The sequence below is a fragment of the Vibrio sp. SCSIO 43133 genome (assembly GCF_023716845.1).
Lineage (GTDB): Bacteria > Pseudomonadota > Gammaproteobacteria > Enterobacterales > Vibrionaceae > Vibrio > Vibrio mediterranei.
The window spans coordinates 575,159-632,829 of sequence record NZ_CP068025.1 but is presented as its reverse complement, the minus strand read 5'-3'; the positions used below and the strand labels follow the sequence as shown (position 1 = coordinate 632,829).

Genomic DNA, 57,671 nt, shown 5'->3' with positions numbered 1-57,671 from the left:
ATATGGAAGGTGTGTCTATCACGCTATTAAAAGCAGACACAGAGATGCTAGAGCTATTTGATGCTCCAGTAGATACAGCAGCGATGAAGTGGTAAGCCGAGGAATAACATATGCAAATTGAAAAACAACACATCATTAATTGGCTTGAGCTTTGCGCAGTATCGTACGAAGAAAACCAAGACTTTCTAACAGATCTTGACCGTGACATCGGTGATGCAGACCATGGTCTAAACATGAATCGTGGTTTCAAGAAAGTAAAAGAAACCTTGCCAAAAGTTGAGAAACAAAATATCTCAACCATTTTGAAAAATACCGGTATGACATTGCTGTCTAGCGTTGGCGGGGCGAGTGGTCCATTGTACGGCACGTTATTTATTCGTACAGCTGCGTCCGTAGGAAGCCGTGAATCTTTGACTTTCCAAGAGTTAATTGACGATCTTAAGAGTGGTGTTGATGGCGTCATCTCTCGCGGTAAAGCAGAGCAGGGCGACAAGACCATGTGTGATGTTTGGTTACCTGTACTAAACGAGATGAAAACGTCTCTAGAAGGCGGTACTAGCCCAGATCATTTACTTGATGAAATGGTGGAAGTTGCAGAGAAAAGTGCAACGTCAACGATTGAAATGCAAGCGAAGAAAGGCCGTGCAAGCTATTTAGGTGAGCGCAGTATCGGTCACCAAGATCCTGGTGCGACGTCATCACTTCTAATGATCAAAGCACTAAGACAGGCGATAGCAGGAAAGTAAGCATGGTAGGCATTGTAGTAGTATCGCATAGCCGCCTATTAGCAGAAGGAGTGGCCGAACTGGCCACTCAAATGACGCAAGGCAAAGCTAATATTGCGATCGCAGCGGGAGTTGATGATCCTGAGAACCCAATCGGCACAGATGCAATTGCCGTTATGGGGGCGATTGAAGAAGTATGTGACCAAGATGGTGCTGTAGTTTTAATGGACTTAGGTAGTGCGCTACTTAGTACTGAAATGGCATTAGAACTGTTAGATGATGAGACCCGTGACAAAGTCGCGCTGGTGTCTGCGCCAATAGTAGAAGGCACAATGGCAGCGTCCGTAGCGGCGGCGGCTGGCTTATCTATTGAGGCGGTAATCGCTGAAGCCTCCAGTGCTTTAGATGTGAAAAAAGAACATCTAGGTGAGGAGCTTACTGTGCAGACTCCTGACGTTGTGGGCGAGTCTGCCGACGATGCGAATGCGTTAAGCTTTCAATGGATGGTTAAAAACCCCCATGGTATTCACGCACGACCAGCTGCGGCGATCGTAGGTTGTCTAGCGCCGTTTTCTAGCGATGTGTATCTAGAAAAAGCAGGACAAAAAGTCAGTGCGAAGAGTCTAAATAGCATTGCTAAATTAGGGGTTCGTTGTGATGAACAGATTACGTTCTATGTCAGTGGTGATGATGCCCAAAACGCATTAGATGCTTTTGTTAGCCTTGCCAATGAGCACTTTGGTGAAGCGGAACAAGTCGCTAAAGGTGAAGTAGTAGAAGAGGTATTGGAGCAAGCTCCCGAGCTTACTAACGATATTGAAGGCGCCTTGGCCGGTATTAGTGTCAATGGCGGTATTGTGACGGCTCCAGCAGTCATCTTTACCCAAGAAATGCCCAATGTTCCGATACGCACATTTACCAATGCAGAGCAAGAATTTGCGAAGCTTAAACACGCTATCGCAGAGGTTAAGCAACATTTAGAAGCTCAAGCAAAATTGCCTCATGGTGAAATCTTTGCTGCGCATGCGATGATGTTGGCTGACCCTGAAATTGCGACTCAAGCAGAAGCAAAAGTTGCAGCGGAGTTAATCGCTGAGCAAGCGTGGATGGACGTGATGATGGCGCTAGCGGCACAATATCAAGCTGCGGAAAGCCAATACATGCGTGAGCGTGAAGCAGACGTTTATGATATTTGTCGTCAAGTGATGCTGTCATTGACGGGTGAGAAACCGAAGGCGATAACCATCGAGCAGCCAAGCGTTTTACTCGCTCGTGACTTAATGCCTTCGGATGTGGCGGGTCTTGATAAATCAAAAGTGGTAGCTATTTGTCTAAGTGAAGGCGGTAAAACCTCTCACAGTGCTATCTTGGCAAGAGCTATGGGAATTCCTGCAATAGTAAAAGTTCAAGGTTGCCTTGAACAGGTTAAAGCAGGTGATAACATCACAGTAGATGGCTTCAGTGGATTATTGTGGTTTGCCCCAACTCAAGCGGTACAGGAAGAGCTAAATAGCAAGCGTCATGAATGGCTTGCGGCTCAAGAGGTCGCGTTACAAAACGCTCAATCACAAGCAGTAACCCAAGATGGTACCTCGATTCACGCTTTGGCTAACATCGGTGGTCCTGAAGATATAGAAGCGGCGTTAGCCAATGGCGCTGAAGGGGTTGGCCTGTTCCGTACCGAATTTTTGTTCCAAGAAAGCGCAGAACTACCAACAGAAGATGAACAATATACGGTCTACAAAGAGATTGCAGCTGCGTTTGGCGACAAGCCAATCACGATCCGCAGTCTTGATGTTGGTGGTGACAAGCCGCTTGCCGCATATCCGATGCCAGAAGAGGAAAACCCTTTCTTGGGTCAACGTGGCGTGCGTCTGTGCTTGAAGCATGAAGCACTTTTTGAAACGCAGTTACGTGCAGTTTTAAGAGCTTACGCAGAACAACCTAACATTCAATTGATGATTCCAATGATTGCAACGGTTGCTGAAGTGAAAGCAGTGAAAGCATTGATCGCTAAACAGTGTGATAAGTTGGGGTTGCCTGAATCCACTCTGCCTGTTGGCATAATGATTGAAGTACCAGCTGCGGTATTCAACGCGGATGCCTTAGCGGCAGAGGTCGACTTCTTCTCGATTGGCACCAATGACCTAACACAATATGTTATGGCGGCTGATCGAGGAAACACTGAAGTTGCTGAGCTAGTAAATTACTTCGAACCAGCGGTTATTAAAGCTATCGAACTGACCATTCAATCTGCAAATAAAGCCGGTATTTCGGTTAGTATGTGTGGTGAAATGGCAGGGGATGTTAAAGCGACAGAGCTATTGATGAATCTAGGGCTGAGAAAATTCAGCGCGAGTTCTACACTGATTCCAGAACTTAAACAAAAAGTACGTTCCCTAGATTTTGCAAACGCATAATCATCTTTAAGATAGCTAAACATGGCCAGTAGTTAACACTACTGGCTTTTTTGTTGTTTGGATCTACACATTCATCGATTGTTTTGCCAGTGTTTTAACCCTTCGAGTACACCAAGCGCATGGGTATTTTTCGCCGTATAGACATGAGATAAAGAAGAAAGGTGCGCGACCTCTTGATAGTGATTCGCCACCAATATTGCGTTAATCCCTGCTATGGTCAGCATAGCGGTATCGTTGCCGGAGTCGCCTGCAACGACAACTTCTGAAGGACAGAGCTTATGCTTATTCATTAAGTGGTGGATGGCTGTTGCTTTATTTATACCTTTTGGTGTGATGTCTAAAAACCAATCGTGCGAGTAGGTGAGGTCGACATACAGCTCATTTTCTTGAAACAGAGCTTGTAGGTACTGTAATTGCTTACCGTCTAATCTCCCTTCATAAGTCAGCTTATAGCTGCCCTGATGTTCAGGTGTCTGTTTCCCCAAAAAGCCACAATCATGTAACGCGGCAGAAACTCGTCCTTCATCCCATAGACAATCCATTTTTGTGTGCCAGTCATAGTCAGGGGTTAGCGTACGTTTATGATGAATCTGAGTGCCGACGTCACTGACAATAGTGTTAGGTCTAGGTAACGTATGCTGAGCTAATCCATCGTTAATTGAATGAAAGGTTCTCCCTGTAGCGACTACGAACTGCATACCTGTTTGAGCTTCAACGTAGGAAGTAAACTCTGTTAACTCATCGGTAGGCCCACCACTGATTGTTCCATCAAAATCGCATACCAACATCTTTATCATTGAATAAACTCCTTTTTTCTTGATTTAAGTGTATATCAACTGTTTTCTGATGACTGTTATTTCGACAACATTTGCAAAATGTGTGAGGACAATAAATGCAATTGATCAAAAACTGGCAATCCGAACCATCTGAGCCACAATTGTTTTTAAGAAGCGTGGAGGACTGTACGATGCAAAGGAGAGATTTTCTGACCATATGCTCGGTGTGGTTTGCGTGGCCTGTATTGGCTAACACAAGCCTGCCAATTACGCCAACGCAGGCAGAAGGCCCGTTTTATCCGCTTAACACTATTCCAACTCGCTCAAATCTCGTTCTCAACCAATCATCGCTCATTGGTAAAACTCTCGAACTAAGTGGTCATGTGAAAACACCAGAGGGCAAACCTATGAAGCAAGTTCGTGTGGAAATTTGGCAATGCGATGGTGCTGGTGTTTATGATCATCCTAGACAGCCTGGCGTTGAACAATTCGATCGAAACTTTGCTGGTTCTGGGGCAACTGAGTCCAACGAAGAAGGTAGGTTTAATTTCACTACTCTCTACCCAGTACCTTATACAGGAAGGCCGCCTCATATTCATGTCAAGCTATGGCTTGGAAATAGAGAACTGTTAACCACACAATTATATTTGCAAGGGCAAACAGGTAATGAGTGGTGGGGTGGTAATGAGCGTGAGTTGCTTCAATTAGACATCAAAGATGATAAAGGAAGTTCACACGCTCATTTCGATTTTATCGTGGCTTCACTTAGTTAAGCTACGTTGGGGATCGGAATTTTATGACTGGCTCGGTAAGGGCTGATAACGTCCTGGCTTGTGATTCATTGCTAAAATTAGGTTAGTTGCAATGGCTCCGACAACGGATAGAGCGATGAGGTAGAAATCGACGACAAACAGTGACAGAACCACAATAGTGCAGTCTAGTGCCATTTGAACTTTGCCTGCTCGTATGCCGAAGCGCTCTTGCAAGAACAGAGCGAGAATATTAAACCCACCTAAACTCATTTTATGACGGAAAATGACCAACATGCCCATTCCAATTAGTCCGCCACCAATCAACGCAGCATAGATTGGTTCAATGTGTGCGATCTGAATGACGTGGTGAAGATGGTCTACCGCGAATGAAACGATACTCACGGCAATAAAGGTATTGATGGTGAACTGCCATCCCATTCGGGTTACCGAAAGAATGTAGAACGGTAGGTTAAGCATAAAGAACACTTGACCAAAACTGAGGGCTGTCACTTTAGTGATAAACAGCGCAAGTCCCGCAGTGCCACCGGTCAGTAGCCCCACTTGGTTGAAAAAAATAACGCCAAGTGATACCAGTGCGCTGCCAAGAGTGAGAGCGAGTAGGTTCTCTCTAAGGCTATGATCTTTGTCCATAAAGACACTTCCTTTGAAAATAAAAATGATATCTACAGTGCAAACGATCCTTCGTGGAACTTCACAAATGTAAGAGGCGCGAGTTTAATGGTGACGGCAGGGTGGTGTCGAGTTGATGGCTGATATCAGATTTTTATTGAGTGTTTCGTCAGATTTACACTTGGCGCATACGATGCTATGAGTGAGTGTGGGATTTGACCGTTTGGATAACAGTCACCACAATGTAGCAAACGACTAGTAATGGAGAGTTATGAATTTCTTAGCACACCTGCACATTGCGGATCACTGTCAGAGCAGTCTACTAGGCAACTTACTTGGAGACTTTGTTAAGGGGGACCCCTCAAAGCTCTATAATTCTGATGTTAGCCAAGGGATCAGGCTGCACCGTTTTGTCGACTCTTATACCGACAACCATGCCATCATCAAACTGTGTAAACAGCGTTTCGATCCAGACCTAAAACGATTTGCGCCTATCGCCATGGATATGTTTTGGGACCATTGTCTAGCTAAGCGATGGCATGATTACCACCATCAAACCCTGCAAGAATTTGTTGATAGTGCAGAAGCAAAGATTACGTCTACTGAAGAAGTATTACCAGAGCGTTTTATCAATATGACTTCTCATATGTGGCAAGGACGTTGGTTAGAGTCATACAGTGAACTAGAAAACATACAGTACGCCTTAGAGCGAATGTCACTTAGAAGTATGCGCATGACACCTCTTGCTGATTGTGGAGTGCAACTAGAACAGAATTATCAAGAGTTTTCAGACTTTTTCGCTGAACTCTATCCCGAGGTTCTTGAGCAAGCGATTAAGATCGGGAAGATTTTCTGACGATTTGGCGAACTATGTTTGTCTTGTTTGAACTTAATCTATATCTGACGCGTAGAAGAAATTCTAATGATAAACAGATGGTTATGGGTTTGAAATGAATCGTATTAATCCAGCGAAATTACGAAACAGCAAATGGACGGCGATTAAACCGCTTAATAGAGAAAAGCACTTTCTGGTGTCAGAAGTCGAGTTTGAAGAGGATGGGACAGTCATGTCGTGCAAGCTTGAAGCCGTGCTGTCTCGTAACGAATATCCGATTGATTGGACTGAGTTAAAAGACAGCGAAAAGTGGCTTCAAGGATGGAAATAGCGGAGGGGTTGAATGCGTGAGCTTACGCCGCAAATTTGCTTTGCACACCGAAGCTTTTCTTTAATTCAGCTAAAAACTCTTCATCTTCGCACATAGCTTTTTCAGGCTCGTCACTGATTTTAGCAACAGGACGACCATTGCATTCAGCCATTTTGATGACAATAGATAGTGGTTGATATTGCACAGAGTCTTGTTGCCATTTGCCCATGTCATTGGCTAGAAATGTACCTATGCCAAAGCTGATATTTGCACGGCCAGCGAAGTACTCACATATGTCGAGTGCATCCGAAAAGTTTAGTCCATCGGTGAAGATTAGGATTTTTGACATTGGATCGATATCAAGGGACTGGTAATGCGCGATCATCTTGTCTCCCCATTCAAAAGGATTGCCTGAATCATGACGTACGCCAGCGTAGTCATTGGCTCGCTCTACATTGAAGTCCTTTAGAAAGGCATCAATACCAATCGTATCAGTAAGCGCAATACCAAGTTTTCCATTAAACGTAGACTGCCAAAGGTCTAGAGCAACTTGTTGCGACTTCTCTGGTTCCACTAGTGCTTGATGCGCCATAAACCATTCATGTGCCACGGTACCAATTGGCGTAAGGTCTAGCTCTTTTGCTAATTGATAGTTGCTTGTGCCACTCATTAGTGCAGGAGCATGTTGCTTGAAGTAGCTCACCACCTCGCGTTGAACCGGCGCGCTAAATCGACGACGGCTACCCATTTCAGAAAACTGGAAATTTTCAATGGAACGTTTCTTCAGTTCGGATTTTATTGCATCGACTTTTTGTTCAAGCGTAGTCGTGAACTGAGAGTAAGGTATTGCGTTCCAACGTTGGCGACTGCGCAGCTCTGAGATAATGCTCATTACCAAGGTTTCGTAAAGAATGGTTTCGTGCCAAATGCCGGTAATGGAAACACTAAGCTGATCATCAGTCTTAGATACCTTCACTTGGTGCTTAGGAGCAAATGCGAAGTCAGACAGATAAGTGAGGAAGTTGTCATTGAGATAAGGGGCTTGGGTTGTTAAATAAGCAATATCTTCGGTCGTAAATCGACAGTCTGAAAGAGCGTTTATCTCTTTTTCAATAAGGGGTTGGAGGTCTGATAAATCTTCATTCGATCGAACAATAAGTTCGTAACGCACGCGAGTCTGCGGATAATGCGTGAACGCTGCAAACATCATATTGATTTTGTATACGTCTAGGTCGAGTGCGCTTTGAATAATACGATCGTTGAAAAGTGAGCCTGACATCCGGCATTCCTACTGTGTTACTAGGATTGATAAAGAAGTGGCACTCTAGATAAGGCTGAGAAAATTGTCAAATACCCTGTTGGATGAAGACGCTATTCGTAAAGGACGTGTGTTATCTATTTACTTAAGTATGATAGAGAGTATTACCGATTAAACCCTAGACGAATCGTGAAGGAAGTCACCATGTCTTTGACCACTATACAACTCTTTAAATCCCAAACTGCGTCCATTGATGTGGACCCTCAAAAAGGATTTAGCGAGCTGTGTCCTGATGAATTGCCAGTGCAAGGCGCGTTAGAGATTGTTGCAGAGTTGGTAAACAATCATAGTAAAGCTGCGTTAAAACTGGTTTCTCGAGATATGCACCCTCCTGGTGCCGCTTGGGAGGCGGAAACGCCGGAGCGTATGCTGGAACCAGTTGGATTGCCTGAGGTCGACATCAAATGGAATCCTCACTGTGTGGTGGGAACGGAAGGCGTGGAGTTGCTGCCTGGACTGCCAGCGATTCGTGACTATGATTTTCAAATCAATAAAGGCATCGACCCAGATGCTCATCCTTATGGTGCATTTTATCACGACCAAGCTGATACATTATCAACGGGAGGGATTGAGTTTTTACAATCTAAACAGGTTAAGAATGTGATTGTTGGTGGCTTGGCTCTAGACTTCTGTGTGAAAAAGTCTGTTGAACAGCTCGTCGATGCAGGCTTTGACGTTATTCTGAATTTGGCTTCGACGCGTGCCGTATTTCCTGACAATGTGCAGGAAGTCATTGAGCATCTTGTTAGTCAAGGTGTGACAGTTGTGGAAAACGCTGCCTCCATCCAGTTATTGGATACTTTACATGCCTGAACTAAAAACAATGGGGCTGTTCTTCGTCACTGCAGTGGCGGAGATATTAGGTTGCTATCTGCCTTACTTGTGGTTAAAAGAAGGGAAGTCAATTTGGTTGCTTGTCCCTGCTGCGATTTGCCTTGGTTTGTTCGCCTGGCTTCTTTCCTTGCACCCTACAGCGGCTGGCAGGGTGTACGCCGCGTACGGTGGCGTTTATATTTTCGTTGCAATCTTGTGGCTTTGGCTTGTAGACGGCATTCGTCCAAATATGTGGGATATTGTCGGCGTATCAGTCGCATTACTTGGTATGGCAATTATCATGTTTGCCCCAAGAAACATTTAGTCTAAGTAGTAAGTTGAAAGTAAAGCATTGGTATATCTGCTCGGTAGTAGCAGTTGTACACCGTTCAAGTAATGATTGATGAACTAAGTTAATAATGGCGTTAACCAATGTCGTGTTATCTGATACACTCGCGACCCCTAAATAATACCTGTTGGCGAATTTATGACAGACAAGACTTTACTTGATGCTTCCGAAGGCGTGATTTCGTTTGATTCTTTTGCTTTTAGTAGCACAATTCATCAAAACCTAGCTGCGTTGAACTATGAGTCGCCAACACCTATTCAAGCACGTGCTATTCCACATGTTCTTGATGGCAAAGATATCTTAGCCGGAGCACAAACAGGCACGGGAAAAACTGCGGCGTTTGGGCTTCCTTTGATTCACAAAATTGCTCAAGAACCTAAGGTTCGAGAGTCTAACTCAAAAGTTATTCGCTCTTTAGTACTCACACCAACAAGAGAACTTGCACAACAGGTGTTTGATAGCTTAGTACCGTTAGCAAAAGACACTGGACTTAAAGTAGTTGTTGCTTACGGTGGCACAAGTATGGGCGTACAAACTAAAAACCTAGTTGGTGGTGCTGATATCTTGGTAGCAACACCAGGACGCCTTTTGGATCACCAACATAACCGCAATATCACTTTATCTGAATGCGAATATCTAATCTTGGACGAAGCTGACCGTATGTTAGATATGGGATTCATGCCAGACTTGAATCGTATTCTCAAGCGCTTACCAAAAGAGCGCCAAAATATGATGTTCTCAGCAACATTTGAACAGCGTATCAAAACGCTAGCGCATCGTATTATGAATGAGCCCATCGAAGTTCAAGTCACCCCAGCGAACTCGACGGCAGATACCGTGAAACAGATGGTTTATCCCGTCGACAAAAAACGTAAACACGAACTGCTGGCGTACTTAATTGGTTCTCGCAATTGGCAACAGGTATTGGTGTTTACCAAAACAAAACAGGGTAGTGATGCACTCGCAAAAGAGCTTAAGCTCGATGGCATTAATGCGGTTTCGATCAATGGTGATAAGAGCCAAGGAGCGCGTCAAAAAGCGTTGGATGATTTTAAATCCGGAAAAGTACGAGCATTAATTGCAACGGATGTTGCGGCTCGTGGACTAGATATTCAGCAGCTGGAGCAAGTTGTGAACTTTGAGCTGCCGTATAAAGCGGAAGACTATATCCATCGTATTGGACGAACAGGTCGAGCGGGGCATGCAGGTTTTGCAGTATCGTTAATGAGTCACGATGAGCAGTATCTTCTAGAAGCAATAGAGCGTTTGCTAGATACGCGATTACCACAAGAGTGGTTGGCAGGCTTTGAACCAAGTCCGGCCTCTGAAGTCGAACCTGATCGTGCACCTCGCCGTAAAGGTCGAGGGGCGGATAAACGTAAGATGAAAGCCAAGCTTAAGATTCATGCCAATCGTGGTAAAAAGCGCTAATTTACTTCAAGGAAAATAAGGGTAAGAATTTAACTTCTTCCCTTATTTTTCAGATAGATATCAGTTACAATCCCGCCACTATTTCCTCACGCAATTTTATCGCAAAGTAACCCCATGACATCACCTCAAAAACCCCAAAACCTTCACGATAAATACCATGCACACGTCTACTTTGATCAATCCTCTTTAGAAATGGCTACCGTCTTAAGTGAAACCATTACAGAAAAATTTGGTCTGCATGTCGGAAGAGTACATCAAAAGCCTGTTGGGCCTCATACGAAATGGAGCTTCCAGATTTTGTTCTTTCGTGAAGACTTTGATGCACTTATCCCTTGGCTTGATAGTGTTAGAGGCGAACTCAGTGTTTTAGTACACGCCGACACTGGCGATGACCTTATTGATCACACCACTTATGCATATTGGCTAGGTAAAGAAGTGCCTCTTAATCTTGATGGATTCTAATTTGCGCATTTCAGGCTGGCGTTTTTGGTTCCAACCGTACAATGGATGCCTCGGCGATTAAAGTAGTCGGCAATTTGATTTACCCTTAGTTGAAAGCTGTCACGGTCAAAGACTAGGTCGGCCATCTTGTATGGCAACCCTAATGAGCGGTATTTCTCTTCCCCTAAGCGCATAAAGCTAAGTAACTGCAGCGTTTGTACGCGTCCGTTGAGCTCATTAATAATGAAATCGGCGGTCGCGGCAATATTCTCATCGTCATCGTTGATGGACGGGATAACTGGGATTCTCAATATGATGGGCTTTTCAGTTTTACTCAATGCTCTAAGATTATTGAGGATTTTGCGATTATCAACTCCGGTGTGCGCTTTGTGGCGCTGGCTATCTAGTAGCTTAATATCGGAGATAAATAGATCGGTATAGGAAAGGAGCTTTTCTATTCGGTTCCAGTTAGCAAAGAAACTCGATTCTAAACAAGTGTGGATGTTTTCTTGTTTGCATAACTTAAACAACTCCAATACAAAGTTGCTCTGTAAAAGGGGCTCTCCGCCAGACACAGTTACACCTCCACCTGAACGTTGATAGAAGCCTTTGTCTTTGCGGATAGCCGCCATGCACTCATCCAAAGTCATGAAACTGCCCCATTGTTTGATTGCTTCTGCAGGGCAGTCGTCAGAGCAAGCCATACAGGAAGAGCAAAAATCACGTTTGACTTCAAATAGACAATCATCGGAAAACGTCAACATATCGGGCGATGGACAAACATCTAAACACGTTCCGCAGTGCTCATTTGAGATGCACTGGTTATGGTAGACCCCGACTTCTATTCTGCGATTAAAACTCTCCGGGTTTCCACACCAATCACATCGTAGAGGACATCCTTTAAGGAAGAATTCAGTTCGGATCCCTGGACCGTCGTGGAGTGTGAAACGCTGTACATTCAATACGGTGGCTTGGTTTGACACAAATAACCTCAATTAAGTTAGAAGCTGGGCGTTGAATGCCCAGCTTGACAGTAGTTGTATTAGGTTATTTGTTAGAACCTAAGCTCGGTGCGTTGAATTAAGTCGTCTTGCAAAGGTTTCCCAAGTTCCACGAAATACGCACTGTATCCTGCTACTCGCACTAACATGTCTCTGTATAGCTCAGGATTTTTCTGAGCGGCGCGCATTTTGTCCGAACTCATAATATTAAACTGCACGTGCATGCCTTGTTTGGAGATGTATTCGTCGATAAAACTGACAAGAATATCTCTTCCTTCAATACCTGAAACGGCGTCTTCTGGAAAACGTAAATTGAGTAGAGTGCCATTGGTTGCCAAGCTGTGGTCTACCTTAGTGACGGAGTTGACGATAGCGGTCGGGCCTTGCGTATCGTGAGAACCTCCTGCGGTATGGACAGGTCCCATGTTATCAGAGATAGGTTCTTCATTTTTGCGACCATCTAACGACGCATTGGTGTATAAGCCCATACCAACATTCGCATTGACGGTGTATACGCCTGGACTAAACTTTCCGCCTCTAGGGTTGATGCGTCCTTTGATATGACGGCAATAGCATTCAAACATAAAGGTGAATAGCTCATCGGCTTCATCGTTGTCGTTGCCATAATGGGGGATCTTGGAGCTATTGACGAGTGCGTACAGCTTTTCATAACCAACCCAATTATTCTTCACAGCATCAAGCAGTTGTTTACCCGTGTACTTCTTGTCATCAAATACTAACTTCTTAATGGTAGAGAGAGAATCGGCGCAAGTGGCTACTCCAGCAGCCTGCGGAGCAGTACCATTATATTTCACACCACCAAATGTCATATCTCGTCCGGTTTCGATACAACCTTCAAAAAACGCTGAGATATAGGGAGTGGGTTTGACCATACGATGAATTTTGTCGGTGACATTTAAGCAGCTACATAATTGATCGCACCAGTACGCAAACTGCTTATCGACACTTTCGAGAACTTGTTCAAATGTTGTGTAAGTTTCTAAACTGCCAGTATCTGGCCCCAATTGCTGGCCGGCATTTGGTCCTGAAAGAATTCGTCCACCATTGATGACCATTTCCATCATTTTTGCGGTATTCACGTAGCCGGCGTCCAACCAACCATGCTCTTTGCCGGGGATTGTAGGTTCAACGCAGCCAACTACAGCGTAATTTCTCGCCTCAGCTAAAGACACCCCTTTACCTAACATGGCTTTTATCGCTGGGGTATCATTGAACAATTTAGGGTGACCGTAACCGGCTCTAATGCATTCTATCGTCTTAATCTTGAGTTCGTACGGTGTTTTCTCGTGCATTCGAACGCAGACCCAAGGGTTCATCATTCGAGTATGGGCTGATGCTTCCAACATTAACATTGTTAGGTCGTTGGTGGCGTCTTCACCTTCTGAGTCTACTCCTCCTAGAGTTAAGCTTTCTCCACCAAAACCTCGACCATTGCGAACTTTTACTGTGCCTTTATCTTTGAGCTTAGTTGGGTTGTTCATTTTGACGTAAAGCACTTCAATGAGCTCTAGGATAAACGACTTTGATACGGCACGTTCATTGACATCTTTTTGGTAGAACGGAAGTAACCATTGGTCCATACGACCATAAGAGATAGAGTGACCATTTCCCTCAATTTGGGTCAAAGTAACGGCAAAATTGAATAACTGAATAGCTTGCCAGAAAGACTTTGGAGCACCACCTGCGATTTGCTGACAGTTGAGGGACATGGTGTACAGTTCTTGTTTGCGTTTAGCGTCAGTTTCATGTTCCGCCATTTCAGACGTTAACTGCGCGTACCTCGTAATATAGTGCTTAGCCGCTTCTAAACACACAATGGTCGCTTTGTAATAATCTCGTTTATCGCTATAGTCGGGGTCTTGTTTCGACAAGTCCTTTAATGCGGAATTGGCCTGCAAGATAACCCCGTCATAACCAAGCGTCATGAGCTTAGTGAAGTCCATGGCAAAATGTCCGATGCCTGCAAAATGGTAATTATTGGTCTGAAAGACTTTTTCACCCATATGTGAGCCTTTCTTTTGGTCATCATCAAGGTGGGCCGTAATGATCTCATTGGCCGTTTTGCCTTTCCAGTATGCGCATAACTCCAAAATTTCGTTTTTATCCTGCTCATTGCGTATATAAAATTGGTCGTTACTTCGTTCTTCAAAAGGAGAGTGAAGGATTTCGTCAATGATCCAGTCAACGGAGAATTCAGGATAAATAGGTGAGGCTTTTGCTGGAGCAGCAATCTCTCCTAGGATTAGTTCGTCATCATAAACGTGCAGTGTGCAGTTATGGAGTATGTTCTGGAAAGCGAAAGCAGTCTGCAGGATACGTGGTAAGGTTTCATTCTCTCGATATGATTCGGTTACAAGACGAAGACGTTCAACGTCGATGTCATACGACCTATCTAGGAAGGTTTGTCTTAATTGATTAACTCGCGGGAAAGGGGACCAATCGGCATGATCCACTTGGTATCCTAACCCATAAACCTTATCAAACTCTTCGATTCCCCTTGCTGACGTGTGCTGATGAGCCTGCGTTTCAAATAACTGCTCCGACTCTAACTGGAAGTGATCCATTGTTTACCTCATAAATTTAAATACGATGAATTCGTTAACAGTTTCAAATCGATACTTCTTTGAAGGAGTCCCTGTTGAAGGTCGATGATTGCTCGTGTTTATCCGCTACCACGGTTTATCTACAAGGATCTGAAGGGAAGGCTGATTCGGATGAGAGCCTCTTAAAAACACCTTCAGTCTTATAGACGCTTTTGAGTGAGCATTTTGTTCAAAACTGTATGGATATGGTCATTATAAGGAGATGGATGTCTTGTTCTGAGAAAATAGTCACACTAACGAATCTAAATGTACATAAAACAACAAAATGTGACACGAGTAATGGTTATTAAATTTCATGAGTCTATAGTGTGAAGAACTTTTAACGGCTGAATAACAGGACATATGGACACCACTTTAATACTCGTTTCGTTGATCATTGCATTAGCGGGTTTCACACAGGGGCTAACGGGATTCGGCTCAGCGTTAGTGTCGGTTCCGTTGCTTTCATTCATTGTTGGAGCTCAAACAGCAGTTCCAATTGCTGGTATTTTTGGCTGGTTAGTTACCTTGCCAATCGTTTGGAAAATGCGCCATTCAATACAACGCCAAACAGGATTGATTCTATTTGCCGGTTCGGTACCTGCGTCTTTTGTTGGTGCTAAGTTACTGGCAACGATGCCTTCCCAGTACATTCTTTTGACTATGGGAATTGTGTTAGTTGCTTCAAGTTTACATTCTCTACGCTCAACTAAGCCTTTGTTTAAAAAGACTTCTGTTCCGGTAACAGTAGGGGCAGGTTTCACTTCAGGTGTTTTAGGTGCTAGCGTAGGTGAATCGGGTCCTCCTGTGATTGCGTATACATCGATGCAGCCTTGGACGGCCGATCAAACCAAATCGACATTGGCTTTCTTCTTTATGTTGCAGATGATTGGTGCCAACGTGAGTTTTTGGAATGAAGGTTTGATAACTGAAGAAGTGTTGTCTTTGGTGATGTCGGCAATGCCAGCGTTTGTCATTGGTTTAACTGGCGGGATGATCGGCTATCATCTTTTACACAAATACAAAATTGACTATCACCGAATTGTACATATCTTTTTATTAGTGATTGGGTGTATGTTAGTGGCGAAAAATGTCCATTTTTGATTATCTAAGTCAATTTAATACTAAGCCCCGTGTATAACGGGGCGTACTAATAAATGACTAAAGCAGGATAGTCTACCTCTCACCAAGCACTTCAAACTCATCATAAGTTAACCGAGATGCACCATCGGTTTGAATTTCCCATAGTTCTTTATGAACAACTCCGAAGGCGTTATTCATTGTCCAGTCTGAGGTCAAAATGTATGACGTTTCTCCAGCCTTTTCCCATTTAGTATTGGTGTAATCAACGTCTTTAAATCCTTGATCTATAATGTTTTGCCAGAATGCCTGTATTGCCTCTCGACCTTCAAATGTACCAAAAGGTTTCGCTACCATTACAGCGTCTTCGGCGTATTGTGCTGCGCAGCCAGCGGCATCCTGATTGTTAAATGCAACTTGCCATGCGGAAATTCCAGTTTTTGAGCGTTCTAAAGCTGATTGAGTCATCGTCATACCTTTTAATTTGGGTTGTGTTTGAGTTAATCATAGAGATAGTATTGATTATGAAAAACAAACTAATTGGAAAGGTATGTTCTGTTAAAGAGAACAATTAAGAGAGCTTATTGTGAATAAACTACGTTTAATGTCTATCTATGTACAAATCATTGAAAGTGGGTCAATAACCAAAGCGGCTGATAAACTCGGTGTGTCTAAATCTGTAGTTAGTTCAGCGCTAAAACAGTTAGAAAATGAGTTGAATACGAGCTTACTAAAACGCACGACGCGCAAGCAGATGCTGACTTCTACCGGAGAGCGTTTTTATCATCAATGCGCTCTCATGCAAGAGCATGCAGAATCTGCGTGGATTGAGGCATCAGAGTCGATGAACACGCCATCAGGAAGACTATCGGTGACAGCGCCACACGCGTTGATGCAGAGTATTGTCATACCTGCGCTCGCTGATACTTTTAATGATTTTTCTGATGTGACGCTGAACTTAGTAAGTGACGATGACCACGTGGACATAATTCAGCAGGATATTGATCTAGCGATTCGTGTAGGCGCATCTGGAGATTCCAATCTAAAACAAAGGAAACTTGGTCAGTTTTCTGACGTCCTATGCCAATCGAAAAAAAATGAAGTAGATATAACATCGTGCCAATATGTCGCTCAACATTGGCAACCAGCGCAAATACACCATCGAGAATTAAATACGGAACAAGAGTTAACGTTTGTTCCAGCACACCGTGTCAACACGGTCTACGATGCTATTCGCCTAATCGAGAGAGGGTTTGGTATAGGCTTGGTTCCTGAATTTCTACTTGGTGAAAGCATGGCACTAAAACCAGTTGCTGAAATAGAGAAGACGAAACCTAATCCTATTTTCTCCTTACACCCTTATCAAGCACATGTGCCTCTTACCGTGTCTATGGCTATAAGTGCGATTGAACAGAGGATAAATACTCTGCTAATCGATAGTTGAATAGAACGCAGCAATATCTTTCAAGTCTTCTTCCGTTAAGTTTTGAAGCTGAGCCTTCATAAGTTCTGCCATCGCGCCTTGGCGCTCGTCATTTTGATACGCTTTCATAGCATTAAACAGATAAAGCGAGTTTTGCCCATTGAGGTTTGGGTAGTTAGCTTGAGAGGGAGCTCCATTAGGGTTATGACAGAATACACAGCTTGGCGCTTTCATTTCACCTAGTTCTGGATTTCCGAATTCGTTAGCATCAGCAACCGATGAAATAGCCATCAAAGCTATCACGGTAAATATATTGTTTTTCATAAGAATGTACTCTAGCTCCGTTTAGCAAAATCGTAATGCTTCACCTTAGGTTAACCTCAAGAAATTATTACTTCCCAAGCTGAATTTGTGACACAAAAAAAGGAGAACCTGACGTTCTCCTAATTAATGTTGGATGGGTCGAAACAATTATCCAACTAACTCTCTGACTTTCTGAAGCAATGTGTCAATGTCATCACTCGAAATATCCTTGTGAGTTACGAATCGAATCGGATTACCTGGGGTAATTGTAATGCCGTCTTTAGCTAACGATTCTGCAATAGCATCAATCTTTACCGATTCATCGAGCTTAGCAAAAACAATGTTCGTTTGGACAAAATCGGCGTTTACACTAAATCCAGAAATGTCATTTAGACCAAGTGCGAGTTTTTTGGCATTAGCGTGATCAAGTTTCAACTGATCGACTTGTTCTGTTAACGCAAGTTTTCCTGCCGCGGCTAAAATACCAGCTTGGCGCATACCACCGCCAACCATTTTACGCAGTCGTCTTGCACGTTCGATAAACGCTTTAGAACCAAGAAGTAAGGAACCAATAGGAGCCGCTAAGCCTTTTGAAAGACAGATTGTCATAGAATCAAAATGCTGAGCAATTTCTTTTACGTCCACATCTAATGCCACGGCCGCGTTGTATACTCGAGCGCCATCTAGGTGTAGGTTCAGACCATTTTCATCAACAAACTTCCTTGCTTCTGCCAAATATGACAATGGTAGAACTTTACCGTTGATAGTGTTTTCAAGGCTTAACAATTTGGTGCGCGCGAAGTGGCTATCGTCCGGTTTTATCGCGGATTTCAACTTAGAAAAATCAAGTGTACCGTCTGGGTTATTCTCAATAGGCTGAGGCTGAATTGAGCCGAGTACTGCTGCACCGCCAGCCTCATATTTATAGTTGTGAGCCTGCTGGCCACACAGGTATTCATCGCCGCGTTGGCAATGTGCCATTAAACCAAGCAGGTTTGCCTGAGTACCAGATGTTGTGAACAGCGCCGCTTCGAAACCATGTCGCTCTGCTGCCCATTGTTCTAATTCGTTGACCGTTGGGTCATCCCCGTAAACATCGTCACCGACAGGTGCATTGGCCATAGCTTCACGCATAGCTGGGGTAGGTTGGGTCACTGTGTCTGAGCGAAAATCCATTGATACTCTCCTAAATGTATCCACATAGCGTGGCTTTGCTTAAGCACGCTATTGTTTTGGCATCCGTGATGCCACCATCGATTATTTTTTGTTGTAATTCCGTTAGTGACATTGTCACCAATTCAATAACTTCATCATCATCGCATTCTAAGCTGCGATTCGGTTTGAGTGATTTTGCAATATACAGATGCTGTATCTCGTCGCAAAAGCCAGCGAGTGGTGTCACCTGTCCTAGAGAAATCATACTACCAGCTTCGAAGCCCGTTTCTTCAATCAGTTCTCTGTGTGCGCATTTTTCAGCATTTTCACCCAGTTCCATCGTCCCTGCAGGAAGCTCTAAAAGCCACTTCTTAAGTGAGGGCCGATATTGATTTAATAGCAGGATATCGCCGGACTCGGTAACTGGAAGGATGACCGCAGCTCCTGGGTGCTTAATTGTCGTGTGCGTAATGTTTTTCTGATTTGGTAATTCAATGTCTTCTTCTACGAGGGCAATGGATTTCCACTGATGAATTGTTCTTTGGGCCATAAAATCATCCGTTGATGGCTAGATATAAAGTACGTAGAAGGTTTACGTAATCAGGGGTCAATATGACCATAACGTGACATAAAAGTCGATGGATAATAAGGGGAACGTTTTATTAAATGGCGATCGAAAATGAAAACTAGGGTTTCTTACCTGTAATGCAATGAAAAATTTAGGTATATCAAGAGGTCTACACGGTTGTGAAGTTTATTTATAGGTAACGAAATGCTTGGTGCGGACAGTCTAAATTTGGCGATGATGGTAGCTGAGTCAGGAATTATTGATTCTGCGGTTAGAGACATCATGCAGCAAACAGACCTGTTGGCGATGGGAAGCGATGAAGGACTTAAGCAAAGCTTAACAGCATCAATGGCCAAATGGTCCAAATCTGTTAAACGCAGGCTCGTAAAAGGTCAAGAGACTGAGTCTCTGCAATCTGAACTCGAGCTTTATCAACGTGCAGTCTATCTAACGGAGCAAGAGTTTGATGAACAATTAAATCAATTGATTGAGCAGATCCCTGAAGATTCGCATTTCCTTCCTAAAGCTCGTCAGTTAGCGAGCGATATCGATGCTTATCCACGATCACTGTTTGCCCGTCAGTTTTGTAAGCAGTGGTATGAAAGCTTAAAACAGGCCGTTGAATCGAAACAACAACAAACGGTTGACCAGCAGAAGTCTAAATTCTTAAAACAGATGTATCAGAAAATCGATACGTTAAAAGATATGGAGAACCTGCAAAAAGGTGGCGAACAGGGCAAACTGGGAAGGCTTTGGGATTTGGCAGGTGCAGAACTAACAAAGCAGGATTGGCGACACATAGAACATACGGCAGAGTACCTTGAGAATAATCAAGAGCTGAAACATATTGCCGACAAACTCGGACGTATGGCAGAAGAAGTGGATGCACCAGAGCTAAATAAAGCATTGAGCCACGATGAAGTGGTCGTTGAAGAGAAAACGGACTTTGCGACAGATGATATTGTGGGTATCCACGAAAGTAACGACATCAACAATCTTCTTCCTAATGAGACCATGTATTTGGCCTACCCAGAATTGGAAACCATTTTCTATCAACACTTGGTGGAAAAACGACTGCTAACCTACAAATCAGAAGGTAAACAACGTACGGTTCGTCAATTACATTCACCTAAAACAGCGACGGGTGAAGCAGACAAGGAGACAGGCCCTATGCTTATCGCGATAGACGTCTCAGGTTCAATGCAGGGTGCTCCGGAAAAATCAGCGAAAGCTATCGCGTATTCACTAATGAAAATGGCCGCACAACAACAACGCGAGTGCCACGTCATATTGTTTTCCTCCACGTTCATTAGTTATGACTTAACAGGGACGACTGGACTGAAAGAAGCGAGTGACTTTTTGTCTTATACCTTTAAAGGCGGAACCGATCTTGGAAAGGTCTTGAATCACGCTGTGGAACTGATGCAAGGTGAGCAATACAAAAATGCCGATTTGCTGGTGATCTCCGATTTCATCGCACCTAAGCAGGAACAGGAGATTGTCGAAAGAGTAGAGTCATTACGTGGCCGCTACAATCGGTTCCACTCTTTATGTCTCTCAAAATATGGTAACCCAGAAGTTTTAGGGCTATTCGATACACAATGGCGTTATCACCCCAGTCTCGTCGGACAGTTCATTAAAAAACCTACGTTCCAGTTTAATAGAGCAAAACAGGCGCTTTCTCATACTTTCGGCTAATGAGTTCTGGTGTTTGAAGCGACTCTTAGTGACAAAACTCTATAAAAATCAGCTTGATAATTTTAGGTTTGCGGTCATGCTTTAAATAAAGCATGAATGAAAAATCTTGTAACATAATAATAACAAATGTATAAAATCATTTATGCATTCCTGTTTTGTGCACAGAGGTATTGGCATGATAAAGCCCACAGTTGTTTCCCACGCTGATAAAGCGTTGCTATCTGAACGAATTAATAAACTCGCCTCAGCACTTTCCGATGGCGTTTACGAACGAGAAGAGACCATAAAGCTTTGCTTATTAGCCGCCCTTGCAGGAGAAAGTGTCTTTTTGCTTGGCCCACCTGGAATAGCTAAGAGCCTAATTGCGAAGCGATTGATACAAGCATTTGATAACAGTAGTTATTTTGAATACTTGATGACACGTTTTTCTACCCCTGAAGAGGTGTTTGGCCCTCTTAGTATTCAAGAGCTCAAAGACAACGGACGTTATTTACGATTAACCGAAGGTTACTTACCTACCGCTCAAGTGGTTTTCTTAGATGAAATCTGGAAAGCAGGTCCTGCGATCTTAAACACATTACTAACCGTCGTGAATGAGAAAACATTTAAGAACGGTAGTGATATTGAAAGAGTGCCTATGCGCTTGCTGGTTTCCGCCTCAAATGAACTGCCCGATGAAGACAGCGGTTTGGAAGCTCTCTATGACCGTATGTTGGTACGCATATTTGTAAATCGTATTCAGAATAAACAGAACTTCAAATCAATGTTAACGGTTGGCACGAGTGAAGAAGCGAAGATCCCCGAAGGTTTGGCGATTACCGATCAGGAATATCATCAATGGCAACGTGAACTTGATAACGTCAAGTTGACTGATTCCGTCTTTGAAAAACTCTATCAACTTAAAACCTTGCTAGAGTCCGCAGCAGAAGAAAACCAAGGCAGACTCTCTGAGTCAGACCTGTATGTTTCCGACCGTCGTTGGAAGAAAGCGGTAAAACTCCTCAAGGCGAGTGCGTTCTTTAATGGTCGCGATAGTGTCAACCCGCTCGACTTACTACTACTACAAGACTGTTTGTGGAACAGTCCAGAATCACTAGAAATTGTTCGCGATGTTGTTCGTGACTTTGCGTTGAACTACGCCTTTGATCAACAGGAAGTATTCCAACAGATCGAAGAAGGTAAGGAGCAATTGGCTGATATTCAAGATGAAATCGAAGCTGAGTTTGCGATGCCTCTTTCTATGGAATCCACGACGGGGCTGCTTCGAAAAGATGTATACCAATACGATATTAGCAACGCCAAATCATACAAAGTTGGTCCGGCTACGGACCTAGTCAAATTGGTCTTGCTGCAAAGCAACATGTCAGTATCTGAGAGTGAAAAAGGCGATAGCCGCTGGGTCTATGTAGCAAAAGATGAGCTTAGCCGAGCCATCAAAGAAGGTGGCAGTGAGGTGTATGGTTATGTAAACCAAAATACGCATTTGTGCCGCTTGAAGCTTGATATTGACGCTGCCAATAACCTCGTTATTAAGGATATCGCTAATCGCTCTGTTCTAACTACGCTTGTGACCACTTCTGGTATTGACTCCAATTTACTACAAGAGTGGACGACAAGAGCTGATCAGGTATTAACGCAGCTTACTCATGCAGAATATCACCTTAGACAAGTACGCTCTAACTTCCATGGAGCTCTACCACACGGCTTTATTCAGCAAGAGATACCAACAGAGATGGAAGTGAGCTTACAAACAGTCACGCAAACACTTGAAACGACTAATGCCGAAGCTGAGAAAGCAGTCGCCAGAATCAAAGGATTAAATGACTTTTTTGCCTAGAAAGCTCGCTTAGGAACTTTGCTTAACTAGGAGCTTTGCTTAATTTGATGGCTAGCCAAATTGGTTGAGTGACATCGTAAGATAAAACACCGGAGGCATGGATGCTCGGAGCAGACGGATTAAACTTGGCGCTAATGATTGCTGATTCAGGTCTAATTGATTCGGCAGTTAATGATTTGATGGCTCGCTCTCAAGTTGTTGCGCTCACAGAAAAGCGCGGCGTTCGTTCTGCAGTCAAAGGCCATTTGTTGAAGTGGCGTGGCTCGGTAAAAAAACGTATGACTCGTGTTTGTGAGACTGAACGTTTCCAAAAGGAACTTGCACTCTATCAAGAGGTCATCCACTGGGATGAAGCGACATTTTTTGAACGCATTAATGATGTCGTCAAGCAACTTGAGTGGCATTCTGCGTTCTACATGCAGGCGAGGCGTCTGCTAGAAAAAAACAAGTCAGTCAATAATCCCATGTTTCCCCGTTTCTTTTGCGATCTTTGGTACAAGAGCCTAGCGGATGCGATTAAACAAGCCGAGGTCTCTGAGTTAGAAGCAAGTAAAGAGAAGTTTCTCGCCGATTTGTATCAACGAATGGAAACCATGCAAAACATGGATACCGTGACGGAGCAGGGTGATGAAGCTGCTATGGGCCGTTTGTGGGATATGGCCTCAGCGAAACTCACCAAGACTGATCTAAAAGTGATGCACAACCATGCCGAGTTTCTCAAGAAGAATAAGGGACTACAAGAGATAGCAGAACAGCTTGGACGAATGGCAAATGATCAGGATGATCCCGAACTTAACAAAGCACAAGCTGATGATGTTGAGATGGTTGAAGAGCAAAGTGATGAGGCGACGGATGATATAGTAGGCATTCACGAGTCCGACGATCTGAATAAACTGCTTCCTAATGAAACCATGTTTCTCGCTTATCCCGAATTGGAAGTGGTGTTTTACAAACATCTCGCTGATAAACGCTTAATGAACTACAAAACTCAAGGAAAATCACGCACGCTCAAAAAAGTACGAACTAGTAAACCCGATAACAGTAAGGTGGAAATAGAGAAGGGCCCATTTATTGTTTGTATCGATGCATCCGGTTCGATGAGTGGATTTCCTGAGCAGTGTGCCAAAGCAATGGCTTACGCACTGATGCAAATTGCTTTGGCTGAAGATCGCGAATGCTATGTGATTCTGTTTTCTACTACACATATTACGTATGAACTGACTAAGCAAGATGGTTTGCGAGAAGCTGCTGATTTTCTTAGCTATTCATTTCATGGTGGAACTGACTTAGAGCCAGTATTAGTTCAGTCTATCGATTTGATGGGTACTGATACTTATAAAAACGCAGACATGGTTGTGATTTCCGACTTTATCGCGCCGGAACAATCCGAAGAGATGATACAAAAAGTCGACCAACTAAAAGAGCGTAAAAACCGCTTTCACGCCATCAACCTTTCTAAGTATGGCAACCCCGCACTGATGAGTATGTTTGATCATTGCTGGTCCTATCATCCAAACTTGGTGGGACGCTTGATGAAAAAGTGGTAAAACACACTAAGAGATGTGACTGTGAGAACGCTTAGTCCATTAGATCGCTGCTTGATTGAGTATATTGCCGTTAATCTGGACAAACGAAGAGATAAAATCGGTTTTTGTTTGACTAATGTTGAGTAATCCGTAAAGTACGCTCCGAACACGACGGAGCAGCAGCTCAGTGTGTTAATAGAAAGGCGCCTTGGCAGAGTGGCTATGCAGCGGATTGCAAATCCGTGGACCTCGGTTCGACTCCGGGAGGCGCCTCCATTATTCAGAAACCTCGACAATCGTCGGGGTTTCGTTCTTTCTGGCTCTAAGAATTCTCCCTCACTGTACTCACTAACGTTTTGGACAGCTAATTCACCTTGTCTGAGACCTAAGCCTCGAAATCCATTCTCAGCATTGTTAACAGTTTGCGTTTAAGTTAGTCGACGACTATGGTGAGTTATCACTATATTCGTGGAGGTGCTTATGTCTGAAGTCTTGGTTGTTCTCATCATTTTTGGCGCTATTTTTGGTCGAGGTATGCTGCGAACATTTTTCTCTCATCGCGAAAAAATGAGGGCGATTGAACTAGAGAAAGCCATGGAAGGGGCGGAAGGTTTAAATAGCGAGTTGGTACAACAAATAAAAAGCTTATCTGAGCGCGTTGAAGTACTTGAGAAAATCATTACAGACGAAAAATATCAATTGGATCGCAAGATCGCCAACTTGTAAGTGGTGCTGAATTAGTCGATTTGTATGGCCTTCATACTGCTTGGCTCGATATTTAGTCAGTTGATTCATAAAGTTAAAATTTAATGTTGACGCAAAAACTTAATCCGTTAAAGTACACCTCGTTCTCACGGGAAGCCCCGATGAAAACGTATGCGAGACTAGCGAGACTGTTATAGGCAACCTTGCCAAGATTAACGTCACACCAAGACCGTTGAAGAACGGAAACCTAGTGAGTCGCTCAAAATTTAAGTCTTACGGCAACTGCGGTAAGAAAAAGATGGTGTTTTACTATTCAGTAATCGGCATCGCAAGAAATTGCGTGCCCTGGTGGTGGAATTGGTAGACACAAGGGATTTAAAATCCCTCGGCGTTCGCGCTGTGCCGGTTCAAGTCCGGCCCGGGGCACCATCTATTCGCTAATTAATTAGCACCCAAATTAAGGCGCCTTGGCAGAGTGGCTATGCAGCGGATTGCAAATCCGTGGACCTCGGTTCGACTCCGGGAGGCGCCTCCATATTAAAATCTTACTGCAACTGCGGTAAGAAACAGATGGTGTTTTACTGTTCAGTAATCGGCATCGCAAGAAATTGCGTGCCCTGGTGGTGGAATTGGTAGACACAAGGGATTTAAAATCCCTCGGCGTTCGCGCTGTGCCGGTTCAAGTCCGGCCCGGGGCACCATCTATTCGCTAATTGTTAGCACACAAATTATGGCGCCTTGGCAGAGTGGCTATGCAGCGGATTGCAAATCCGTGGACCTCGGTTCGACTCCGGGAGGCGCCTCCACTCCCTCTAATCTATCTCTGCGTAGTCATAAATTACGCACAGTTCTTTAGCTCTATTAAGTGCCTTACCTCTAACACTCAAATAAACGATAATAAATATCATTACAATTGTATGATCCTCGTCATATCTTTATTGTTCAATATGTTAATAATTAAGATTAATTTAACAGAACAAGAAAAGGGAAGGCACATGTTTGCTTGGCTTTTAGTGCTGCATATTTTAGGTGCGTCAATCTGGACGGGTGGTCATCTAATTTTGAGTGTTGTAGTCCTACCTAAAGTATTGAAATACAAGTCACCTGAAATGCTACTTGAGTTCGAGCAGAACTATGAAAAGATCGGAATGCCAGCGTTAGTTATTCAAGTGACTACGGGATTGATGATGTCTTATCAGCTCCTTCCTGATGTTAGTTTATGGTTCGATATGTCAATTCCACTAGCTCATGGTATTGCGGCGAAATTGGTTTTGCTTGCTCTAACGGTTACTTTGGCTCTCGATGCGCGTTTTCGAGTAATCCCAAAGCTATCCAAGGACAACCTTGTAGACATGGCACTTCATATTATTCCAGTAACCATAATTTCTGTTGTATTTGTCTTCGTAGGTGTGTCATTTAGAGTGGGGTGGCTGTCGTAGCTGATACATCTGTCGGTAAAACAATAAATTACTTTCCCATATTGCCTGCGAACTTCATTATTGGTTGATGTTTCCAAAACAACGCCGCTTGTAGCAGCTTAATATTTTTGTGTTGAAAATAAGGTCATCACAAAATCTGATCCAAGTCGCCAATTGCAGGTTGAGTTATCATCCTCAAACTCTACGCCCCAGTATCTAAGCCTTTAAAATCTGTAAGATCAAAATGAGCACCGTGTTGCATAATATGGTGCTCAGACTTCCCAGTATGTGATAGTGCTTCAAACGCTCTGTTATTTTATCCGATACAAAAACTTAACATGCATTGTTCACATTTTGTTGAGCATCACTTTTCATAGCATAGAGGGTGAACTAACCGATTTACCCTCAATAATAAAAGGTTGAAAAGTGGACGATAATAAACCGAAGATGACAGTGGTAGCTAAAACGCTTATACCACTGATTTCAATTGTATTACTCGCAGGATGCAATACGAATAGTGAGTCTGGAACAGAGGCTGGTGGCAATAGTGGCGATGTGGATGGCTTGTATAAGGCTGGCGAGAATGAAGTCGTCATCTATTACAAACGTGACTCAGCGGCTCAATCTGGTGACCCGTACGGTGGTTGGGGGTTACACCTATGGAACGGCGAAGGTTGTGAAAGTACTGACCTAGAAGCAATGAATATTGGTGATAGTGGCACGAGCTGGGATGCTCCATATGGTTATACAGGGGTCAGCTCTACTTATGGCGCTTATTATGTTTTGAAAGTGGACCCAGATGCATCAGACCCTCATGAATGTATGAACTTTATACTTCACAAAGGAGATGAGAAAGCCTTTGGGAGTGGAAATCACAAGGTTCAACTACGTCAACTTGATGACAGCAAGGGATTATTTGGTTTCCATGGCAGTAGCCAAATTTATTACGTCCCTACTGTAGAGAGACCTGTTGCGATCGATGGGCGCGCCGCTCATTGGTTAGATGGCACCACAATTGGTTGGGAGGCTGCCTCGACAGCAGATACAGTGGTTTTGTTCTACAGCGAAGACGGCAGCATCACAATGAATGATGATAGGTCTATTCATGGACAAGATGGACACGTTGAACTCACCATTTCTGGTGAGCTGCCTGAGGAACTCAAAGCTCGTTATAAGCACCTAGCGAGCTTGACTGCCCTCAACATTGATGTGAATGCGGAGACACGACATACACTTTTAAAAAAACAACTTGTGATAGTCGCATATAACAAGAGCAAAGAAATTATTACCGCCACTGAGCTTCAAACAGCCGGGGTTCTTGACTCTGTGTTTGCCTCAAAAGATGGGGGTAATGCAATAGCTCAAACACTCGGTGCTATTGTTGAAGGAAACGATGTGACGTTTAAACTCTGGGCACCAACGGCAATGTCAGTGTCGGTAGAAGTTTATAATGAAGATAAGACCCTAGATAGTGTATATCCAATGACTGAAGATGCAGATACTGGCATATGGTCCTCGGATGGCGTAAGTGGAGCGCTGAACCAGTTCTATCGTTACGACGTTAAGGTGTACCATCCTACGACGGGTAAAGTGGAGCAGCGATTGGTAACCGACCCATATTCACTTAGCGTGTCTGCAAATTCTCTATATTCTCAAGTTGTAGATCTCGATGATACGTTATTAATGCCTGAAGGTTGGAATGACGAAGCATATTCTCGTCCTCAATTATCTAAAGCTGAGGATCATGTCCTTTACGAATCTCACATACGTGATTTTAGCTTCAGTGATTCTAGAGGGACGGAAGCATTGAATGGTAAGTATTTAGCACTAACCGAAGATACTCGAGAGTCAGTAACACATCTGAAGTCATTGCAACAAGCGGGCTTAACAACGTTGCATGTATTACCTGTGTTTGATATTGCTACGGTTGATGAGGTCAATAGAGTTGATATTACCGATACGGTCGGTGATCTATGTGCTCTTAATGCTAAAGCTGCGGTTTGTTCTACAGCAGATAGTGGGCAGGTCATTGAAGATTTATTGCAAAACTATGACCCGGCGAGTGCGAATGCGCAGTCTTTGATGAATGACCTACGAATGTATGACAGTTTTAACTGGGGCTATGATCCATTCCATTACACAGTTCCTGAAGGTAGTTACGCTACCGATGCTGAAGGTTCACTAAGAATCAAAGAGTTCCGCCAAATGGTAAAAGCGACTCATGATATGGGACTTAAGTTCGTCATGGATGTCGTATATAACCACACCAATGCCTCTGGCGTAAATGATAAGTCAGTGTTGGATAAAATTGTTCCTGGGTATTATCACAGGCTCAACGCCAATTCCGGAGGTGTAGAAAACTCGACCTGTTGCGACAATACTGCGACGGAAAACTTGATGATGGGTAAGCTAATGGTTGATTCACTATTAGTTTGGGCTGGTGACTACAAAGTCGATGGTTTCCGTTTTGACCTTATGGGGCACCAACCAAAAGACTTGATGGTTTATGCGTTAGAGAAAGTGAAAGCGATTGATCCCGATACCATTTTCTATGGTGAAGGTTGGGATTTCGGTGAAGTTTCTAATCATGCTCGATTCGAGCAAGCCACACAGCTAGCTATGGCTGGTACTGAAATTGGTACGTTTTCTGATCGATTGCGTGACGCAGTACGTGGTGGTAGTCCTTTTGATGGCGGCGTTAACAGCGATGGCCGCCATGCACTAAGGTTTAATCAAGGGTTTGGTAATGCGGCTTATCCTAATGAAGAGGTAATCGAATCAGTTGAAACAACAAACGATAGACTTCACAACCAAGATATCGTCCGTTTAGGTATGGCGGGCAATTTAGCTGACTATGTTCTCTTGGATTACACTGGTGAGACTAAACGCGGCAAAGATGTGGATTATAATGGCGCCCCGGCAGGCTATACTAAGTTCCCATCGGAGAATATCTCTTACGTATCGAAGCATGATAACCAAACACTTTGGGACAACAACGCTTACAAGATTGCGACAGGGATAGATTCGGCGAAGCGAGCTAGAATGCAGACTGTATCGCTTTCAACCGTAATGTTGGGGCAGGGTATTCCATTTATTCACATGGGCTCAGAGCTATTGCGATCTAAGTCGATGCAGCGAGATTCCTATGACTCAGGTGATTGGTATAACCGCGTTCGCTTCGATGGTTCAGACAACAACTGGAATGTTGGTTTACCTCGAGAAGACAAAGATGGTGCTAACTGGGATTTGATCAGAAAAATCATAGCCGATCCTAGTGTCAAACCGTCTCAAACGGACATTGAACTAACCAAACAACAATTCTTAGAGTTACTTAAAATTAGAAGTAGTAGTGAGCTGTTCCGCTTAGATAGTGCTGAGGAGGTCATGAAACGAGTCGATTTCCGCAACGTTGGTCAGGGTCAAACACAAGGTTTAATTGTCATGACGATTGATGATGGAACCAGTGCGGGTGCTGATCTTGATTCTGCATATGATGCGGTGGTGGTTGTGGTTAACTCGACGGCTGTTACTAAGGAGTTCAAGATTGAAGGAGCTAGCGGTTTTGAACTACATCCGGTTCAAAAATCGTCTTATGATAGTGAAGTGAAAACAGCCTCATTTAGTAATGAAATCTTCTCTGTACCAGCATTGACAACCGCTGTCTTTGTACTTCCTCAAGGTGAGAGCCAGGGTGTAGGCTTGCCGATAGACAACAGTAATAAAGATGTATCTAGTATCGCACCATTCGGAAGTACTGAACTCTACTTACGTGGATCGATCACGACATGGGATGCCCCTGCGGAAAATTCCAATGCCAAGTTTAGCTATATTGCCAATAATATTTACCAGTTAGATATAGAAGTGCAAACGGGAAGTTTTAATATGAAGGTCGCCGATGCATCTTGGAACGCAGAGACAAACTTTGGTGGCGAAGTGAGTGTTACTTTGGGTGAGGCAAGCACTCTTACTGCAGGTAGCAATGATAATGTCACTATAAATATTGCTGAAGAGGGAAACTATCGTTTCAAGTTGGATGCAACAAATAAAGCCAATCCAACGCTGACTGTAACCAAACTCTGATATTTTTTAGAGTGATCAAATAAGGCAGCATTCGCTGCCTTATTTATTCGTCTTTAATCAACAACGACTGCAGTGCCGCTCGCCGACACCATTAACATGCCGTTGCCAGTCCCTAGTACTTCATAGTCAAGGTCGACACCCACAACAGCATTCGCGCCAGCATCAGCGGCTTTTTGTTCTAGTTCTTTTAGTGCGATTTCACGCGCACGTTGTAGCTCTCTCTCATAGGTGCCCGAGCGTCCGCCTACAATATCTCGCAGGCCAGCAAACATGTCTTTAAAGACATTGGCACCTAAGATCGCTTCGCCGGCGATCACGCCTTTGTAAGCAACTATACGCTTTCCTTCAACGGTTTGAGTAGTGGTGACAATCATGAATAGACTCCTATTGGGGATAAACCATTTCTGATTAACAACATAGCAGGTTGCGATAACATGGGAAATGACAGAAGTGTCGTAATTATGTATTCAACGATTCCAATCTTGGTAGAGACGAAAAAGGGAAAGCAAATGCTCTCCCTAATGTAGCGATGACTTTACTACTTTTTAATAGGCGTGTAGCCATATTCTTGGATGAGGGATTGTCCCTCATTAGATAGCACGAAAGAAATGAATTTATCTGCGTCATCATCAATGTCATCTTTTTTGTGTAGCAAAAGGAAAGGACGTGCGAGCTTGTATTTCCCTTCGGAGATATTCTTGGTGGTTGCTTCCACACCTTCAAACTTAATAGCCTTAACTGAACGGTCGACAGAACCTTCAGAAATGTAACCTACGGCGTGTGGGTTGTTGTTAACAATGGTCTTTACCATACTGTTGCTATTTACAACGAGGTTCGTTGGATTGATATCAGAGACCAGTCTGTCATTGATGATTTGGGTCAAGCCCAACAGACTTTCGAAACTTGAACGCGTGCCTGAAGAGGCCTCACGTGTCACAACTGCAATCTTCTGATCTGGGCCACCAACTTGCTTCCAGTTATTAATTTTTCCTTTATAGATGTCAAACAACTGTTCTCGAGTGAGGTCTTGAACCGGGTTTGCCAGGTTGACCACAATAGCTAGACCATCGTAAGCAATAGGAAAAACGTCTAGACTTTCACTGCTTTCACGTTCTGTAAGATAACGGCTGCTCATACCGATATCCGCCGCCCCTTTTTCTACTAGGGTGATACCTGCTGTACTACCGATTCCTTGAACGGCTATGAACGTGTCGCTGTGTGACGTGTTGTATTGTTCTGCCAAGACATCCATAACACGAGCAACAGATGTAGAACCAGAAATATTGACTTCTTGTGCTGCTACAGTGTTTACAGCGGAGAAGGAGAGTAGAGCGGCTAAAGCGACGCGAAGCATAGAGAAACTCCAATTAAAGTGAGAATTTGCCACATCATATTTCGTTTGTGTGACACTTTTGTGAAGTGGAGTTGCATAGCCAATAAATTAGAGGATAAAAATGGTTACTGTGTGGCGTCGAACGCTAACAAATTATCCAAAAAGCAGTTATATTAAACACATAGTCAGCCAAAAGGTGGGGTATATGACACTTATCGAAATGTCACAATGTCGCCTAGAAAGATGTGCCGAAATTGTTTGCAGCAACCGTAACAAGAGCATGCCTGTTGAATTGGGTAAATCCTTGTTTGAAATGGTTGAGCATGGCGTCTTGTTTTCTAAAGCTCATTATTTATTGGACTCAAGCTCTTCCAGTTACACCAGTGTCGTCGTTAAAGTCCTATTCGATTCCAATACCAGAGAATGGTCGATTTTCGTTCCCGATGAAGATGAAGGGGACAACTGGATGCCGTATCCATTTCTGGGTAAAAGTACGGACCTTACCGCGGTGATGAGGGAGATTGAGAAAGATCCTAAAGCGTACTTTTGGTGACGCATGAACGACAAAACATCATTCATATTAAAAAGGGAGCCCGATGGCTCCCTTTTTGTGTTATCTAGCGAGATGCTATTGGCTATTTAGCCGTTTCATCGCTTTGCTCTGTTGATGCATCTTTAGGTGCATCAGCAAATACTTCAACAGGCTTAGCGATTAGGCTACGTGTTTCTTGATTCACATCGTTCAGTGTTACTTTAAACGTGTCCCCTAGACGATATACGACTTCTTTATCAATAGAAACCGTGCCGTTCTCGTTGTTTCCTTCAATGCGCTCTTTGTTGTCAACGATGAGTGGGTTTGGAATAAACACAGAAGCGCCATTTTCTAGCAAACGGGCACGGATACCGGCGCGATTGATATCAAAGATTTCTGCGGTGAACTGGGTTTGTTTCTTAGGTTCGTCAGCAAGTGTACGAGCATATAACCAATCACCTACAGTACGCTCAGCAATCTTATGGTGTTTACGATGTAGAGCAAGCTCTTCACCTAAAGCATCATCTGGCTGTTGTGATGGTTCAGAGCCAAGAATGTAGGCTTTCAACAGACGATGGTTGACCATATCGCCATATTTACGAATAGGAGATGTCCACGTCGCGTACACGTCCAAGCCCATTGCATAATGAGCATCTGGCTGGTTGCTGATTTCACTGTACGCTTGGTACTTGCGAATCCGGTTATCTAGGTAGCTTGAATCTAAACCACCAAGATTACGGCGGAGTTGAGCAAATCCCTCAAGAGTTGACAGGCTTTCTTCAGTATAAAGGTTGTCTTCTTTACCTTGGTTGACCAGCTCTACAACATCTTTCAGCTTGTCCGCTTTAAAGCCAAGATGAGTATTGAAAACGCCATAGCCGTACGCTTTACTCAGAACACGGCCAGCACAAATGTTGGCGGTAATCATGGACTCTTCTACCAAGCGGTTGGCTACACGGCGCATATCTGCGTGGATAGCCACGACGTCATTGTCTTCACTAAGCTCAAAGCGATAGTCTGGACGGTCAGGGAACACAACGGCGTGTGTCTCGCGCCATTGCGCGCGAGCATTGGCAAACTCATTTAGTTCAGTAACTACTTGAGCGATCTCTTCACTTGGTTGCCATTTGTCACATGTTCCGGTTTCTAACCAATCAGACACATTGTCGTACGCCAGACGTGCATGAGATTTTATGTTGGCAGCAAAGAATTGAATATCATCTTGAATTACGCCGTCAGCACTTACTGTGACTTTGCAACAAATCGCTGGACGTACTTCATTCTCAATTAACGAACAGAGATCGTCCGCTAAATCGCGAGGTAGCATTGGGATATTACGTCCCGGAAGGTAGATAGTGAAGCCGCGCTCTCTGGCGACTTTATCCATATCGTCTTCTGGTGTGATATAAGCGGTTGGATCAGCAATAGCAATGGTGAGTTCAAAACTGCCATTGTCATTTTTCTTTGCATAAAGTGCATCGTCCATGTCTTTTGTTGATTCGCCATCGATAGTGACAAATGGAACGTCTGTTAGGTCGATACGCTCTAAATCGGAATGATCGTTAATTTCCCAGTTTTCAAGGCCGGCTGGTTCAGTCTTTGGTAAATCGTTTTGAGCCAATGTTACCCACCAAGGTGCGATTTTGTCATTGGTGTCTGTGATCTTTTCCGTGATTTCAACAAAGAATCCGCCATCATCTTTTAATGGGTGACGAATTATGTGTGCTACGACCCAGTCACCGTCATTTAGATCATCTGACTTAATGCCTTTCTTAGTTTTGGCTTTAAGTGTGAGCTTTTTAAGAGTAGGGCTATCAGGAACAACGTTAAGTTTTCCTTTGATAAGTTTGACTCGGCCAATGAATCGCGTGACAGCCTGTTCGATAAGTTCTTGTGGTTCCGCTACTTCTCGGTCTTTTTCAGTACGGATAATTGCAACAACTTTATCTCCATGCATACATTTCTTCATGTATGGAGGTGGAATAAAGAAACTGTTTTTCGCGTCAACTTCTAGGAAGCCAAACCCTTTCTCAGTTGCTTTAATCGTCCCTTCTTTTTTTGGAAGGGTTTCTTGGATTTGTTGCTTAAGTTGTGCAAGTAACGGATTGTCTTGGAACATGTATCTACTTCTTAACGATGAAAGTGCCGACACTATACCCAAATGCCCGGAATATGCCTAGCCGAAATAAGTCAGGAAAGGCTAGGTTTTAAGCGTATTAGATGTAAATTTGATGACGCTTTATACAGAATTTTGTCATCGAGAAGAAAATTGTGATGTATTTCAATTTTTTCTGGCTTTTTTTGTGCTTTTAGGGAATAATCCGCCTCCTTGTTTACGTCCCTAGCGGCTTGATGCGATTTGCTACTTATCCGCATCTGAATGGAATCAGCTCTTTAAGGTTTGCTTTAGAAGCAATCTGGATCAGTTTGGAATTGGTAGAGCTCGTGGGACCTTAGTTAATAATTGATAAATGGGATCCCAATGCAAGATTCTTCAATTCAGTTTAGCGATTTAGCGCTGAACGACTCAATCCTTTCTGCTCTTGACGGAATGGGTTTCGTATCTCCAACTCCTATCCAAGCTGCGGCAATTCCGCACTTGCTAGCAGGCAAAGATGCGCTAGGTAAAGCTCAAACTGGTACTGGTAAAACAGCTGCATTCTCTCTTCCACTGCTTAACAAGCTAAATCTTGACCAACGTAAACCACAAGCTGTGGTTCTTGCGCCGACTCGTGAACTTGCTATCCAAGTTGCAGCGGAAATGAAAAACCTTGGTCAAAACATCAATGGTTTAAAAGTTTTAGAGATCTACGGTGGTGCATCTATCGTTGATCAAATGCGTGCACTTAAAAACGGTGCTCACATTATTGTTGGTACTCCTGGTCGTGTTCAAGACCTAATCAACCGTGACCGTTTACACCTAGACGAAGTACACACGTTCGTTCTTGATGAAGCAGACGAAATGCTTAACATGGGCTTTGTTGATGATGTAACAGAGATCATGGAGCACGCACCAGAAACAGCACAGCGCGTATTATTCTCTGCGACTATGCCTCCAATGCTTAAGAAGATCGTTGATCGTTTCTTGCGTGAGCCAGAGTACGTTGACGTAGCTGGTAAAAACCACACGGTAGACAAAGTAGAGCAGCAGTTCTGGGTTGTTAAAGGTGTAGAGAAAGACGAAGCAATGGCACGTCTTCTTGAAACTGAAGAAACAGACGCGTCAATCGTATTCGTACGTACTCGCCAAGATACTGAGCGTCTAGCTGACTGGCTATCTGCACGTGGCTTTAAAGCGGCAGCATTACACGGTGATATTCCTCAATCTTTGCGTGAGCGCACTGTTGACCACATCAAACAAGGTGTTATCGACATCCTAGTAGCGACTGACGTTGTTGCACGTGGCCTTGACGTACCGCGTATTACACACGTATTTAACTACGACATCCCGTTTGATGTTGAGTCATACATCCACCGTATCGGTCGTACTGGTCGTGCTGGACGTAAAGGTAAGGCGATTCTTCTAGTTCGCACTAACCAAATCCGTATGCTTCGTACTATCGAGCGAGTGACTAAGTCATCAATGGAAGAAATCCAACTTCCTCTACGTGACAAAGTTGCAGAAGCTCGTCTAGTTAAACTAGGTGCAGAGCTTGAGCAAGAGAAAGAGCATAAGTCTCTAGACAAATTCGCTGAGCTTGTAGAGAAACTACAAGAAAGCCTAGAAATCGATGCAGCAACATTGGCAGCGATTCTACTTAAGCGTCAACAAGGCAAACGCCCTCTATTCTACATTGGTGAAGACCCAATGATCGCGGCTATCGAGCGTGATAAGCAACGTCGTAAAGAGCGCCGTGAGGGTGGTCGTGACGGAGGCCGTGATGGTCGTCGTAGCTTCAACACTGCTGATTGGGATACATACCAACTGCAAGTAGGTCGTGAGCAAGGCGTTCAAGTTAAAGACATCGTAGGTGCACTTGCGAATGAGCTTGGCCTAACTAAAGGTTCTATTGGTGCAATTAAGCTAGATCGTGAGTCAACTTACGTTCAGCTTCCAAAGCAAATGACCTCTGATGTTGCTGGTAAACTTCGTAAACTACGTATTCGCCAAAAAGAAGCGGGTGCGGTAGTGGTAGACTTCACTGATTTCCGTGAGCCTCGTGGTCGTCGTGATGGTGGTCGTCGTGACGGTAACCGTGATGGCAACCGTGGTGGTTACCGTGGCAACCGTGAGGGTGGTGGTTATCGTGGCAACCGCGATGGCAACCGTGAAGGTGGTCGTGGTCGTGATGGCGAGCGTCGTTTTGACCGTAACCGTGGTGGTGACCATCGTGGCAGTCACCGTGGCGAGCGCAGTTTCTCACGCAATCGTCGTGATGAAGCATAATATCGCTTCTATTCAAAAATAGTTGAAAGCCGGGCTCATGCCCGGCTTTTTTGTATGACGAATATGCAACTGGTGCAAACCTGCCCTATAATCAAGGGATATAACCGATTAAATTCAAGATGTGAATTAAATCTGACCTTGATCATTATCAATAAATATCATTTTGATACAGTTGTTTGTATAAAAGAAAGTTGAAAGATTCAAAAAATATTGAATAATACAAACAAATATTAGGAAGTCGTCTTCCATCAATGCTCAAAACAGGATATCCCCCCATGTCTAATTCGTTTGTTCTCGTGATTAACTCTGGTAGTTCATCTCTGAAATTCGCTGTAATCGACTCAGCAAGTGGTGAAGCAGTTCTGTCTGGTCTTGGAGAGTGCTTTGGCCTTCCTGAATCTCGTATGAGCTGGAAATTTAATGGTGAAAAAACTGAAATCGCTATCGAAGGTGACGACAGTCACCACAAAATTGCAATCAGCAAGCTTGTGGGTTTAACAGATGAACTTGGCCTACAAGAGAACATCGTTGCTGTAGGTCACCGTATTGTTCACGGTGGTGAGAAATTCACTAAGACTGTACGCATCAACGAAGAAGTAACAGCGGAAATAGAAAAGCTTGCGGATCTTGCTCCACTACATAACCCAGCAGGCGCTATCGGTATCCGAGCAGCGATGGAAGCATTTCCTTCTCTTCCTCAGTTTGCAGTATTTGACACAGCGTTCCACCAAACAATGCCTGAGCGTGCATACACTGGTGCTATTGCTAATGAACTATACACCGACTACGGCATCCGTCGTTACGGCTTCCACGGTACTAGCCACTATTTTGTAAGCCGCGAAGCAGCGAAGATGATCAATAAACCTATTGAAGAGTCTAGCTTCATTTCAGTCCACCTTGGCAACGGTGCTTCTGTATGTGCTATCAACAATGGTGATTCAGTCGATACTTCAATGGGTTTCACGCCATTATCAGGGCTAATGATGGGTACTCGTTGTGGCGACCTAGACCCAGGTATTATTGAATACCTTTTGAAAAAGGGTTGGTCACAGGACAAAGTATTTAACGCACTTAACAAAGAGTCTGGCTTCCTAGGTGTTTCTGGACTAACGAGCGACGCACGTGGCATCTTAGAAGCGATGGAAGAAGGTCATGAAGGTGCTAAACTAGCATTCCAAGTGTTTACTTACCGCGTCTCAAAATACATTGCATCTTACCTAGCAGCTTTAGATTCGTTTGATGGCATCATCTTCACAGGTGGTATTGGTGAAAACTCTATGCCAATCCGTAGCGAGATCTTAAACAACCTAAAACTTCTTGGCTTTAAAGAAGATGTGAAAGGCAACGAAGATGCTCGCTTCGGAAACGCTGGCATCATCGGTAAATCTGAGATGCTAGGTGCTGTAGCAATGGTTATTCCGACGAATGAAGAGTTTGTGATTGCACAGCAGTCGGTAGAACTGCTGTAACCAGAATAGAAAATGAATAGTTCAAAGCGAGCCTAGTGCTCGCTTTTTTAGTTCTAGTTATTCGTAAAATGGTGAGCGCAAAGACAACACACTTTATGTATCTTGCTGTACCGCTTTGTCTGCTGCTCTTAACCCCATCTGATATCCCGCTTCAAGCTTGTCTTTATTTGTTGTTAGCCGTCCCACAGAAAAACTATCTTCGGGAGTAATAACGTGAATATTGCAGTCGGGTGGAGGATTGTTAATAAACTCCATCGTTTGGTTATATTGATCTGCGCGGTTGATCATAGCTTCTGCCAGTAGAGGAGTGTTTTTCATAAATCGACGCAGTAGCCAAGGTGCTTTAGGTGGTCGTTTGACATAGCCTTGCTTTTGCGACAGAACCACTGTGATGACCTTAGCGCCTCTTTTGTACGCCTCAATCACGGGAATTGAATCACCAACTCCTCCATCAATCATCTTTCTTCCATCGATATCTATAGGCGTTCGGTAGGCGACAGGCACTGAGCATGATGCCTTTAGAATCATTTCTAAATTACTTTGTGATCCTAATGTGTATACAGGAGCTCCTGTGTTAATGTCGGTTGTAACAATATGGAAAGGAATAGGCTGCTCGTTAAATGCTTGCATATCATAGGGATAATGTATCGCGATATGATCCCATAACCAGTCGAGATCTAGCCAGTGACCACCCTTAGCAAAGTTATGGAAGTTAATAAATTCTGGACGACACGAGTAGTCAGCAATGATGGTGTAGGTTCGTCCTCGTTGATTGGATAACCACGAGGCTATATTAGTCGCCCCTGCAGAAACTCCAATACAAAAATCAAAAGGATTATAATTATGGTCGATAAAGCCATCTAAAACCCCAGCGGCAAAGATACCTCGCATAGCGCCGCCTTCGACGACTAAGGCATGTTTCGTTTTCTGTAACATGAAAAATTGATTCCTTTAGAGTTTTACAGGCGTTTCCATTTGACCCGTTGACCTTGCTATTACGGCGTTAAACACTGAATGTACGAGTGGTCTGATGTGTAATTGGTTTAAGATAAAATACCAAACTCCGTCGAGCTTCTCTATACGAAAGCGCTTTATAAATACCATCTTCCTTTGCACTTATCTTGACTAAGCAATCCACCTAACTACGCTTATGATAATTAACAATGAAGATACACGCTAAATAAATCAGATAGATAAGTGGAGCCATTATGTCAATTGCCTCTATTGCAAACAATGTCAGTGAACTAATCGGTGACACCGATCTGGTCAGAATTAATAGCCTTTCAGAGATATCAGGTTGTAACATCCTTCTCAAGTGCGAACAACAGAACCCAGGTGGTTCAATAAAAGATAGAGCCGCGCTTCAGTTGGTGACCGATGCCATTGACGCGGGAAAACTAAAACCCGGTATGACTATAGTAGAAGGGACCGCAGGAAATACCGGCATCGGGCTCGCACTAGTGGCTAAGGCACTTGGTTACAAGATGTTGGTCGTGATGCCAAAAGGGCAGGCGAAAGAAAAAGAACGAATGATTTCCCTCTATGGCGCAGAACTGTTGCTAGTCGACCCTTGCCCATTTGCAAACCCTGAACACTTTTACCACACTGCCAAGAGGATAGGTGAGGAGCATGAAGATTACTGGTGGGCTGATCAGTTTGAGAACCTAAGCAATTACCGAGCGCACTATTTAAACACGGGCCCCGAAATCTGGCGACAAACCGAAGGCAATATAGACGCATTAGTGTCTGTAGTAGGGACAGGTGGTACAATTGCCGGAAACTCTCACTACCTCTCGCAGCAACAGCCAAATCTGAAAACGTGGCTGGTCGACCCTGATGGCTCAGGTATTCATTCTTTTCTGCAAAACGGAGAATACCAATCTACAGGGAGTTCGTTTACCGAAGGGATAGGCATTATGAGAACGGTAGATAACTTCAGGCAGGCGAAAATCAACCACGCAATCACTTTGCCTGATCAGGATTTAGTAGCTATCTCTCGTTTGGTAGCGGAACATGACGGTATTGTTCTTGGCAGCAGTTCTTCACTGAACGTTGCGGGAGCGTTGTACACTGCTGCGAGAATGGGCAAAGGAAAAACAATTGTTACTTTTAGCTGTGACTTGGCGGATCGTTCCTACTCAAAGTTGTACAACGAGGATTTTCTAAAAGAGAGAGGGATAAGTCTCAAGACTGAAACTCTTGAGGAGATATGGGCACGTTACCAAGCTGATGATGATAGCAGAGTTGTTGATGTCTCTTGATGTATTAAAATGAAAAAAGCGAGTCTACGACTCGCTTTATATCTCTTAATTAACTTCTATTCTAACACTGAATTAGCGTCAGAGATTGCACTACTTCCGGTGGCTAAAAAGCTAACAACTTCCGATTGCATCTCTGCGTGATACGCTAAATCACTCAGGTTATCGGTGTCTTGGACCGAAATGAAGGTAGAGTGTTTACCAATATTACGAAAACGTACAAATGGAGAAGACTACTACCACTCCCAAAGCAACGATTAAGAGCATGTTGCGTGTCTCCCTGCGCTTTGATGTACCTAGTAATTAACTTGTGTACAAGGTTGGATCGTCTTAGTGAGATGAGAATCTTAGAAAGACGAAAGAGAGTAGCGATGGAGTCGTATCAACTCATTTGTGAACTGAAACCACGATGATTCAGATTGTTCCTTAGGCTTTCGTTTATTGTAGATTTAAAGATGTATACAATTAACATTCATGATTCTAATTTATCACCTGAATAAAATATGCCCATGATCTCACCTTTGAAATAAATGTCAGAACAATGTTAGCGTTTGCTTGTTTCTATCTATCGCCAAAGATATGATTGAAACTAAGTAAACTAACAATTAACGTCAAATATTATGAAGAACATAACAAAGCCAGTATTGCTTCTCTCTGTTTTGCTCCCTTCTGTTTCATTTGCTCAACTGCAATTGTCGCCAGAGGAGTTGGCTAAGAAGAAAGAGATCTATACAAAATTCGATACCCAAAGTGTCAATATAAAGCTCAAACAGTTTTACGATGAAGTTGATATACTGCGATATAATAATGATGCAGTGATTAATGAAATTGGTAACAAGCAAGAAGATATAGAGTCTACATATAATTCGTTAGTGAATCTTACGAGTGAAAAAAAAGAAATTAACGAGTATCTTATTAATCGACTGCAAAATAATATTGCTATTTATAATGAAAGCGTTGCTAAGTTAAATAGTGATACTAATAAAGAAGCTCAGCTTGTTAAGAAGATAAAAAATAATGAAGACGAAAAGCAAGCCATAGAAAAGAGCAAAGAGCTAGAGCTTGCCAAACTAAAAAAAGACATTGAGACGAGGCTCAAGCAAGATGCTGATAAGGAGAAAAAAGTCTTCTTTGATGGAAAGGTTATTTGCTCAAGTTCAATGACCTTAAGTGATTGTTTTAATAAAAATAAAGCAAACATTGTTAGCCAGGCCATGAAGTCAACGATTGGTGAGTACAGGGTTCATGCAACAAAAGTTGAAGATGCTAACCTAAACATTAATGGTACGTTGTCTTATAGCGTTGCAATCACGTATACACAACCTTTTTCTTTACTTACTATAAAAGAGATAAATAAAGAACTTGGAATAAGTACCAAAGACATTAAACTGTCCTCAAATAAAGAAGCTACATACTACATTAATGGTAAAAAAGTGGGTGAAGGCAAAGAGGTCTTGTTTAGAAATTCATATAACTCAAAAGTGATTGTAAAGGCTGTCTACGATAAAAAGTCACAGTCTTCAATTGAAGAGTTAGGTCCGGAAAATGACTTATATTATCCATTTTAATATTGGATAATACCATTTTATGGTTTTGGTTAGTTATACTAAATAACTTTTATAGATCTATTGATTATAACCCAATGTGTTGAGCACGTTTGTGCTCAACTACTGCATTTTATAAACTAAAATCATAAATATGGCACTTGATTCATAACTGTCAAAAAAATGTCAGTGACAAAAAAATAACGCTTTGTGCTTATTTTATATTCTATGTTAAAGGCCCAAGATGAAACATTTTACCGACTCAGTGAGGAAATCACTAAAAAGAGAAGATTGGTATGCTGCCTTATTAACTGCACTCACGTTGCCCGATATATGTGGCAGGCTAGAAAACCCTCAGAAGCAACCTAGGGCGAGGTATCAAAAGTGGTATCAAATATGGGTTTCTTCGCAGTTAGCGGAAAAAACTAATAAACAAACTCGTACCATCTTGCAGCTCCGTGGAGAGGAGTTATATGCGCTCAGATGTGCTTTCTTTCATGAGACAGGTAGTGGCCTAGAGATGAGTAAGTCTCTAAAGATGGTCAAGAAATATAGATTCGTCACTCCTGAAGCATATCTAACGCTGGATGAAAGCAGCATTAAGGAACAAATGGCAATCCCTATCGACACCATTTGTCTTGCTTTAGCGACAGCGACTGATGCTTGGTTTGATAACGTAAGGGATGACCCGGTCGTCATAGAGAGATTAGGCGGCATTCTAAAGGTGCATGGTTAATCAAGCCACCTCTGAAGTATCTTTTACTTAGAAGTGGCGTAACTGAACTATTTACAGCTAGGTTTAATCGTATCGTAATTCGGTAACGTCGCCGCTTTTGCTCTTAAGTCTGAAATACGAGTATCGTGAGATGGGTGAGTGGACAGAAGTTCTGGTGGTTGACTCCCTCCAGATGCTTTTGCCATGTTCTTCCATAACTCGACACTCTGATTGGGATCAAATCCGCTTTTCGCCATTAATTCTAACCCAACAATATCCGCTTCTGACTCTTGAGTTCGACCGTAAGGTAATATCACTCCATATTGAACCCCAACACCTAAAGCGGCCATTGTGACATCGCGATACTGAGAGCCGCCAAGTGCGGTATTTGTAATTTGAAGTCCCGTATTGGCTAGTTGTGATTGTGATAAGCGTTCGTTACTGTGGTCTGCCAAAACGTGAGCCACTTCGTGGCCTATAACTGTAGCGAGTTGGTCTGGAGTCACTGCTACATTCAATAGCCCTGTATAGACCCCGATTTTACCACCTGGTAGTGCGAAGGCATTAACTTGATCGGAATCGAATACGACCACTTCCCATTCGCTGAATTCAGGCTGGGGTGGTACGTGGTCTGTGATGGTTTTTGCCACACATTGAACATAAGCATTCACTTCTTTATCAGTGCTTACTTTTTGTTCGTTCTTCATTTGCTCAAAAGATTGAGCACCTAATTGACTCATTTGCGCGTCTGAGAACAGAATCAGTTGATTCCGTCCGGTTGGAGACGATGAACATGCTGCAATTGCAGTAGTGACCGCTGCAAAGCAGCAAACCTTTGTCCAAGTCTTCATATGTGAGACTCCCTTAAATGTTATCCGTCCCCTAAGTTGGAATAAGGGGAAACGTGTTACCTACATTTTGATATTTGCCATTCGTGTTAACCACAGGCATCATTCTTATAATTAGTTCACCTAAGTATAGGATTTATCGATGAGTATTTGGAAGAAGAATATCTCATTAGAGGCGTTAAATCGCACTTCTAAGAACACGTTAATTGAGCACCTACAAATTGAATATACGGCGTTCACCGATGACACGTTAAGTGCGACGATGCCTGTAAGTAGCATCACGCATCAGCCGTTGGGGATGCTTCATGGCGGTGCATCTGTCGTGTTAGCAGAGACTTTAGGATCGCTTGCTGCGAACTATTGTGTTGATAATGACCATTACTGTGTAGGATTAGACATCAACGCTAACCATGTGCGAGCGATGCGTTCTGGCTTCGTAATAGGCACAGCACGGCCTTTACACCTTGGTGTTTCAACTCAAGTTTGGCAAATCGATATTACCGATGAGAAGCAGAGGTTAGTGTGTACAAGCCGCTTAACGATTGCGGTGAAAAAGAATAAAAAGGCTAGCCGATGATCGTCGATTTTTCTCAAGGTAAGGTGATTGCTACGCCACATGAAATGGTAGTGCGGCTAGCGGTGAGCAATGTGACTTTGCAAGCCCAAGTAGATGCGTTACAACTTATCATTCCAGCATGCGTTATTTCCGCTAATGGTGCGGAGTGTAAATGGTCCGTCAAATTAGACAGTGAGGAACAACTTCGTGCTATTTCCGATGAGACTGGGATAGCGATTTTGACACTGTAACTTGCCAAATAAGCTAATAAAGAGGAAACTTATTTCCAAGTCAACGAATGGTATTTCCTCTTTATGAGCAGTCCCCGCCTAAGAAAGCAATTTGAGATTTTATTTGAGCACTTTTCAGGTCAAGATGCTGAAACACAACTAGAAGATGTGACTGGTATTTTGTTCTGTACTAGGCGAAATGCCCGTATCGTGCTTAACAAACTTGAAGAAGAAGGGTGGATTGAATGGCACCCAGCGGCAGGTCGAGGAAAGCTCTCTCAACTTATCTTCAAACAGAATCGAAATGATGTGAGCGAAACGCTGGCAAGGCGTTACTTGGAAGAGGGGCGTATTGGTCATGCATTAAATGTGCTCGACAAAGACGCAAGTCGATTATCTAATGTTATTCAAAGCTACTTAGGGGTAACTCAATCAGACGGTAAACAAGTCATCCGACTTCCATACTACCGCGCGTTGTCGATGCTTAATCCAACTAAGCCAATGCGCCGTTCTGAAATTCATATAGCACGCCAAGTATTCAGTGGGTTAACTAAATTTGACGAGAATGATGTCCTACAACCGGATATTGCTCACCATTGGCAACAGATCTCTGAAACGCAATGGCGTTTCTACATACGACCTGGTATTCGCTTCCATAACGGTGAACTGCTCAAAATTGACCACATAATTCAAAGTATTGAAACGTTAAAAGGCGCTAACCTTTATAAGCATTTGGACAAAGTTATCTCGCCATCAGCATGGGTCATTGATGTCTACTTTACACAACCCGATTTTCAAGCTCCGATGCTTTTTGCCGAGAATATGGCCAAGGTATTGCCGCCTGAAAATATGCGAGGTGATGACTTCGATCGATATCCTATTGGTACTGGCCCTTATTGTGTGACGACTAATAATGATAAGAGACTAATTTTATCCGCGTTCGATGGTTACTTTGGTTATCGTCCCTTGTTGGATACGGTGGAAGTATGGGTTATAGACGAAACGCATTCTACATTGGTTTTCCCTACATTGGCGGATCCGATTGCCGGAGCCCGCTCTGAAGTTCAAGACGACATCGAACTCGACCCTGGCTGCACCTATTTGTTGTTAAATCGCGTCTCTGGCATTGCTAAGGACGATCAGTGGGCTCGTTATCTGAGCAAAAAAATCAATTCGTTAGCGATTTTCCGTAAGCTACCGGAAAAGACCATTGAAGAACTTGGAATGATTCCCGCGCATGGGCTTAAGCCAGGCTGGTATCATCATCCGACTTCTGAGATACAAGAGCTGCAGAAGGCCGAGTATGAACATATCGCAGATAAAGAAATTAGAATTGCCTATTACGCAGAGCATCCAACGTTCCCAGAGATTGCAAAGGGCATTGAAGAATTACTAAAACAAGATGGAATTCGAACTAAGCTGGTGCGCTATGGTTTAGATTCTCCGGAATTCGATGATATCGATATATGGATTCGCCCTATGGGTATTGCTAGCAAACGCGAGGAAGCATTAGCAGGCTGGTTACTCGGCCACAGTGATATCGAACATATGTCTAAGCCTGAAGACTTTTACCAATGGTCTAAGATCGTCGAAGATTGGCGTGGAAAAGCGAATGAAAAGTTCCCAGCTCAAGAATTGGGTAAAAAGCTGATTCAAAGTTATCAAATCATTCCTATGTTTCATTGTTGGCTGGGTATCAGCAAAGACCATTGTGGTAGTTTGCAAAATGCCAAATGCAATGCGCTAGGTTGGTTTGACTTCAGTAAAGTGTGGGTCAAACCAGACGACCTTGAGATAAACAGTTAGTACAATGGCAAAACCTAATAAAAAAGGTCCAGTGAAGACCGTCGACATTTTCTGTTCCAAATGCGGCGCTAAACTATTTCGATATCGTAAAGGTGGAAAGGGCGCGCTGGTCAAGTGTTTTAAGGAACGGATTGCCGAAGATTTCACGGAGGAGCTCGGTGTTTGTCCTCAGTGCGCGAGTGTTTTCGGTAGAGATACATTAATTCGTGGTACGCCAGCGATCAAAATGGTTGGTGGAAAAGTTCGTATGAAATAGGGAAATAGTTGATGAAATCCAATGCCATAACGGTACTTACTACCGTATCAAATGAAAGACAAGCTGATGACTTAATTAAGGTATTATTGGAGAGTCGTCTCGCAGCATGCATTCAGACGCAAAACATCGGTAGCCACTATGTATGGGAAGGGAAAGTCTGTCATGATAAAGAAGTGTTGTTGATCATCAAATCGACTAATGAGGCCTACTCACGTCTAGAACGAACTATTATTGCCAACCACGAGTATGAAGTCCCACAGATTGTTGCCTTACCCATTGAGGCAGGATTTAGACCTTACCTCAATTGGTTAAAACAAAATGTTAAGCCTTAGCTGGCGTCTTTAGAGCAAAAAGTGTCAATGCCGTGATAGCACCTAGCGTGTCACATAGCATGTCCTTTTGCGCATCCCAAATGTCGCCTTGTGAGCCCAAAAAGGCGATCCCCTCATCTCCGCCAGCAATGGCAGCGTACCACCATTCTATGATTTCATAAGCTGCCGCTAGACTCATTATGGCGAATAACGCAAACATGATCGCTGGAATTTTGCTCATTACTTTATTGCGATAGACATATTCCGCAATAGGAAAGGCGTAAAGGCCAATGGAAAAGTGGGCAACTCTATCAAAGTTGTTTCGTTCAGAGCCAATTAACTGATTGAACCAATCAAAAGGAACTTCGGCGAACGTGTACTTCGCACCTATAGTGTGAAGGGCAAGCCAGATGAACATCAAAACGTAAGCGGGTTTGGAAAACTGGAATTTAGCAGATACTAGCCAAATGAGTAATAAGATGGCCACTGCAGGAACAATCTCTGCCACCCATACTGCTCGCGAGCTTGGCGCAATCGCTGAAAAGACAAAAACAAGACAATATAAACCGGTAAGAAAGGTGAGAATAGGGCAGTAACGCCTCGAGGTTCTGTAATTCATAATATTCGCTATCTAATATCTTTTTTTGTAAGCGTAGTATAACTTTAATAAAACACCGTTCAATTAGGTTGTAACCGTTTTTGGTGACGAATAGCACAAAACACGCAAGCGTTTACACAGCTATACAATAGATTCTTTGAAAAAACGCCAACTTTTTTCTAACATCTGCGTCAAATCATAACGACAAGAAAGCAAAGTCATGAAATTAGAAACGGTTGATTATTTAGCACCAGATGCAGCGGAGCAGTTTGTACGTTCATTGAGAGAAACGGGATTTGGGGTTCTTAAAAACCATCCAATTCCTCAAGAACTTGTAGAATCGATTTATCTGAACTGGCACGCGTTCTTTAGCACAGAAAGGAAGAATGAGTTTCACTTTAATGTAGAGACCCAAGACGGTTATTTCCCACCTAGTGTGTCTGAAGTTGCTAAAGGGCACTCAGTTAAGGACATTAAAGAGTACTTTCATGTCTATCCTTGGGGACAGATCCCAGAAGAGCTCAAAGAGCAAATTTTGGATTACTATCGAAGAGCGAATGAATTCGCTGCTGAGCTTCTTGGCTGGGTAGAAGAGAATGCTCCGAAAGAAGTAAGTGACAAGTTTTCGATTGAACTGTCTGAGATGATCAAGAACAGCGAAAAGACATTACTACGTGTACTGCATTATCCACCAATGACCGGTAACGAAGAGCCGGGCGCGATTCGTGCTGCTGCCCATGAAGATATTAACCTACTGACGGTTTTGCCTGCGGCGAATGAACCGGGCCTTCAAGTCATGACAAAGGATGATGAGTGGCTGGATGTTCCATGTGACTTTGGAAACTTAATCATCAACATCGGTGATATGCTGCAAGAAGCAAGTGGCGGATACTTCCCTTCGACAACTCACCGTGTTATCAATCCAACTGGTGAGAAGCAAGAGAAGTCTCGTATTTCATTACCACTATTCTTGCACCCAAATCCCGAGGTTGTACTGTCAGATAAATACACAGCTGATAGCTATCTAATGGAACGATTGAGAGAGTTAGGTGTTATCTAACGGATAGAATCAAGGTCAGCTTTATGCTGGCCTTTTTTTGTGTACTCAAGGGATGGAAGTGCTAATCTCTAAATGAAAGCACAGTGTAATAGGAGAGGATGATTGACAGGGTCTACAGATTGCGAAGTCAAATCTCATCGACAAGCAGATAACCCATTGCTTTGGTCGGTATTACATTTAATTGAGAACAATGTGGATGGTTTGAAAATTCACACCTTAGCTTCTCAACTCGCCGACGCAGGCTTGATACCTTCATTGGATGAATCTCCAGAAAAAGATCTTTTTAAACGAAACTTCTTACTAATGAATGCTCTGTATCAGCTACAAGAGTTACTGATACCCGAGAAGTGGTTGCAAGTCGAAGCTATGAACATTCAACTTTTCTCTTACCGTTCTGGGGACCACGCCATAGATAAAAATAACCCATTGAGAGAATATTATCTTGATTGGTCACACTATGAGGCTGATACAGGAGAGGTCAAACGTTTGTTAGAGGACTTTTGGCAACGGTATAAACATTTTGTTGGTGTTTCATCTGTGACAATGTCACGAAGTGTTGCGCTTAAGTGTTTTGAATTAAATGAGTGGGCAACACAAAGAGAGATAAGACAAGCGTGGCGTAAACTCGCCCTTAAGTGGCATCCGGACCGTGAAGGTGGGGATGTTGAGAAGTTTAGACGTTACTGCGAAGCGTGGTCACTATTGAAGGAGTAGTGAGTCTGATGACTCACTACATTTGGTATAACCCAATTAACGCGGCTGACGCATTTTCGCGCCTCTGAGGCGGTTTAAGGTCGCTAGCGTATCAACCAATCTTGGCTTTGCAAGATCACCTGAATTTGGCATAGTCGCACTCCAATCACCTTGAAGCAGTTCGGATAGCGCTTTTGGTGGATGTGTTGACCAGCCAGGCTGTTGTGCTAGTTGGAACAATAGCCAACCAATAGCATTGAGCTCAGAATTTGATTCAAGCTGCTCCAGTGCTTGGACATCAATAAACTCTTTTCCAAATCGTAAACTGTTTGCGCCTTTGCCAGATACTCGGAATTTTCCATCGATCAATAGCTGCTGTAGGTGTGCGCAATCAACATGACGAGGTGGAATCAGTTCCAGAGGTTTCTCACATTCATTCTGCCTCTCAGTTGGATGAAGCGCTATGACTTGTTGTGCTTTCTCTGTGACATCAATTGCCTGATAGTCATGCATTTGAATCACAGTATCCGCAACATCTAGGTAGTCGCCAGAACCACCCATAACAATGATAGTTGAAATGTCTAGCTCATCTCTTAACTGCCCAACACGGTCAACAAATGGTGTAATAGGCTCATCACCTTTAGATACTAGTGCTTGCATACGCTCATCACGAATCATGAAGTTCGTCGCTGAGGTATCTTCATCAATCATGATAGCGCTGGCACCTGCTTCAATGGATTCTTGTAGCCATGCTGCTTGAGACGTAGAACCTGAAGCATCTTGGGTACTGAAATCAGAGGTTTGTTTACCAAATGGCAGATGATTAATGTAATTACTCAAGTTTAAATTGTGAATTGAGCGTCCGTCTTCCGCTTTAATTTTGCATGAATCTGCATCGGTGACGATCCCTTCGCGACCATCACCAGGGATATGATCGTAAATGGAGCGTTCAAGTGCGTTAAGCAAAGTCGATTTACCATGGAAGCCGCCACCAACAATTAATGTGACACCTTTGGTGATACCCATGCCTTTAATATAACCTTGATTGGGACGATGTAACGTTACTTCGAGTGATTCTGGTGACGTGAATGGAATGGCGTCTTTCATTGGTAAATCACAGTTACCTGCGATTCGAGGTAATACACTTCCATTGGCAACGAAGGCAATTAAGTTATTCGCAGCAAGCTGCTCTCGTAGTGCTACCTGATCTTCTACTGCTTCGCAGTGCTTCTTAAGTTCTTGAATGTTTAATTCGCGCTCTAATGTCGCTTTACGAATATATTTTGGTAGATGGAACGTCAGCATATTAATGGCTTTCTTCGCTAAGATGCTGCGACCTTCCGCTGGCAAGTTAACGCGAAAACGAAGCTCAATCCCTTCGTCGGTAAAAATAACGGCTGTTGAGTCCATCACCGTTTGACCAGTTAATGAAATGGAGACATTGTTCTCTTGCTTTGCAAAAGCAGCAAATTGGCGAGCAATATAGTCTCGTGCGGCAATTTGATAAGCTGGTGACTGATCTTTTAACCATTCAAGACCGCTTGGTGCCCATTGTCTGAATGCTCGTACGCGAGATGCAGCTGCGTAAGGGTCAGATTGAACATGATCTATATGAAAATCAAAGTCAGAGAAATCGTAACTACCTTTGATTTGCTGGTAAGCACGATAATTTTGCTTCTCGATTTTTTTTAGTTTGGCGATTAATAGATCCATGTCGAATGTCTCGAATTTCTTAAGGTTGGTGCGGGATTATAGGAGCCTCACAGCTGCGGGTAAAGCACTATGCTGTAAAATAAAAGCTTATCGGATTATGAATTGCTTGGGCGGCGGGTACTGTTTTTCGAGATGGGCCTCAAATATATCTCTAGGCATTGGTTTAGCGTAGTAATACCCTTGTGCGACGTCGCAACTCTCGGTTGCTACGAATCGGTGTTGCTCTGATGTTTCTACACCTTCGACGACGACTTGCTTGTTTAGCTTTTTAGCTATATTGATTATTGAACGAAGTATCGCTTTATCCTGAGCATTGTGAAGTATGTTAGAGAGGAATTCTTTGTCTATTTTTATGCAATCGAATGGAAGTTTTCGAAGATAGCTAAACGAAGCATACCCAGTACCAAAATCATCAAGAGCAAATCGAACGCCATGTCCCTTAAGGCGAACTATATTTTGATAAGCCACTTCGAAGTTAGAAACAAGACAACTTTCAGTGAGTTCTAGTTCTAAATTGGTTGATGGTAACTCATTGTTTTCTAAAATCTCGAGAACTCTGTCAGCAAAGCGGGCTGAACAGATCTGTTTTGCAGATACGTTCACAGACAGAGTGAAATCAGGTGCGATTTCAATCCATTCAGACGCTTTATCAATCGCGCTCATTAGCACGAAATAACCTACTTCAACAATAAGCCCATTTTGTTCGGCCATATGAATTAGAGCTTCATTGGAGATGTCACCCAAAACAGGATGCTTCCAACGCAGCAGTACCTCCGCACCTATCCATTTATCATTCTTTAAGTCGATCTTTGGTTGAAAATAAAGAATAAGATCGTCATTTCTCACGGCCTGAAGTAAATAGTGTTCAAGCTGGTTAAACTCTTTCTGCTCATCTTGGTCTGCTTGGGTGAATGTACTTACAGTTGCCCCTGACTCTTTACATGATACTGCAGCGTGAAATGCGTTATTGATCAGGTCTGTAGAGTTATCGGTATGGTACGAGTTTGCCACGCCCATAAAGACATGTAGATGCACTTCTTGATCGCGATAAAACATGCCTTGCCGTGCTACTTCGGACAGTTGTCGGCAAAGGTTGGGTAAAAAGTGCTCGTCGAAAGAGGGAACAATGGTTGTTAATGCAAGTTCAGTCGTTGAAATACGAGCGTAGTAATGGATGTGTGGCGTGTTTTTGCTAATCTTCTGTTCCAATAACGATAGCAACGTATCAAAGCCATCGCAGCCAATCCTGGCTTGAATTCGTTCTCCGTTAGTGATTTGGATAAAAATGACAGAAAGATACGCATTACCGTCAATGATAGCCCGACTGTTGAATGAGGCTTCTAGAGCATTTTCCAACCCCTGTCTGTTTAACATGTTAGTGGCCGAATCATGATTTTTCTGATACTGCATCTGCCTTTCTAGAAGGGAATTTTTCGATTTTAGGTTTTGAAGATTTTGTTCAAGCAAAGCAATCTGGTGGTCACGTTCTTTAAGCGACGTTTTAAAGCTTAATTCCATGTCCAAAATCGTTTGTGAGAGTTTTTTTTGTGCAGCAATGGATTGAATCTGATCGACTAGTAGGCGTAGCGTGTTTTTTGCATCCTTATCAAATTGATGAATGATAAACGCTAAACCTAACGGCTTGTCGCTGGCGTTGAAGATTTCGAGATAATCGACAGTATATTGGGACATATCCATGTTTAGTTTGTCTAAAAGCTTTTCAAAATACTTGGCGATTGATTCATGGTTACAAGGGAATCGAAAGGGGGCAGAGGATTCACCTCCCTTTTGAAATAGTGACGTTGCGCTCTTATGGTCAATGTATTGTAAAGCTATCGATTGGTTTTGCAGTGTACAATATCCCCATACAGGTTCATTCATACGGTCACTTTCGTGTAATGTAAGTACGCCTCTTATCTTTCGAATATCCGAATCAGAAAGAAAGCCTAAAGGTTCTAACGCTTGATAATTACGCATAGATAGTTCCACATCCTGTGGTTTGTAATGATCACTGATTATTGATTCAACCGAACTTTATTATTCTTTAAGTATAAGTAGTCTATTAGCAGCGAGCGATGCACGGAGGCTTTACAGGTAGGTAGAGAGGGATAAGAATAACCACAGTCTCAAAAGTGAGACTGTGGTTAAAAGATGCAATAAACTATGGTTTTAATCGATAAAGACTATCTACATCAACTTCTTTAGAATAGTCGACCCCATCTAGGGCAAATCCATTCAGATTCAAGAATGTTCGCTGGAAACCTTCAAAATCACCAACGGCTTTGAAATTGTCTGCGTCCATTTGGTCGAGTAGCTTACCTACTTGATTTTGAATATCTGGATCCAGTTCCCAATCGTCCATTCGAATCAAACGCTCACCGTCCACTGGAATTTTGCTTTGGCCGTAGAGTTTGGTTGAAAACAAACGTTGCATCTGCTCAATACACTCTTCGTGCTTACCTTGTGCTTTCATGGTCTTGTACAAAGCAAGTAGGTAAGGGCTCAAACCCGGGATAAACACACTCGCTTTTGTGACCAGTGCTTTGCAAACTGCAGCGTAAGCGTTGCCATTGAAATTAGACAATTCCAAGTTTAAGGCATGGCTAGTTTGGTGTAAGTCTACTTTCGCTCGGCCAAGAGTTCCGTCTAAATAAATAGGGTGTGTTACTGCTGGGCCGATATACGAGAATGCAATAGTTTTGAATCCATCTGCTACAGAGTCAGAATTAACCAGAGTATCAATCCAGCTTTCCCAATCTTCGCCGCCCATGACTTTGAGTGTGCCTTCAATTTCTTCATCGTTGGCCGGCTCTAAAGTGGTGTCTTCCCATTGTTCAGTTTCTAGGTTGATAGTTGCACCGGAAACAGACTCTCCAATAGGTTTAATTGCAGAACGCCAGAAGCCACCTTCGCTATTCGGTCTTACTCCAGTAGCAAGGCTATAGATAACCAGATCCACTTCTCCTTCAAAGTAAGTCTCAATAGCCTCTATAACTTGTTCTCTTACGTCCGTTGAAAATGCGTCTCCAACGATGTTAATAGCGCGTCTACCGGCTTGCTCTGCACGTTTCTTGAAGTAAATGTTGTTGTACCATCCGGCAGAGCCGACGCCTTTCTCAGAAGGCCCTCGCTCGAAGGAAACACCAATGGTATCTGCCTCAGCACCACCAAATGTAAGAGCAATTCTCGCTGCTAATCCAAAACCAGAAGATGCACCAATAATGAGTACTCGTTTAGGTCCGTTCTTGATCGGATCGGCAGACTTTACGTAATCAATTTGGTTATCGACCGCCTTTTTACAGCCCTCTGGGTGGGCTGACCGTGCGACGACACCGCTGATAATCGGTTCAATTATCATTTATACAACCTATCTAAGACGATGATAAAGGAACAGAATAACGTAAAGTGTTGTAAATTATATTGAGCTAGGGCATCAAAAAGGTGAATCTGATGCCCTCAAATTGAGGAAACTTTAAAAAAGTTTCAATGGGAGAGTCAAAGGTGGGGTTGCATACTTTCTGCTACAAACTGGGCGATGAAAGGTTGTGCTTCTGGTTTTGGGTGTAATCCGTCTTCCATCATCCATTCTGGTTTGATAATGACTTGCTCTAAGAAGAAGGGTAACAAAGGTACCCCAGACTCTTGGGCAAGGGCAGGATAGATACCCTCAAACATCGATGCATAACGTTTTCCATAGTTCGGTGGAATACGAATTTGCATTAGCAGAACTTTTGAACCAGCCTGTTGACTCATCTCAATCAACGACGCCAAGTTGTTCTTGATTATGCTAGGCTGGAATCCTCTTAAGCCGTCGTTAGCACCTAATTCTATTAGGACGTAATCTGGCGAGTGTTGTTTAAGAAGACCAGGGAGCTTGGCGAGGCCATTGCTCGTAGTATCGCCAGAAACACTGCCGTTGATGACCTTCATCGGTTCATCACCTGATGATAACTCGTCAGATAACATCGTTGGCCAGCTCTGTTCTGCGCGCATGTTGTAACCTGCGCTTAAGCTGTCCCCGAGAATGAGTAACGTTGCCGCTTTTGCATGAAAAGAGGCCAAGGAAATAACAATTAAAACGAAATAGGAAAGTTGCCGAATCATGAGTTCTTCCATAATCAAAGCTGAATCAGTGACCAAAGTAGTGTCTACGAAAACGGAGCATTTAACAATCCTAGAGAATGTAAATCTGTCTATTCAAGAGGGTGAAAGCATCGCAATCGTGGGAACATCGGGTGCAGGTAAGTCAACCCTGATGACTTTGTTGGCTGGACTAGATGTACCTTCAAATGGGACGATTCAGCTGCTCGAACAAAACATATCCAGTCTTGATGATGAGGCTCGAGCCAAGATACGCAGTGACCATTTGGGTTTCGTTTTCCAAAGCTTTTTGTTGATTCCGAGTCTATCTGCTTTGGGTAATGTGACATTACCTTGCCTGTTGAAGGGAGAAGATGAGGATACTGAGAAAGCTAAAGCACTGTTAGAGTCGGTTGGTCTTGGTCATCGTATCGATCACTTGCCATCGCAATTGTCAGGGGGAGAACAACAACGTGTTGCTATTGCTAGAGCATTCATGACCAGTCCCAAAATCCTTTTCGCCGATGAGCCGACTGGAAACTTAGACCAAAATACAGCGCATAAGATCGTTGAGTTACTTTTTAATCTTAACAAAGAACATGGCACGACATTAGTGTTAGTTACCCATGATTTAACGCTAGCAAAACGTTGTGATCGCGTGTTCCACATGAATGCTGGAAAGTTGGAAGAGGAATAAGCGATGGCACAAGGAGGACTTAACAAAAGGCTAGTTAGTTGGAGCATTGATGAAATTAAGCAAGGGCAACTTTGGCCGATTGCTATCTCACTCACTCTAATCATTGCCTGTATCTTTGGCTTAGCAGCACTTGCAGAGCGGATGGAGCAAGTCATTGTCAAGCAGGGCAAAGATGCACTTACCGCTGATACGGTATACATCACAGCGAACCCGATAACGCCAATCAATCAACAATATATTGAGTCCTCTGGACTCAACGTTTCTTTTTATACTCGCTTTGCCACGATGTCTTTTAGTGATAATGGCATGCAGCTTATTACCGTTAAGGCAGTTGACGATAGATTTCCTTTGAGAGGAACATTAACCCTTGCAACCGATACGGGTACTCAGCATCGCGTGAAACCTGGAGAATTATGGCTGGACAGTCGGATCGCTGAGCAGCTTGGTGTTAGTCAGGGTGACGTTGTCACTGTTGGTGACGCAGATTTAACGGTGAGTGGCGTCATCTTGGAGGAGCCCGGTATTAGCTTTAATCCGTTCCAGCAGATGCCTACTGCATATATTCACCAAGATTCGGTAGATGCCACGGGTGCGGTACAATTGGGCAGTCGTGTTCAATTCAGGGCTTATTTAACGGGTGACGATACCGCGATTGCAACATTAAAAGACCAAATAGAGCTAACACCAAGTGACCGATGGCGAGATCAAAGCTCGGGTAGTCGTACTAATGAAATATTCGATCGAACCACTCAGTACTTGTCTCTTACGGTCGCTATCATCATTATTATGGCGGCAACAACGTTAGTTCTGACTTGTCAAAATTACGTCCAGAGCAGAAGACAAACTGTCGCTATGTTAAAAAGCTTAGGAGCAAGCAAAGCATGGTTGGTTCGCTGGCTTAGTATTCAAACTTTGTTGCTGGTGGTGTTAGCGATCTTTGCAGGTTTGGTATTGGGTACGCTTCTCGAAACGTTACTTCGATTGCCACTTACTGACCTGCTACCCGATCCACTTCCAAGTTATGGCATGACGCCAGCATTCATCGCTGTCGTTTCTAGCTTGTGTATCGGTGTACCAGCTCTGGGTATACCACTGTATAAACTTATCTCAGTCTCTTCTGTAGAGGTGTTACAAAGTGCAGATGAGAAGCGTGGCGGATTCATCTACCTATTGATTCTAGTTCCCCTTATTCCTTTGCTTATTGCGTATCGTGACAACAACTTAGTGTGGATAGTTCTCGCGGGCATCGTTGGGTTGTTTCTAGTTTTAGGGGCGATTAGCGTTGTTTTCACCTTACTTCTTTCAAAAGTGTCGCTGCCTGTCTCTATGAAACTGGCGGTCAGTCGCATCAACCGTAGCAAGCGGCATACTGGACTTCAATATGGTGCGTTAGGACTGTCATTAATGTTGTTGACGACAATCTGGTTAGTCCGAAGTGACTTATTAAGTGATTGGCAGCGAACACTGCCAGCAGACGCTCCTAATGCGTTTGCGCTTAATATAGGCGAACATGAGAAGCAAACATACCTAGATGCACTCGACGGCAACAATATCCAGCGTTCAGAGGCGTTTCCTATATCTAGAGGCAGATTAACTGAGATTAATGGGGAAGACGCTCAATCTCGACAAAAGCAAGGGCTAGAACAAGAAGATGCCCTAAGTAGGGAGCTTAACTTTACTTATGCTGCAACTCTTCCGACTTATAATGAGGTACTTGAGGGAGAATGGACTGAAACTAACGGTGTTTCAGTAGAGAAAGAGGTCGCAGAAAACCTGAATCTCAAACTTGGGGATGAACTTGGATTCACGATCAATGGGCAAAAGGTAACGGCAAAAATCAACTCCATTCGCTTTGTTGAGTGGCGCGATATGAAACCAAACTTCTACTTCATATTTACCCCTGATGTGCTGGCTGATATCCCAAGCGCGTGGTTAGTGAGCTTTCGACTCGAAGACAAAGATAATGCTTTAATTGGAGAATTATCACGAAATCACCCAACGGTGAGTTTAATGGATATTCGTTTGATGGGAGAGAAGATTCAAGGGTTACTTAGCCAAATAGTCTGGTCAATTACCGTATTAGCGGCATTGGGCGTTTTATCTGGGGTGTTACTCATCTTTACTTTACTCCGTTTGAGCTTATCTCAAAGACAGGCAGAGATTCGTCTGTACCGTACACTTGGCGCCAGTCGAAAACGAATTGTTCGGACGATATGGGCCGAGTACGGGATTATGGCGATAACAGCTGGCCTTGTCGCTACACTTGGCGCAGAAGTCGTAGTTGGTTCGATCATGAAATTCGGTTTTGAATTGCCGTGGAGTTGGCATTTATCCACGTGGGTAATGGTACCAGTAATCGCATTCGTTACATTAGCACTGGTGTTATTT

52 protein-coding genes and 5 tRNA genes (2 of these 57 running past the window's edge) are annotated in these 57,671 nt (G+C 43.3%); 38 read left to right on the top strand and 19 right to left on the bottom strand.

Annotated features, from left to right (window positions below; translation table 11 throughout):
- The 3 genes in view from dhaK to ptsP are tightly spaced (at most 15 nt apart) and all read left to right on the top strand, a layout consistent with a single transcriptional unit that may run on beyond the window.
- On the top strand, window positions 1-95 hold the end of the coding sequence (gene dhaK / locus JKJ11_RS19685) for a dihydroxyacetone kinase subunit DhaK (RefSeq protein WP_006069633.1). Its footprint begins 964 nt before the window's first position; the window shows 95 of its 1,059 coding nt (coding positions 965-1,059); the start codon falls outside the window, past its left edge; it ends in the stop codon at window positions 93-95.
- A gap of 15 nt (window positions 96-110) precedes the next feature.
- The gene (dhaL, locus tag JKJ11_RS19680) at window positions 111-746 is read left to right on the top strand and encodes a dihydroxyacetone kinase subunit DhaL (protein WP_006069634.1); all 636 of its coding nucleotides are present in this window, start codon (window positions 111-113) and stop codon (window positions 744-746) included.
- A 2-nt stretch (window positions 747-748) separates the two neighbouring features.
- The gene (ptsP, locus tag JKJ11_RS19675) at window positions 749-3,145 is read left to right on the top strand and encodes a phosphoenolpyruvate--protein phosphotransferase (RefSeq protein WP_252039834.1); all 2,397 of its coding nucleotides are present in this window, start codon (window positions 749-751) and stop codon (window positions 3,143-3,145) included.
- Window positions 3,146-3,216: 71 nt separating this feature from the next.
- On the opposite strand, the gene JKJ11_RS19670 is transcribed toward ptsP, so the two are convergent.
- Window positions 3,217-3,942, bottom strand: a complete 726-nt coding sequence (locus JKJ11_RS19670) for an HAD-IIB family hydrolase (RefSeq protein WP_006069636.1) — start codon at window positions 3,940-3,942, stop codon at window positions 3,217-3,219.
- 170 nt (window positions 3,943-4,112) lie between these two features.
- Between JKJ11_RS19670 and JKJ11_RS19665 the strand changes: the two genes are divergently transcribed.
- Entirely contained in the window at window positions 4,113-4,694 is a 582-nt protein-coding gene (locus JKJ11_RS19665; RefSeq protein WP_252040015.1) for a dioxygenase family protein, read from the top strand.
- 21 nt (window positions 4,695-4,715) lie between these two features.
- Here the strand turns inward: JKJ11_RS19665 and JKJ11_RS19660 are convergent, their stop codons facing one another.
- Complete coding sequence (locus JKJ11_RS19660; RefSeq protein WP_006069638.1) at window positions 4,716-5,324, bottom strand: DUF6198 family protein; 609 nt, start codon at window positions 5,322-5,324, stop codon at window positions 4,716-4,718.
- 250 nt (window positions 5,325-5,574) lie between these two features.
- Between JKJ11_RS19660 and JKJ11_RS19655 the strand changes: the two genes are divergently transcribed.
- Window positions 5,575-6,159 carry an acyl carrier protein phosphodiesterase gene (locus JKJ11_RS19655; protein WP_198558980.1) on the top strand — a complete coding sequence of 195 codons (585 nt, stop codon included), beginning with the start codon at window positions 5,575-5,577 and terminating at the stop codon, window positions 6,157-6,159.
- A gap of 94 nt (window positions 6,160-6,253) precedes the next feature.
- Window positions 6,254-6,469, top strand: coding sequence for a TIGR02450 family Trp-rich protein (locus JKJ11_RS19650; RefSeq protein ID WP_006069640.1), 216 nt, complete (start codon window positions 6,254-6,256; stop codon window positions 6,467-6,469).
- A gap of 22 nt (window positions 6,470-6,491) precedes the next feature.
- On the opposite strand, the gene pncB is transcribed toward JKJ11_RS19650, so the two are convergent.
- Window positions 6,492-7,727 (bottom strand): nicotinate phosphoribosyltransferase, encoded by a 1,236-nt coding sequence (gene pncB / locus JKJ11_RS19645; RefSeq protein ID WP_252039833.1) that lies wholly within the window; start codon window positions 7,725-7,727, stop codon window positions 6,492-6,494.
- 183 nt (window positions 7,728-7,910) lie between these two features.
- Here pncB and JKJ11_RS19640 point away from each other — a divergent pair, with 183 nt between their 5' ends.
- The 4 genes from JKJ11_RS19640 (at window position 7,911) to JKJ11_RS19625 (ending at window position 10,821) form a co-directional block, all read left to right on the top strand.
- Entirely contained in the window at window positions 7,911-8,579 is a 669-nt protein-coding gene (locus JKJ11_RS19640; RefSeq protein WP_252039831.1) for an isochorismatase family protein, read from the top strand.
- Entirely contained in the window at window positions 8,572-8,904 is a 333-nt protein-coding gene (locus JKJ11_RS19635) for a YnfA family protein (RefSeq protein ID WP_252039830.1), read from the top strand. Before JKJ11_RS19640 ends, JKJ11_RS19635 begins: the two co-directional genes overlap by 8 nt.
- Before the next feature lie 162 nt (window positions 8,905-9,066).
- Window positions 9,067-10,359: a DEAD/DEAH box helicase gene (locus JKJ11_RS19630; protein ID WP_242456569.1), complete on the top strand. Its 1,293-nt coding sequence runs from the start codon at window positions 9,067-9,069 to the stop codon at window positions 10,357-10,359.
- A 114-nt stretch (window positions 10,360-10,473) separates the two neighbouring features.
- Window positions 10,474-10,821: a DOPA 4,5-dioxygenase family protein gene (locus JKJ11_RS19625; protein ID WP_038227009.1), complete on the top strand. Its 348-nt coding sequence runs from the start codon at window positions 10,474-10,476 to the stop codon at window positions 10,819-10,821.
- Here the strand turns inward: JKJ11_RS19625 and hpfH are convergent.
- Both hpfH and hpfG read right to left on the bottom strand, forming a co-directional pair.
- Window positions 10,818-11,783: a (2S)-3-sulfopropanediol dehydratase activating enzyme gene (gene hpfH / locus JKJ11_RS19620; protein ID WP_252039829.1), complete on the bottom strand. Its 966-nt coding sequence runs from the start codon at window positions 11,781-11,783 to the stop codon at window positions 10,818-10,820. The two genes, JKJ11_RS19625 and hpfH, sit on opposite strands and share 4 nt — an antisense overlap.
- Before the next feature lie 71 nt (window positions 11,784-11,854).
- Complete coding sequence (hpfG, locus tag JKJ11_RS19615) at window positions 11,855-14,386, bottom strand: (2S)-3-sulfopropanediol dehydratase (RefSeq protein ID WP_252039828.1); 2,532 nt, start codon at window positions 14,384-14,386, stop codon at window positions 11,855-11,857.
- A 381-nt stretch (window positions 14,387-14,767) separates the two neighbouring features.
- Here hpfG and JKJ11_RS19610 point away from each other — a divergent pair, with 381 nt between their 5' ends.
- A complete protein-coding gene (locus tag JKJ11_RS19610; protein WP_006069648.1) occupies window positions 14,768-15,508 on the top strand; it encodes a sulfite exporter TauE/SafE family protein in 741 nt (246 codons plus the stop codon).
- 72 nt (window positions 15,509-15,580) lie between these two features.
- On the opposite strand, the gene JKJ11_RS19605 is transcribed toward JKJ11_RS19610, so the two are convergent.
- Window positions 15,581-15,952, bottom strand: a complete 372-nt coding sequence (locus JKJ11_RS19605) for a YybH family protein (protein WP_006069649.1) — start codon at window positions 15,950-15,952, stop codon at window positions 15,581-15,583.
- 118 nt (window positions 15,953-16,070) lie between these two features.
- On the opposite strand from JKJ11_RS19605, the gene JKJ11_RS19600 reads away from it, so the two are divergent.
- Window positions 16,071-16,928: a LysR family transcriptional regulator gene (locus JKJ11_RS19600; RefSeq protein ID WP_252039827.1), complete on the top strand. Its 858-nt coding sequence runs from the start codon at window positions 16,071-16,073 to the stop codon at window positions 16,926-16,928.
- On the opposite strand, the gene JKJ11_RS19595 is transcribed toward JKJ11_RS19600, so the two are convergent.
- The 3 genes from JKJ11_RS19595 to JKJ11_RS19585 all read right to left on the bottom strand — a co-directional run bounded on the left by JKJ11_RS19595 (window position 16,914) and on the right by JKJ11_RS19585 (window position 18,915).
- A complete protein-coding gene (locus tag JKJ11_RS19595) occupies window positions 16,914-17,231 on the bottom strand; it encodes a c-type cytochrome (RefSeq protein WP_031493471.1) in 318 nt (105 codons plus the stop codon). The two genes, JKJ11_RS19600 and JKJ11_RS19595, sit on opposite strands and share 15 nt — an antisense overlap.
- A gap of 147 nt (window positions 17,232-17,378) precedes the next feature.
- Entirely contained in the window at window positions 17,379-18,386 is a 1,008-nt protein-coding gene (gene ltaE, locus JKJ11_RS19590; protein WP_252039826.1) for a low-specificity L-threonine aldolase, read from the bottom strand.
- A 10-nt stretch (window positions 18,387-18,396) separates the two neighbouring features.
- Window positions 18,397-18,915, bottom strand: a complete 519-nt coding sequence (locus JKJ11_RS19585; protein WP_006069653.1) for an NUDIX hydrolase — start codon at window positions 18,913-18,915, stop codon at window positions 18,397-18,399.
- A gap of 222 nt (window positions 18,916-19,137) precedes the next feature.
- On the opposite strand from JKJ11_RS19585, the gene JKJ11_RS19580 reads away from it, so the two are divergent.
- The 11 genes from JKJ11_RS19580 to pulA all read left to right on the top strand — a co-directional run bounded on the left by JKJ11_RS19580 (window position 19,138) and on the right by pulA (window position 30,197).
- A complete protein-coding gene (locus tag JKJ11_RS19580; protein WP_252039825.1) occupies window positions 19,138-20,631 on the top strand; it encodes a VWA domain-containing protein in 1,494 nt (497 codons plus the stop codon).
- 175 nt (window positions 20,632-20,806) lie between these two features.
- A complete protein-coding gene (locus JKJ11_RS19575) occupies window positions 20,807-22,468 on the top strand; it encodes an ATPase RavA domain-containing protein (RefSeq protein WP_006069655.1) in 1,662 nt (553 codons plus the stop codon).
- A gap of 101 nt (window positions 22,469-22,569) precedes the next feature.
- A complete protein-coding gene (gene viaA, locus JKJ11_RS19570; RefSeq protein ID WP_171393435.1) occupies window positions 22,570-24,015 on the top strand; it encodes an ATPase RavA stimulator ViaA in 1,446 nt (481 codons plus the stop codon).
- A gap of 181 nt (window positions 24,016-24,196) precedes the next feature.
- A tRNA-Cys gene (locus tag JKJ11_RS19565) sits at window positions 24,197-24,270 on the top strand.
- Window positions 24,271-24,474: 204 nt separating this feature from the next.
- On the top strand, window positions 24,475-24,720 hold the full coding sequence (locus JKJ11_RS19560; protein ID WP_252039824.1) for a nitrite reductase: 246 nt from the start codon (window positions 24,475-24,477) through the stop codon (window positions 24,718-24,720).
- Between the two features lie 321 nt (window positions 24,721-25,041).
- Window positions 25,042-25,128, top strand: a tRNA-Leu gene (locus tag JKJ11_RS19555).
- Window positions 25,129-25,160: 32 nt separating this feature from the next.
- Window positions 25,161-25,234: transfer RNA gene (locus JKJ11_RS19550), tRNA-Cys, on the top strand.
- Window positions 25,235-25,313: 79 nt separating this feature from the next.
- Window positions 25,314-25,400 (top strand) — tRNA-Leu (locus JKJ11_RS19545).
- 31 nt (window positions 25,401-25,431) lie between these two features.
- Window positions 25,432-25,505, top strand: a tRNA-Cys gene (locus JKJ11_RS19540).
- Window positions 25,506-25,694: 189 nt separating this feature from the next.
- A complete protein-coding gene (locus tag JKJ11_RS19535; RefSeq protein WP_031496996.1) occupies window positions 25,695-26,138 on the top strand; it encodes a CopD family protein in 444 nt (147 codons plus the stop codon).
- A 426-nt stretch (window positions 26,139-26,564) separates the two neighbouring features.
- Window positions 26,565-30,197, top strand: a complete 3,633-nt coding sequence (pulA, locus tag JKJ11_RS19530) for a pullulanase-type alpha-1,6-glucosidase (RefSeq protein WP_252040014.1) — start codon at window positions 26,565-26,567, stop codon at window positions 30,195-30,197.
- Window positions 30,198-30,250: 53 nt separating this feature from the next.
- Here the strand turns inward: pulA and JKJ11_RS19525 are convergent, their stop codons facing one another.
- Together JKJ11_RS19525 and JKJ11_RS19520 are read right to left on the bottom strand one after the other, a co-directional pair.
- Window positions 30,251-30,571 (bottom strand): heavy metal-binding domain-containing protein, encoded by a 321-nt coding sequence (locus tag JKJ11_RS19525; protein ID WP_006069660.1) that lies wholly within the window; start codon window positions 30,569-30,571, stop codon window positions 30,251-30,253.
- Window positions 30,572-30,735: 164 nt separating this feature from the next.
- On the bottom strand, window positions 30,736-31,551 hold the full coding sequence (locus JKJ11_RS19520) for a phosphate ABC transporter substrate-binding protein (protein WP_006069661.1): 816 nt from the start codon (window positions 31,549-31,551) through the stop codon (window positions 30,736-30,738).
- Between the two features lie 184 nt (window positions 31,552-31,735).
- On the opposite strand from JKJ11_RS19520, the gene JKJ11_RS19515 reads away from it, so the two are divergent.
- Complete coding sequence (locus JKJ11_RS19515) at window positions 31,736-32,083, top strand: DUF3024 domain-containing protein (protein ID WP_006069662.1); 348 nt, start codon at window positions 31,736-31,738, stop codon at window positions 32,081-32,083.
- Window positions 32,084-32,165: 82 nt separating this feature from the next.
- Here JKJ11_RS19515 and rnb read toward each other — a convergent pair whose 3' ends face one another.
- Window positions 32,166-34,181: an exoribonuclease II gene (gene rnb, locus JKJ11_RS19510; RefSeq protein WP_252039823.1), complete on the bottom strand. Its 2,016-nt coding sequence runs from the start codon at window positions 34,179-34,181 to the stop codon at window positions 32,166-32,168.
- Between the two features lie 363 nt (window positions 34,182-34,544).
- Between rnb and JKJ11_RS19505 the strand changes: the two genes are divergently transcribed.
- On the top strand, window positions 34,545-36,449 hold the full coding sequence (locus JKJ11_RS19505; protein ID WP_252039822.1) for a DEAD/DEAH box helicase: 1,905 nt from the start codon (window positions 34,545-34,547) through the stop codon (window positions 36,447-36,449).
- Window positions 36,450-36,724: 275 nt separating this feature from the next.
- Entirely contained in the window at window positions 36,725-37,918 is a 1,194-nt protein-coding gene (locus JKJ11_RS19500) for an acetate/propionate family kinase (RefSeq protein ID WP_031494342.1), read from the top strand.
- Window positions 37,919-38,011: 93 nt separating this feature from the next.
- Here JKJ11_RS19500 and JKJ11_RS19495 read toward each other — a convergent pair whose 3' ends face one another.
- Complete coding sequence (locus JKJ11_RS19495) at window positions 38,012-38,854, bottom strand: patatin-like phospholipase family protein (RefSeq protein WP_198558965.1); 843 nt, start codon at window positions 38,852-38,854, stop codon at window positions 38,012-38,014.
- 272 nt (window positions 38,855-39,126) lie between these two features.
- Between JKJ11_RS19495 and JKJ11_RS19490 the strand changes: the two genes are divergently transcribed.
- From JKJ11_RS19490 to JKJ11_RS19480, 3 genes are all read left to right on the top strand, one after another.
- Window positions 39,127-40,179 carry a cysteine synthase A gene (locus JKJ11_RS19490; RefSeq protein ID WP_006071694.1) on the top strand — a complete coding sequence of 351 codons (1,053 nt, stop codon included), beginning with the start codon at window positions 39,127-39,129 and terminating at the stop codon, window positions 40,177-40,179.
- Window positions 40,180-40,796: 617 nt separating this feature from the next.
- Window positions 40,797-41,744, top strand: a complete 948-nt coding sequence (locus JKJ11_RS19485) for a hypothetical protein (RefSeq protein ID WP_252039821.1) — start codon at window positions 40,797-40,799, stop codon at window positions 41,742-41,744.
- 496 nt (window positions 41,745-42,240) lie between these two features.
- Window positions 42,241-42,456: a hypothetical protein gene (locus JKJ11_RS19480; RefSeq protein WP_252039820.1), complete on the top strand. Its 216-nt coding sequence runs from the start codon at window positions 42,241-42,243 to the stop codon at window positions 42,454-42,456.
- 47 nt (window positions 42,457-42,503) lie between these two features.
- Here JKJ11_RS19480 and JKJ11_RS19475 read toward each other — a convergent pair whose 3' ends face one another.
- Window positions 42,504-43,286, bottom strand: coding sequence for a M48 family metallopeptidase (locus JKJ11_RS19475; RefSeq protein ID WP_252039819.1), 783 nt, complete (start codon window positions 43,284-43,286; stop codon window positions 42,504-42,506).
- Window positions 43,287-43,425: 139 nt separating this feature from the next.
- On the opposite strand from JKJ11_RS19475, the gene JKJ11_RS19470 reads away from it, so the two are divergent.
- The 5 genes from JKJ11_RS19470 (at window position 43,426) to cutA (ending at window position 46,463) form a co-directional block, all read left to right on the top strand.
- Window positions 43,426-43,860: a hotdog fold thioesterase gene (locus tag JKJ11_RS19470; protein ID WP_006071705.1), complete on the top strand. Its 435-nt coding sequence runs from the start codon at window positions 43,426-43,428 to the stop codon at window positions 43,858-43,860.
- A complete protein-coding gene (locus JKJ11_RS19465) occupies window positions 43,857-44,090 on the top strand; it encodes a DUF3389 domain-containing protein (protein ID WP_006071706.1) in 234 nt (77 codons plus the stop codon). The genes JKJ11_RS19470 and JKJ11_RS19465 overlap by 4 nt, the downstream gene beginning before the upstream one ends.
- Before the next feature lie 63 nt (window positions 44,091-44,153).
- The gene (locus JKJ11_RS19460) at window positions 44,154-45,875 is read left to right on the top strand and encodes an SgrR family transcriptional regulator (protein ID WP_236111632.1); all 1,722 of its coding nucleotides are present in this window, start codon (window positions 44,154-44,156) and stop codon (window positions 45,873-45,875) included.
- 4 nt (window positions 45,876-45,879) lie between these two features.
- Window positions 45,880-46,131 (top strand): hypothetical protein, encoded by a 252-nt coding sequence (locus tag JKJ11_RS19455; protein ID WP_006071709.1) that lies wholly within the window; start codon window positions 45,880-45,882, stop codon window positions 46,129-46,131.
- An 11-nt stretch (window positions 46,132-46,142) separates the two neighbouring features.
- The gene (gene cutA / locus JKJ11_RS19450) at window positions 46,143-46,463 is read left to right on the top strand and encodes a divalent-cation tolerance protein CutA (RefSeq protein ID WP_006071711.1); all 321 of its coding nucleotides are present in this window, start codon (window positions 46,143-46,145) and stop codon (window positions 46,461-46,463) included.
- Here cutA and JKJ11_RS19445 read toward each other — a convergent pair.
- Window positions 46,453-47,061: a DUF2238 domain-containing protein gene (locus tag JKJ11_RS19445; protein WP_038222427.1), complete on the bottom strand. Its 609-nt coding sequence runs from the start codon at window positions 47,059-47,061 to the stop codon at window positions 46,453-46,455. The genes cutA and JKJ11_RS19445 overlap by 11 nt on opposite strands.
- A 199-nt stretch (window positions 47,062-47,260) precedes the next feature.
- Here JKJ11_RS19445 and JKJ11_RS19440 point away from each other — a divergent pair, with 199 nt between their 5' ends.
- Together JKJ11_RS19440 and JKJ11_RS19435 are read left to right on the top strand one after the other, a co-directional pair.
- A complete protein-coding gene (locus JKJ11_RS19440) occupies window positions 47,261-48,100 on the top strand; it encodes an isopenicillin N synthase family dioxygenase (protein ID WP_252039818.1) in 840 nt (279 codons plus the stop codon).
- Window positions 48,101-48,202: 102 nt separating this feature from the next.
- Window positions 48,203-48,814, top strand: coding sequence for a DNA-J related domain-containing protein (locus tag JKJ11_RS19435; protein ID WP_252039817.1), 612 nt, complete (start codon window positions 48,203-48,205; stop codon window positions 48,812-48,814).
- A gap of 36 nt (window positions 48,815-48,850) precedes the next feature.
- On the opposite strand, the gene JKJ11_RS19430 is transcribed toward JKJ11_RS19435, so the two are convergent.
- From JKJ11_RS19430 to tesA, 4 genes are all read right to left on the bottom strand, one after another.
- The gene (locus JKJ11_RS19430) at window positions 48,851-50,506 is read right to left on the bottom strand and encodes an ABC-ATPase domain-containing protein (RefSeq protein ID WP_006071719.1); all 1,656 of its coding nucleotides are present in this window, start codon (window positions 50,504-50,506) and stop codon (window positions 48,851-48,853) included.
- An 87-nt stretch (window positions 50,507-50,593) separates the two neighbouring features.
- Window positions 50,594-52,483 carry a putative bifunctional diguanylate cyclase/phosphodiesterase gene (locus JKJ11_RS19425; protein ID WP_252039816.1) on the bottom strand — a complete coding sequence of 630 codons (1,890 nt, stop codon included), beginning with the start codon at window positions 52,481-52,483 and terminating at the stop codon, window positions 50,594-50,596.
- Window positions 52,484-52,667: 184 nt separating this feature from the next.
- Window positions 52,668-53,864, bottom strand: a complete 1,197-nt coding sequence (gene fabV, locus JKJ11_RS19420) for an enoyl-ACP reductase FabV (RefSeq protein ID WP_006071722.1) — start codon at window positions 53,862-53,864, stop codon at window positions 52,668-52,670.
- Between the two features lie 137 nt (window positions 53,865-54,001).
- Window positions 54,002-54,610, bottom strand: a complete 609-nt coding sequence (gene tesA / locus JKJ11_RS19415; RefSeq protein ID WP_006071723.1) for a multifunctional acyl-CoA thioesterase I/protease I/lysophospholipase L1 — start codon at window positions 54,608-54,610, stop codon at window positions 54,002-54,004.
- On the opposite strand from tesA, the gene JKJ11_RS19410 reads away from it, so the two are divergent.
- On the top strand, window positions 54,609-55,283 hold the full coding sequence (locus JKJ11_RS19410; RefSeq protein WP_006071725.1) for an ABC transporter ATP-binding protein: 675 nt from the start codon (window positions 54,609-54,611) through the stop codon (window positions 55,281-55,283). The two genes, tesA and JKJ11_RS19410, sit on opposite strands and share 2 nt — an antisense overlap.
- Window positions 55,284-55,286: 3 nt before the next feature.
- Window positions 55,287-57,671 carry the 5' portion of an ABC transporter permease gene (locus JKJ11_RS19405; RefSeq protein WP_124942139.1) on the top strand. The gene runs 48 nt beyond the window's last position, so only the first 2,385 of its 2,433 coding nucleotides appear in the window; the start codon lies at window positions 55,287-55,289; its stop codon lies off the right edge, out of view.

Excerpts from the sequence above, each read along its gene's own strand:
- dhaL (WP_006069634.1), top strand. The coding sequence starts at position 111 with ATGCAAATTGAAAAACAACACATCATTAATTGGCTTGAGCTTTGCGCA.
- ptsP (WP_252039834.1), top strand. The coding sequence starts at position 749 with ATGGTAGGCATTGTAGTAGTATCGCATAGCCGCCTATTAGCAGAAGGA.
- JKJ11_RS19670 (WP_006069636.1), bottom strand. The coding sequence starts at position 3,942 with ATGATAAAGATGTTGGTATGCGATTTTGATGGAACAATCAGTGGTGGG.
- JKJ11_RS19665 (WP_252040015.1), top strand. The coding sequence starts at position 4,113 with ATGCAAAGGAGAGATTTTCTGACCATATGCTCGGTGTGGTTTGCGTGG.
- JKJ11_RS19660 (WP_006069638.1), bottom strand. The coding sequence starts at position 5,324 with ATGGACAAAGATCATAGCCTTAGAGAGAACCTACTCGCTCTCACTCTT.
- JKJ11_RS19655 (WP_198558980.1), top strand. The coding sequence starts at position 5,575 with ATGAATTTCTTAGCACACCTGCACATTGCGGATCACTGTCAGAGCAGT.
- JKJ11_RS19650 (WP_006069640.1), top strand. The coding sequence starts at position 6,254 with ATGAATCGTATTAATCCAGCGAAATTACGAAACAGCAAATGGACGGCG.
- pncB (WP_252039833.1), bottom strand. The coding sequence starts at position 7,727 with ATGTCAGGCTCACTTTTCAACGATCGTATTATTCAAAGCGCACTCGAC.
- JKJ11_RS19640 (WP_252039831.1), top strand. The coding sequence starts at position 7,911 with ATGTCTTTGACCACTATACAACTCTTTAAATCCCAAACTGCGTCCATT.
- JKJ11_RS19635 (WP_252039830.1), top strand. The coding sequence starts at position 8,572 with ATGCCTGAACTAAAAACAATGGGGCTGTTCTTCGTCACTGCAGTGGCG.
- JKJ11_RS19630 (WP_242456569.1), top strand. The coding sequence starts at position 9,067 with ATGACAGACAAGACTTTACTTGATGCTTCCGAAGGCGTGATTTCGTTT.
- JKJ11_RS19625 (WP_038227009.1), top strand. The coding sequence starts at position 10,474 with ATGACATCACCTCAAAAACCCCAAAACCTTCACGATAAATACCATGCA.
- hpfG (WP_252039828.1), bottom strand. The coding sequence starts at position 14,386 with ATGGATCACTTCCAGTTAGAGTCGGAGCAGTTATTTGAAACGCAGGCT.
- JKJ11_RS19610 (WP_006069648.1), top strand. The coding sequence starts at position 14,768 with ATGGACACCACTTTAATACTCGTTTCGTTGATCATTGCATTAGCGGGT.
- JKJ11_RS19605 (WP_006069649.1), bottom strand. The coding sequence starts at position 15,952 with ATGACTCAATCAGCTTTAGAACGCTCAAAAACTGGAATTTCCGCATGG.
- JKJ11_RS19595 (WP_031493471.1), bottom strand. The coding sequence starts at position 17,231 with ATGAAAAACAATATATTTACCGTGATAGCTTTGATGGCTATTTCATCG.
- ltaE (WP_252039826.1), bottom strand. The coding sequence starts at position 18,386 with ATGGATTTTCGCTCAGACACAGTGACCCAACCTACCCCAGCTATGCGT.
- JKJ11_RS19585 (WP_006069653.1), bottom strand. The coding sequence starts at position 18,915 with ATGGCCCAAAGAACAATTCATCAGTGGAAATCCATTGCCCTCGTAGAA.
- JKJ11_RS19580 (WP_252039825.1), top strand. The coding sequence starts at position 19,138 with ATGCTTGGTGCGGACAGTCTAAATTTGGCGATGATGGTAGCTGAGTCA.
- JKJ11_RS19575 (WP_006069655.1), top strand. The coding sequence starts at position 20,807 with ATGATAAAGCCCACAGTTGTTTCCCACGCTGATAAAGCGTTGCTATCT.
- viaA (WP_171393435.1), top strand. The coding sequence starts at position 22,570 with ATGCTCGGAGCAGACGGATTAAACTTGGCGCTAATGATTGCTGATTCA.
- JKJ11_RS19560 (WP_252039824.1), top strand. The coding sequence starts at position 24,475 with ATGTCTGAAGTCTTGGTTGTTCTCATCATTTTTGGCGCTATTTTTGGT.
- JKJ11_RS19535 (WP_031496996.1), top strand. The coding sequence starts at position 25,695 with ATGTTTGCTTGGCTTTTAGTGCTGCATATTTTAGGTGCGTCAATCTGG.
- pulA (WP_252040014.1), top strand. The coding sequence starts at position 26,565 with ATGACAGTGGTAGCTAAAACGCTTATACCACTGATTTCAATTGTATTA.
- JKJ11_RS19525 (WP_006069660.1), bottom strand. The coding sequence starts at position 30,571 with ATGATTGTCACCACTACTCAAACCGTTGAAGGAAAGCGTATAGTTGCT.
- JKJ11_RS19520 (WP_006069661.1), bottom strand. The coding sequence starts at position 31,551 with ATGCTTCGCGTCGCTTTAGCCGCTCTACTCTCCTTCTCCGCTGTAAAC.
- JKJ11_RS19515 (WP_006069662.1), top strand. The coding sequence starts at position 31,736 with ATGACACTTATCGAAATGTCACAATGTCGCCTAGAAAGATGTGCCGAA.
- rnb (WP_252039823.1), bottom strand. The coding sequence starts at position 34,181 with ATGTTCCAAGACAATCCGTTACTTGCACAACTTAAGCAACAAATCCAA.
- JKJ11_RS19505 (WP_252039822.1), top strand. The coding sequence starts at position 34,545 with ATGCAAGATTCTTCAATTCAGTTTAGCGATTTAGCGCTGAACGACTCA.
- JKJ11_RS19500 (WP_031494342.1), top strand. The coding sequence starts at position 36,725 with ATGTCTAATTCGTTTGTTCTCGTGATTAACTCTGGTAGTTCATCTCTG.
- JKJ11_RS19495 (WP_198558965.1), bottom strand. The coding sequence starts at position 38,854 with ATGTTACAGAAAACGAAACATGCCTTAGTCGTCGAAGGCGGCGCTATG.
- JKJ11_RS19490 (WP_006071694.1), top strand. The coding sequence starts at position 39,127 with ATGTCAATTGCCTCTATTGCAAACAATGTCAGTGAACTAATCGGTGAC.
- JKJ11_RS19485 (WP_252039821.1), top strand. The coding sequence starts at position 40,797 with ATGAAGAACATAACAAAGCCAGTATTGCTTCTCTCTGTTTTGCTCCCT.
- JKJ11_RS19480 (WP_252039820.1), top strand. The coding sequence starts at position 42,241 with ATGAGTAAGTCTCTAAAGATGGTCAAGAAATATAGATTCGTCACTCCT.
- JKJ11_RS19475 (WP_252039819.1), bottom strand. The coding sequence starts at position 43,286 with ATGAAGACTTGGACAAAGGTTTGCTGCTTTGCAGCGGTCACTACTGCA.
- JKJ11_RS19470 (WP_006071705.1), top strand. The coding sequence starts at position 43,426 with ATGAGTATTTGGAAGAAGAATATCTCATTAGAGGCGTTAAATCGCACT.
- JKJ11_RS19465 (WP_006071706.1), top strand. The coding sequence starts at position 43,857 with ATGATCGTCGATTTTTCTCAAGGTAAGGTGATTGCTACGCCACATGAA.
- JKJ11_RS19460 (WP_236111632.1), top strand. The coding sequence starts at position 44,154 with ATGAGCAGTCCCCGCCTAAGAAAGCAATTTGAGATTTTATTTGAGCAC.
- JKJ11_RS19455 (WP_006071709.1), top strand. The coding sequence starts at position 45,880 with ATGGCAAAACCTAATAAAAAAGGTCCAGTGAAGACCGTCGACATTTTC.
- cutA (WP_006071711.1), top strand. The coding sequence starts at position 46,143 with ATGAAATCCAATGCCATAACGGTACTTACTACCGTATCAAATGAAAGA.
- JKJ11_RS19445 (WP_038222427.1), bottom strand. The coding sequence starts at position 47,061 with ATGAATTACAGAACCTCGAGGCGTTACTGCCCTATTCTCACCTTTCTT.
- JKJ11_RS19440 (WP_252039818.1), top strand. The coding sequence starts at position 47,261 with ATGAAATTAGAAACGGTTGATTATTTAGCACCAGATGCAGCGGAGCAG.
- JKJ11_RS19430 (WP_006071719.1), bottom strand. The coding sequence starts at position 50,506 with ATGGATCTATTAATCGCCAAACTAAAAAAAATCGAGAAGCAAAATTAT.
- JKJ11_RS19425 (WP_252039816.1), bottom strand. The coding sequence starts at position 52,483 with ATGCGTAATTATCAAGCGTTAGAACCTTTAGGCTTTCTTTCTGATTCG.
- fabV (WP_006071722.1), bottom strand. The coding sequence starts at position 53,864 with ATGATAATTGAACCGATTATCAGCGGTGTCGTCGCACGGTCAGCCCAC.
- JKJ11_RS19410 (WP_006071725.1), top strand. The coding sequence starts at position 54,609 with ATGAGTTCTTCCATAATCAAAGCTGAATCAGTGACCAAAGTAGTGTCT.
- tesA (WP_006071723.1), bottom strand. The coding sequence starts at position 54,610 with ATGATTCGGCAACTTTCCTATTTCGTTTTAATTGTTATTTCCTTGGCC.